Annotated in this window: 64 protein-coding genes, 1 tRNA gene and 1 pseudogene (1 of these 66 running past the window's edge); 17 read left to right on the top strand and 49 right to left on the bottom strand. The window is 33.3% G+C overall.

Translation table 11 applies throughout. From position 1 onward, the window contains the following. From EC501_RS01760 to EC501_RS01750, 3 genes are all read right to left on the bottom strand, one after another. Nucleotides 1–627: the 5' portion of an acyl-CoA dehydrogenase family protein gene (locus EC501_RS01760; protein ID WP_122970573.1), read on the bottom strand. The gene continues 540 nt to the left of window position 1, outside the view; only the first 627 of its 1,167 coding nucleotides appear in the window; the start codon lies at nucleotides 625–627; the stop codon falls past the left edge of the window. 257 nt (nucleotides 628–884) lie between these two features. Next, a complete protein-coding gene (locus EC501_RS01755; protein WP_122970572.1) occupies nucleotides 885–2,186 on the bottom strand; it encodes a purple acid phosphatase family protein in 1,302 nt (433 codons plus the stop codon). Nucleotides 2,187–2,468: 282 nt separating this feature from the next. Next, complete coding sequence (locus EC501_RS01750) at nucleotides 2,469–2,981, bottom strand: hypothetical protein (protein WP_122970571.1); 513 nt, start codon at nucleotides 2,979–2,981, stop codon at nucleotides 2,469–2,471. A gap of 153 nt (nucleotides 2,982–3,134) precedes the next feature. Here EC501_RS01750 and EC501_RS18335 point away from each other — a divergent pair, with 153 nt between their 5' ends. The 7 genes from EC501_RS18335 to EC501_RS01720 all read left to right on the top strand — a co-directional run bounded on the left by EC501_RS18335 (nucleotide 3,135) and on the right by EC501_RS01720 (nucleotide 9,021). Next, on the top strand, nucleotides 3,135–3,275 hold the full coding sequence (locus EC501_RS18335; RefSeq protein ID WP_158599657.1) for a hypothetical protein: 141 nt from the start codon (nucleotides 3,135–3,137) through the stop codon (nucleotides 3,273–3,275). 477 nt (nucleotides 3,276–3,752) lie between these two features. Next, complete coding sequence (gene qoxA, locus EC501_RS01745; protein ID WP_122970570.1) at nucleotides 3,753–4,688, top strand: cytochrome aa3 quinol oxidase subunit II; 936 nt, start codon at nucleotides 3,753–3,755, stop codon at nucleotides 4,686–4,688. A gap of 60 nt (nucleotides 4,689–4,748) precedes the next feature. Then, the gene (gene qoxB, locus EC501_RS01740) at nucleotides 4,749–6,695 is read left to right on the top strand and encodes a cytochrome aa3 quinol oxidase subunit I (protein WP_122970569.1); all 1,947 of its coding nucleotides are present in this window, start codon (nucleotides 4,749–4,751) and stop codon (nucleotides 6,693–6,695) included. Continuing rightward, nucleotides 6,695–7,291 carry a cytochrome aa3 quinol oxidase subunit III gene (gene qoxC / locus EC501_RS01735; RefSeq protein WP_122970568.1) on the top strand — a complete coding sequence of 199 codons (597 nt, stop codon included), beginning with the start codon at nucleotides 6,695–6,697 and terminating at the stop codon, nucleotides 7,289–7,291. The genes qoxB and qoxC overlap by 1 nt, the downstream gene beginning before the upstream one ends. Before the next feature lies 1 nt (nucleotide 7,292). Continuing rightward, on the top strand, nucleotides 7,293–7,574 hold the full coding sequence (gene qoxD / locus EC501_RS01730; protein WP_122970567.1) for a cytochrome aa3 quinol oxidase subunit IV: 282 nt from the start codon (nucleotides 7,293–7,295) through the stop codon (nucleotides 7,572–7,574). A 152-nt stretch (nucleotides 7,575–7,726) separates the two neighbouring features. Then, nucleotides 7,727–8,011, top strand: a complete 285-nt coding sequence (locus tag EC501_RS01725) for a DUF3219 family protein (protein ID WP_122970566.1) — start codon at nucleotides 7,727–7,729, stop codon at nucleotides 8,009–8,011. A gap of 14 nt (nucleotides 8,012–8,025) precedes the next feature. Next, nucleotides 8,026–9,021 carry an LLM class flavin-dependent oxidoreductase gene (locus EC501_RS01720; RefSeq protein WP_122970565.1) on the top strand — a complete coding sequence of 332 codons (996 nt, stop codon included), beginning with the start codon at nucleotides 8,026–8,028 and terminating at the stop codon, nucleotides 9,019–9,021. A gap of 120 nt (nucleotides 9,022–9,141) precedes the next feature. On the opposite strand, the gene EC501_RS01715 is transcribed toward EC501_RS01720, so the two are convergent. Together EC501_RS01715 and EC501_RS01710 are read right to left on the bottom strand one after the other, a co-directional pair. Beyond that, the gene (locus tag EC501_RS01715; RefSeq protein ID WP_122970564.1) at nucleotides 9,142–9,351 is read right to left on the bottom strand and encodes a hypothetical protein; all 210 of its coding nucleotides are present in this window, start codon (nucleotides 9,349–9,351) and stop codon (nucleotides 9,142–9,144) included. A 135-nt stretch (nucleotides 9,352–9,486) separates the two neighbouring features. Then, entirely contained in the window at nucleotides 9,487–10,212 is a 726-nt protein-coding gene (locus tag EC501_RS01710) for a YqjF family protein (RefSeq protein WP_158599656.1), read from the bottom strand. 151 nt (nucleotides 10,213–10,363) lie between these two features. On the opposite strand from EC501_RS01710, the gene EC501_RS01705 reads away from it, so the two are divergent. Beyond that, nucleotides 10,364–10,969, top strand: a complete 606-nt coding sequence (locus tag EC501_RS01705; protein WP_122970562.1) for a methyltransferase — start codon at nucleotides 10,364–10,366, stop codon at nucleotides 10,967–10,969. 102 nt (nucleotides 10,970–11,071) lie between these two features. Beyond that, a tRNA-Val gene (locus tag EC501_RS01700) sits at nucleotides 11,072–11,144 on the top strand. 355 nt (nucleotides 11,145–11,499) lie between these two features. Here EC501_RS01700 and EC501_RS01695 read toward each other — a convergent pair. The 9 genes from EC501_RS01695 to EC501_RS01650 form a co-directional block, all read right to left on the bottom strand. Then, on the bottom strand, nucleotides 11,500–11,994 hold the full coding sequence (locus tag EC501_RS01695; protein WP_122970561.1) for a hypothetical protein: 495 nt from the start codon (nucleotides 11,992–11,994) through the stop codon (nucleotides 11,500–11,502). After that, entirely contained in the window at nucleotides 11,984–12,358 is a 375-nt protein-coding gene (locus EC501_RS01690; protein ID WP_122970560.1) for a hypothetical protein, read from the bottom strand. The genes EC501_RS01695 and EC501_RS01690 overlap by 11 nt, the downstream gene beginning before the upstream one ends. 973 nt (nucleotides 12,359–13,331) lie before the next feature. Continuing rightward, nucleotides 13,332–13,949: an HAD family hydrolase gene (locus EC501_RS01680; RefSeq protein ID WP_122970558.1), complete on the bottom strand. Its 618-nt coding sequence runs from the start codon at nucleotides 13,947–13,949 to the stop codon at nucleotides 13,332–13,334. Nucleotides 13,950–14,265: 316 nt separating this feature from the next. Then, complete coding sequence (locus EC501_RS01675; protein ID WP_122970557.1) at nucleotides 14,266–14,742, bottom strand: hypothetical protein; 477 nt, start codon at nucleotides 14,740–14,742, stop codon at nucleotides 14,266–14,268. 326 nt (nucleotides 14,743–15,068) lie between these two features. Further along, a complete protein-coding gene (locus EC501_RS01670; RefSeq protein ID WP_122970556.1) occupies nucleotides 15,069–16,496 on the bottom strand; it encodes an aldehyde dehydrogenase family protein in 1,428 nt (475 codons plus the stop codon). Between the two features lie 329 nt (nucleotides 16,497–16,825). Further along, nucleotides 16,826–17,158, bottom strand: a complete 333-nt coding sequence (locus EC501_RS01665; protein ID WP_122970555.1) for a hypothetical protein — start codon at nucleotides 17,156–17,158, stop codon at nucleotides 16,826–16,828. Between the two features lie 138 nt (nucleotides 17,159–17,296). After that, nucleotides 17,297–17,704: a hypothetical protein gene (locus EC501_RS01660; RefSeq protein ID WP_122970554.1), complete on the bottom strand. Its 408-nt coding sequence runs from the start codon at nucleotides 17,702–17,704 to the stop codon at nucleotides 17,297–17,299. 82 nt (nucleotides 17,705–17,786) lie between these two features. Next, entirely contained in the window at nucleotides 17,787–18,017 is a 231-nt protein-coding gene (locus EC501_RS01655) for a hypothetical protein (protein WP_122970553.1), read from the bottom strand. A 39-nt stretch (nucleotides 18,018–18,056) separates the two neighbouring features. Further along, on the bottom strand, nucleotides 18,057–18,263 hold the full coding sequence (locus EC501_RS01650; RefSeq protein ID WP_122970552.1) for a hypothetical protein: 207 nt from the start codon (nucleotides 18,261–18,263) through the stop codon (nucleotides 18,057–18,059). Between the two features lie 169 nt (nucleotides 18,264–18,432). Here EC501_RS01650 and EC501_RS01645 point away from each other — a divergent pair, with 169 nt between their 5' ends. Further along, nucleotides 18,433–18,963: a GNAT family N-acetyltransferase gene (locus EC501_RS01645; protein ID WP_122970551.1), complete on the top strand. Its 531-nt coding sequence runs from the start codon at nucleotides 18,433–18,435 to the stop codon at nucleotides 18,961–18,963. Nucleotides 18,964–19,034: 71 nt separating this feature from the next. On the opposite strand, the gene EC501_RS01640 is transcribed toward EC501_RS01645, so the two are convergent. From EC501_RS01640 to EC501_RS18595, 17 genes are all read right to left on the bottom strand, one after another. Beyond that, nucleotides 19,035–19,601, bottom strand: a complete 567-nt coding sequence (locus EC501_RS01640; protein ID WP_122970550.1) for a TetR/AcrR family transcriptional regulator — start codon at nucleotides 19,599–19,601, stop codon at nucleotides 19,035–19,037. A gap of 9 nt (nucleotides 19,602–19,610) precedes the next feature. Beyond that, the gene (locus tag EC501_RS01635; RefSeq protein ID WP_122970549.1) at nucleotides 19,611–20,318 is read right to left on the bottom strand and encodes an MBL fold metallo-hydrolase; all 708 of its coding nucleotides are present in this window, start codon (nucleotides 20,316–20,318) and stop codon (nucleotides 19,611–19,613) included. Between the two features lie 132 nt (nucleotides 20,319–20,450). Beyond that, nucleotides 20,451–21,110 carry an SDR family oxidoreductase gene (locus EC501_RS01630; RefSeq protein WP_122970548.1) on the bottom strand — a complete coding sequence of 220 codons (660 nt, stop codon included), beginning with the start codon at nucleotides 21,108–21,110 and terminating at the stop codon, nucleotides 20,451–20,453. A 184-nt stretch (nucleotides 21,111–21,294) separates the two neighbouring features. Next, on the bottom strand, nucleotides 21,295–21,510 hold the full coding sequence (locus tag EC501_RS01625; RefSeq protein WP_122970547.1) for a hypothetical protein: 216 nt from the start codon (nucleotides 21,508–21,510) through the stop codon (nucleotides 21,295–21,297). Between the two features lie 144 nt (nucleotides 21,511–21,654). Continuing rightward, the gene (locus EC501_RS01620; protein WP_122970546.1) at nucleotides 21,655–21,876 is read right to left on the bottom strand and encodes a transcriptional regulator; all 222 of its coding nucleotides are present in this window, start codon (nucleotides 21,874–21,876) and stop codon (nucleotides 21,655–21,657) included. Nucleotides 21,877–22,126: 250 nt separating this feature from the next. Beyond that, the gene (gene resA, locus EC501_RS01615) at nucleotides 22,127–22,666 is read right to left on the bottom strand and encodes a thiol-disulfide oxidoreductase ResA (protein ID WP_122970545.1); all 540 of its coding nucleotides are present in this window, start codon (nucleotides 22,664–22,666) and stop codon (nucleotides 22,127–22,129) included. Nucleotides 22,667–22,691: 25 nt separating this feature from the next. Continuing rightward, a complete protein-coding gene (locus tag EC501_RS01610; protein WP_122970653.1) occupies nucleotides 22,692–23,093 on the bottom strand; it encodes a disulfide oxidoreductase in 402 nt (133 codons plus the stop codon). Further along, nucleotides 23,086–23,730 (bottom strand): DsbA family protein, encoded by a 645-nt coding sequence (locus tag EC501_RS01605; protein ID WP_122970544.1) that lies wholly within the window; start codon nucleotides 23,728–23,730, stop codon nucleotides 23,086–23,088. The genes EC501_RS01610 and EC501_RS01605 overlap by 8 nt, the downstream gene beginning before the upstream one ends. Nucleotides 23,731–23,782: 52 nt before the next feature. After that, the gene (locus tag EC501_RS01600; RefSeq protein ID WP_122970543.1) at nucleotides 23,783–24,631 is read right to left on the bottom strand and encodes a M56 family metallopeptidase; all 849 of its coding nucleotides are present in this window, start codon (nucleotides 24,629–24,631) and stop codon (nucleotides 23,783–23,785) included. A gap of 2 nt (nucleotides 24,632–24,633) precedes the next feature. Continuing rightward, the gene (locus EC501_RS01595; protein WP_122970542.1) at nucleotides 24,634–25,050 is read right to left on the bottom strand and encodes a BlaI/MecI/CopY family transcriptional regulator; all 417 of its coding nucleotides are present in this window, start codon (nucleotides 25,048–25,050) and stop codon (nucleotides 24,634–24,636) included. Nucleotides 25,051–25,205: 155 nt separating this feature from the next. After that, a complete protein-coding gene (locus EC501_RS01590; protein WP_122970541.1) occupies nucleotides 25,206–26,498 on the bottom strand; it encodes a CitMHS family transporter in 1,293 nt (430 codons plus the stop codon). A gap of 248 nt (nucleotides 26,499–26,746) precedes the next feature. Next, nucleotides 26,747–27,241, bottom strand: a complete 495-nt coding sequence (locus EC501_RS01585; protein ID WP_122970540.1) for a hypothetical protein — start codon at nucleotides 27,239–27,241, stop codon at nucleotides 26,747–26,749. 40 nt (nucleotides 27,242–27,281) lie between these two features. Continuing rightward, the gene (locus tag EC501_RS01580; protein ID WP_122970539.1) at nucleotides 27,282–27,962 is read right to left on the bottom strand and encodes a response regulator; all 681 of its coding nucleotides are present in this window, start codon (nucleotides 27,960–27,962) and stop codon (nucleotides 27,282–27,284) included. Beyond that, nucleotides 27,959–29,554 (bottom strand): ATP-binding protein, encoded by a 1,596-nt coding sequence (locus tag EC501_RS01575; RefSeq protein WP_338322877.1) that lies wholly within the window; start codon nucleotides 29,552–29,554, stop codon nucleotides 27,959–27,961. The genes EC501_RS01580 and EC501_RS01575 overlap by 4 nt, the downstream gene beginning before the upstream one ends. 176 nt (nucleotides 29,555–29,730) lie before the next feature. Continuing rightward, on the bottom strand, nucleotides 29,731–30,564 hold the full coding sequence (locus EC501_RS01570; RefSeq protein WP_122970537.1) for an SPL family radical SAM protein: 834 nt from the start codon (nucleotides 30,562–30,564) through the stop codon (nucleotides 29,731–29,733). Nucleotides 30,565–30,763: 199 nt separating this feature from the next. Beyond that, a complete protein-coding gene (locus tag EC501_RS18600; protein ID WP_338322878.1) occupies nucleotides 30,764–31,393 on the bottom strand; it encodes an MFS transporter in 630 nt (209 codons plus the stop codon). 13 nt (nucleotides 31,394–31,406) lie between these two features. Next, nucleotides 31,407–31,961, bottom strand: coding sequence for an MFS transporter (locus tag EC501_RS18595; protein WP_241559248.1), 555 nt, complete (start codon nucleotides 31,959–31,961; stop codon nucleotides 31,407–31,409). Between the two features lie 442 nt (nucleotides 31,962–32,403). Between EC501_RS18595 and EC501_RS01555 the strand changes: the two genes are divergently transcribed. Continuing rightward, entirely contained in the window at nucleotides 32,404–32,706 is a 303-nt protein-coding gene (locus EC501_RS01555; RefSeq protein ID WP_158599655.1) for a helix-turn-helix domain-containing protein, read from the top strand. 237 nt (nucleotides 32,707–32,943) lie between these two features. Here the strand turns inward: EC501_RS01555 and EC501_RS01550 are convergent, their stop codons facing one another. From EC501_RS01550 to EC501_RS01535, 3 genes and pseudogenes are all read right to left on the bottom strand, one after another. After that, nucleotides 32,944–34,386: a DHA2 family efflux MFS transporter permease subunit gene (locus EC501_RS01550; RefSeq protein WP_421930379.1), complete on the bottom strand. Its 1,443-nt coding sequence runs from the start codon at nucleotides 34,384–34,386 to the stop codon at nucleotides 32,944–32,946. 615 nt (nucleotides 34,387–35,001) lie between these two features. Then, a pseudogene (locus tag EC501_RS01540) lies at nucleotides 35,002–35,476 on the bottom strand (DinB family protein). A 232-nt stretch (nucleotides 35,477–35,708) separates the two neighbouring features. Next, nucleotides 35,709–36,416 (bottom strand): DNA alkylation repair protein, encoded by a 708-nt coding sequence (locus EC501_RS01535; RefSeq protein WP_122970533.1) that lies wholly within the window; start codon nucleotides 36,414–36,416, stop codon nucleotides 35,709–35,711. Between the two features lie 440 nt (nucleotides 36,417–36,856). On the opposite strand from EC501_RS01535, the gene EC501_RS01530 reads away from it, so the two are divergent. Continuing rightward, on the top strand, nucleotides 36,857–38,602 hold the full coding sequence (locus EC501_RS01530) for a B12-binding domain-containing radical SAM protein (protein ID WP_122970532.1): 1,746 nt from the start codon (nucleotides 36,857–36,859) through the stop codon (nucleotides 38,600–38,602). A 111-nt stretch (nucleotides 38,603–38,713) separates the two neighbouring features. On the opposite strand, the gene EC501_RS01525 is transcribed toward EC501_RS01530, so the two are convergent. The 7 genes from EC501_RS01525 to nirB all read right to left on the bottom strand — a co-directional run bounded on the left by EC501_RS01525 (nucleotide 38,714) and on the right by nirB (nucleotide 47,598). Further along, on the bottom strand, nucleotides 38,714–40,192 hold the full coding sequence (locus EC501_RS01525; RefSeq protein ID WP_122970531.1) for an aldehyde dehydrogenase family protein: 1,479 nt from the start codon (nucleotides 40,190–40,192) through the stop codon (nucleotides 38,714–38,716). A gap of 87 nt (nucleotides 40,193–40,279) precedes the next feature. Beyond that, nucleotides 40,280–41,857 (bottom strand): alkaline phosphatase family protein, encoded by a 1,578-nt coding sequence (locus EC501_RS01520; protein WP_122970530.1) that lies wholly within the window; start codon nucleotides 41,855–41,857, stop codon nucleotides 40,280–40,282. 129 nt (nucleotides 41,858–41,986) lie between these two features. Further along, nucleotides 41,987–42,988 (bottom strand): N-acetylmuramoyl-L-alanine amidase, encoded by a 1,002-nt coding sequence (locus tag EC501_RS01515; protein WP_122970529.1) that lies wholly within the window; start codon nucleotides 42,986–42,988, stop codon nucleotides 41,987–41,989. A gap of 183 nt (nucleotides 42,989–43,171) precedes the next feature. Next, the gene (gene cobA, locus EC501_RS01510; protein WP_122970528.1) at nucleotides 43,172–43,945 is read right to left on the bottom strand and encodes a uroporphyrinogen-III C-methyltransferase; all 774 of its coding nucleotides are present in this window, start codon (nucleotides 43,943–43,945) and stop codon (nucleotides 43,172–43,174) included. After that, a complete protein-coding gene (locus EC501_RS01505) occupies nucleotides 43,946–44,797 on the bottom strand; it encodes a formate/nitrite transporter family protein (RefSeq protein WP_122970527.1) in 852 nt (283 codons plus the stop codon). 44 nt (nucleotides 44,798–44,841) lie between these two features. After that, nucleotides 44,842–45,162: a nitrite reductase small subunit NirD gene (gene nirD, locus EC501_RS01500; RefSeq protein ID WP_122970526.1), complete on the bottom strand. Its 321-nt coding sequence runs from the start codon at nucleotides 45,160–45,162 to the stop codon at nucleotides 44,842–44,844. A gap of 24 nt (nucleotides 45,163–45,186) precedes the next feature. Then, nucleotides 45,187–47,598 carry a nitrite reductase large subunit NirB gene (gene nirB, locus EC501_RS01495; protein ID WP_122970525.1) on the bottom strand — a complete coding sequence of 804 codons (2,412 nt, stop codon included), beginning with the start codon at nucleotides 47,596–47,598 and terminating at the stop codon, nucleotides 45,187–45,189. Nucleotides 47,599–47,869: 271 nt separating this feature from the next. Between nirB and EC501_RS01490 the strand changes: the two genes are divergently transcribed. Both EC501_RS01490 and EC501_RS01485 read left to right on the top strand, forming a co-directional pair. After that, nucleotides 47,870–48,691, top strand: coding sequence for a uroporphyrinogen-III synthase (locus tag EC501_RS01490; RefSeq protein WP_122970524.1), 822 nt, complete (start codon nucleotides 47,870–47,872; stop codon nucleotides 48,689–48,691). 153 nt (nucleotides 48,692–48,844) lie between these two features. After that, the gene (locus EC501_RS01485; protein ID WP_122970523.1) at nucleotides 48,845–49,063 is read left to right on the top strand and encodes a hypothetical protein; all 219 of its coding nucleotides are present in this window, start codon (nucleotides 48,845–48,847) and stop codon (nucleotides 49,061–49,063) included. A gap of 59 nt (nucleotides 49,064–49,122) precedes the next feature. Here EC501_RS01485 and EC501_RS01480 read toward each other — a convergent pair whose 3' ends face one another. Together EC501_RS01480 and EC501_RS01475 are read right to left on the bottom strand one after the other, a co-directional pair. After that, nucleotides 49,123–49,659 (bottom strand): D-glycero-alpha-D-manno-heptose-1,7-bisphosphate 7-phosphatase, encoded by a 537-nt coding sequence (locus EC501_RS01480; RefSeq protein WP_122970522.1) that lies wholly within the window; start codon nucleotides 49,657–49,659, stop codon nucleotides 49,123–49,125. Between the two features lie 4 nt (nucleotides 49,660–49,663). Beyond that, nucleotides 49,664–50,158, bottom strand: a complete 495-nt coding sequence (locus tag EC501_RS01475) for a hypothetical protein (protein WP_122970521.1) — start codon at nucleotides 50,156–50,158, stop codon at nucleotides 49,664–49,666. 211 nt (nucleotides 50,159–50,369) lie between these two features. Here EC501_RS01475 and EC501_RS01470 point away from each other — a divergent pair, with 211 nt between their 5' ends. Further along, complete coding sequence (locus EC501_RS01470; protein WP_122970520.1) at nucleotides 50,370–51,017, top strand: hypothetical protein; 648 nt, start codon at nucleotides 50,370–50,372, stop codon at nucleotides 51,015–51,017. Nucleotides 51,018–51,057: 40 nt separating this feature from the next. On the opposite strand, the gene EC501_RS01465 is transcribed toward EC501_RS01470, so the two are convergent. Next, nucleotides 51,058–51,432 (bottom strand): DUF378 domain-containing protein, encoded by a 375-nt coding sequence (locus EC501_RS01465; RefSeq protein ID WP_122970519.1) that lies wholly within the window; start codon nucleotides 51,430–51,432, stop codon nucleotides 51,058–51,060. 189 nt (nucleotides 51,433–51,621) lie between these two features. On the opposite strand from EC501_RS01465, the gene cbpA reads away from it, so the two are divergent. Further along, nucleotides 51,622–52,266 carry a cyclic di-AMP binding protein CbpA gene (cbpA, locus tag EC501_RS01460; protein ID WP_122970518.1) on the top strand — a complete coding sequence of 215 codons (645 nt, stop codon included), beginning with the start codon at nucleotides 51,622–51,624 and terminating at the stop codon, nucleotides 52,264–52,266. Between the two features lie 40 nt (nucleotides 52,267–52,306). Here cbpA and EC501_RS01455 read toward each other — a convergent pair whose 3' ends face one another. The 4 genes from EC501_RS01455 to EC501_RS01440 form a co-directional block, all read right to left on the bottom strand. After that, nucleotides 52,307–53,137 (bottom strand): carbonic anhydrase, encoded by an 831-nt coding sequence (locus EC501_RS01455; RefSeq protein WP_158599654.1) that lies wholly within the window; start codon nucleotides 53,135–53,137, stop codon nucleotides 52,307–52,309. 97 nt (nucleotides 53,138–53,234) lie between these two features. Further along, nucleotides 53,235–54,017 (bottom strand): YqhG family protein, encoded by a 783-nt coding sequence (locus tag EC501_RS01450; protein ID WP_122970516.1) that lies wholly within the window; start codon nucleotides 54,015–54,017, stop codon nucleotides 53,235–53,237. Between the two features lie 58 nt (nucleotides 54,018–54,075). Continuing rightward, the gene (locus tag EC501_RS01445) at nucleotides 54,076–55,599 is read right to left on the bottom strand and encodes a DEAD/DEAH box helicase (RefSeq protein WP_122970515.1); all 1,524 of its coding nucleotides are present in this window, start codon (nucleotides 55,597–55,599) and stop codon (nucleotides 54,076–54,078) included. Nucleotides 55,600–55,804: 205 nt separating this feature from the next. Continuing rightward, complete coding sequence (locus EC501_RS01440) at nucleotides 55,805–56,263, bottom strand: SRPBCC family protein (protein ID WP_122970514.1); 459 nt, start codon at nucleotides 56,261–56,263, stop codon at nucleotides 55,805–55,807. Between the two features lie 822 nt (nucleotides 56,264–57,085). Here EC501_RS01440 and EC501_RS01435 point away from each other — a divergent pair. Next, entirely contained in the window at nucleotides 57,086–57,250 is a 165-nt protein-coding gene (locus EC501_RS01435) for an aspartyl-phosphate phosphatase Spo0E family protein (RefSeq protein WP_122970513.1), read from the top strand. Nucleotides 57,251–57,480: 230 nt separating this feature from the next. Here EC501_RS01435 and EC501_RS18545 read toward each other — a convergent pair. Next, nucleotides 57,481–57,671, bottom strand: a 191-nt coding sequence (locus tag EC501_RS18545) for a hypothetical protein (RefSeq protein WP_206613368.1), incomplete at its 5' end; no start/stop codon positions are given.

The following is a 57,671-nucleotide window of genomic DNA, read 5'->3' as shown; positions in this document are numbered from 1 at the left end:
TGGACCCCATTCACCCATTGTATGAATTGGCTCAGACTCCCAACCCATTTCTCTGTCCACAAGGAAACAAGTTACGCCTCCATTGGCTCCTTTTTCCTTATCTGTTACAGCAAATACCATTGCAAAGTCTGCTTCGTTCCCATTTGTAATAAATACTTTTTCACCATTTAAAACCCAGTGGTCACCGTCCTTTACAGCTTGCATCTGAATACTTCTCGCATCTGATCCTGCTCCTGGCTCAGTTAATGCAAAACATGAACGCCTCTCACCATTAATGGTTGGTATTAAATATTTTTGTTTCTGTTCTTCATTACATAAATATAAAATGTTGTCCGCTGAACCCCCGAAATTAAATGGTACAAAAGTTCTTCCTAGTTCCATCGCAATTAACACAGACATAATTGGTCCTAAATTCGCCCCACCATATTCTTCAGGTGTATTAATGCCCCAGAAACCAATCTCTTTAGCTTTTTCACGTAATTCTTGTACTTTCTCCCGTGAAATTCCTGGTTTGCCTTCCCTTTCGTTTTTTAAAACTTCTTGTTCTAACGGTTTTAATTCCTTGTTTACAAAATCTCTCACTGTTTTTTGAATCATTTTTTGTTCATCTGTTAAAGTAAAATCCATCCATGACAACTCCTTATTGTTTAATTGAGTAATTGATCTAAAAATTGTCAATCATTGTTCACAATTATTTAGAATACTCAGTTATCTAACGGTATGTGTATAGCACCTTACATATGCAAAAAAAATTAAAGCGTTTTCAAAATGTCAGGTAAGAAATTTCGTTGGAATTTTACAAAACGTTTTGATGTCATGTTTATAAAAAAATAGGTAAAACCTCTGTTTTAAAGGTTTTACCTACTGTCATTCATTTTTAATTTCTACTTTATGATTTTATATTCATCAATAACTTGTCCTGTTACAACATCATAAGTTGTAAAAGTAAATGTGTTGTCCGTAACTTCTACATTTGAATAGGATGGATTATAATTTTGGCTTCTTAAAGCTGTGTAAAATGCAGCGTCATCTCTCCAGTGATAATATTTACTTCCGGAAGAGGAATTACTTGTTAAATAAAGGACACCAGTTGGATCTTTTACTGTGTTTTCAGCTACAAAGTTTTGTTCAAATAATGGTTGGTTGCCTTCCATTTGATAAGTACGAACATATCCGTGATCATGTCCCATTAATACGACATCAATGTCATTTTCATCAAAAACAGGTACTAATTCTTCACGACGTTCTAATACGTCACGATCATATTTATGACTATTTTCGCTATAAATCGAATGGTGCATTACAACAAATTTCCAATTCACATCAGAATTTTCAGCAACCGTTTCTTCAATAAATTGGGCATGCTCTTCATTATTTCGGTTGTTGCTATTTAATACGATAAATAATGCATCATTATATACATAAGAATAGTCTCCACCTGCACTCGTTGCTCCTAAAGTAGATTCATTTGGAACATTAAAGTGACTAGCATATGTTGCTGAGTTATCATGATTACCAACAGTTGTTTGAATTGCATATTGTTTTATTTCATCTGGTGAAAAATAGGCTTCATATTCTTCTTCACTATTTGATTTATTTACTTGGTCACCAGCTGATACTAAAAAATCGGTTGCAGGGAATTGGTCCAAAGCGATATCTAAAGTTTTTTGCCAAGCTTGTCCATCTGCTTCAATGTTGCCACTAGATCCGATTTGGGGATCTCCGAAGAATAGGAAGTTAAAATCTTTGTCTCCTCCGACAGTAAACGCATAAGTTTCACTCCAATTTCCTTTTCCGTCACCAAATCGATAGTTGTAAGTTGTATTTTCTTTTAATCCTGTAATCGTCACTTCATGACTCGATTCACCACTCGTTGCTTCCTCTAAAGTTGCTTCTATCGTCATCGTTTTCCCTTTTGGAAACTGTTGTCCATTCCCGTTATTCGCTTTTGCTAATTGTATAACACCTGGTTTTGATGTCGAATCTGTATACCAATTGAATGTACGTTGTGATTCATCTGCTCCAACAGAAAAGGCAATGTCCGTCACTTCATAAGTACTGTTGTTTACTTTCGCCGCTTCTACTGATGTCTCATTCGTTGATAGAGAAGCGGGAAGTAAAATGGCAGATGCTGCTAGAACAGCCATTACCTTTCTTTTTGCTTTAGTAGATAAATAGTTAATCATTTCTATACACTCCTTATACCTATTTGTTTTCTTGCAACTAAATCGTAACTTTCCATTGTTAAGTTACTTTATAGCCCTTGTAAAGATATCCATCTTTGAGAATAAAGGGTAAAAGGTAATAGGTATAAAGTGTGTATTCAAGATTGAAAACTAACTTATGTATTAAACTAAATTATGAGCAAATTAGTTAATCTTTATTTATTTTGAATTGATTTTTATAAAAAGAAAAAGATAAAGGAAGCACCTAAAAAAGTGCTTAGTTCCCTATAGCTTCTCATCATGCTAAAACAATGTTGTTGGGTGGAATACGCTTATAAAAAATTGTACACGACTTGGACTAAGGGCCAAAGCTCTTAAAAATAACGCACTTTGTGCCGTCAAAGCTAATTCAGATTTAGCTGGAACAATTTCTTCTACTAAAATGTCTGCATCATCTTCCATACAAACTAAAACATCGTTGTCAGATAAATTTTTAGCAATAACGGTCATTAATAATGGTGAACGCATGGGAGTCGCAGGAGCTGCGTAAATGAGTGTATAATCTTGTCGAATTTTTATTTCTTCTTTCACTTCTTCTTCGAAATAAGAGGACTCGTTTAATTCAATCGGTTCACCATCTTCTTCAGTAATTACAACTTTCTCAATGATTAACTTTTCTTCCGCTCCTACAGTTGCATCCACACAAAAATTTTGACTTATAATAAGGGAATTCCGATCCAATATAACTTCACTTTCGATGCGATTAGATAGTTCTTCTTCATTTCCTTCATAATTAGCTTTACGCTCTGGTCCCATTTTATCACCCTCCTTCCATACTAGTAGATGTCGTACCTGAACGACTTGCAAGGGCATATAAATTAAAAAAGATGATTTTGATTTATAAGAACCATTTATTGCTTAGTATTCCGATTTCGAAATGAACCAAAATAAGTACAAGGGGTGATATAGATGGCGAAGAAGGAAAAAACAACATTCCGAAAAGAAAAAAAACCGAAGAAACATAATAGTCGCGAGGAAATTTCACAAGAACAAAATTTTGAAAGAGCTTTAAAGAAAATCGAATTTCAAAATAATAAAACGAATGACTAGTTCTTAATACCTTTATTATAGAAAAATATCCTTATTTTTATTAAATGATAACAAATTAAACTATAGCAGCTAAATCATATTAAAATGTAGCACATTTTGTTTTTAGTCGTTTAAAAAGTTATTTTAAACGACTAAATTATTATACTAATAAAAGTTTTTTTACCGTTAAAGATCTCTATAAAAGAGATCTTTTTTAATTATTCCCCTCTTTTCTCCTGTTTTACAACCTTTATTTATCCTAATTAACCATATATCCCCTTTTTTGATGGGAACTTGATAAATAGTGAACTTTCCGTGTCTAACTGGTGTACTACTGGTGAACTTTTCGTGAATAACTTTTGAATGGAATATGAACGTTACGTGAAATACGGGTTTTAGTGATTCCTTTTTTAATCAATTTTATTAGAATAGTAATAGAGTTGATGGAAGTAACACCAGTGTTGTTCTAACAACAATAAAGGGAAGGTGAATATTGAAATGATAAAAAAATGGACATTTCTAACGTCCGTAATGGCACTTCTTCTCATTCTTACAGGTTGTGAACCTCTTTTAGTTTTAGACCCTAAAGGACCACAGGCTGAGAGACAAGCAAGTGACATTATGTTGTCAATTGGCATTATGGCAGTTATCGTCATTGTTGTCATGGTGATGTTAGGCTATATATTAATTAAGTACCGAGCTTCAAAACAAAGTGAGGATTATGAACCACCTCATCTTGAAGGGAATAAATGGGTAGAAGCAATTTGTGTAGGTATACCTGTATTGATTGTTGCTTACTTATCATTTGTTTCCGTACAAAGTAACTATATAGTTGAATCTGCACCAGAAGGTTACGAAGAACAAGAACCTTTAGTAATTTACGCTTCTTCTTCTAACTGGAAATGGCATTTTAGTTATCCTGAACAAGGGGTAGAAACAGTTAACTACCTTTATATTCCGACGGATCGTCCAATTGAATTTAAACTTTATTCATATGGACCTATTACAAGTTTCTGGATTCCACAACTTGGTGGTCAAAAATATGCGATGTCCGATATGGTCACAACATTACATTTAGCTGCAGATAGTCCAGGAGAATTTATGGGACGAAATGCAAACTTCAGTGGTAAAGGTTTCGCAGAAAATACATTTAATGTAACAGCTATGTCTCAAAAAGAATTTGATGAGTGGGTTGATGAAGTACACGATACTGCTGAGCCACTAACTGAAAGTGAATTCCAAAAATTATTAGAACCAGGTCATCTAGGACAAATGACCTTTACTGGTACTCATTTAGAATTTAGTCCTGCTCCAGAACACAACCATGGAACAAATTCAGAATCTGATACAGATACAGAATCAGAAGATCATTCATCTCATCATATGCATGGGAATACAGATGAATCGGAGCACACAGACCATAGTGGTCACTAATATTGAAATGAATAAAAACTAGTTTTTTACTAGTTTCTACTCTTGAAAGGAGAAAAAAGGATGGAATTCTTTGAACGATTTGCCATACCTCATCCAAGTCCAGCTATTTATGCCTCAATGGTAGCCATTGCTGTAGTAAGTATTGGTATTGTTGTTGGCTTAACATATTTCAAAAAATGGGGCTATTTATGGCGCGAATGGCTAACTACAGTCGACCATAAAAAAATCGGAATTATGTACTTAATTTCTGCCCTACTAATGTTATTCCGAGGTGGCGCTGACGCTATTATGATGCGTGCTCAGCTTGCAACACCTGATGCAAAATTATTAGATGCACAACACTATAATGAAATTTTCACAACACACGGGGTTGTCATGATCATGTTTATGGCAATGCCATTTATCTTCGCGTTTATGAACTTAATTGTGCCTTTACAAATTGGTGCGCGTGACGTAGCGTTCCCACGTTTGAATGCACTTAGCTTCTGGTTATTCTTTGTAGGGGCAATGTTATTTAATATTTCATTCGTAATCGGTGGTTCACCAGATGCTGGTTGGACTTCTTACTTCCCTCTTGCTGGGAATGATTTCAGTGAATCAGTTGGAACAAACTATTATATGTTAGCCCTTCAAATTTCAGGTATCGGTTCCTTAATGACGGGGATTAACATGTGTACAACAATTTTAAAAATGAGAGCACCTGGCATGACGTTAATGAAAATGCCAATGTTTACATGGTCTGCTTTCATTGCGAATATCATTATTGTTTTCGCATTCCCTGTTTTAACAATTGCATTATTAATGGGAACAACTGACCGATTATTTGGTACGCATTTCTTTGCTACAACTAATGGCGGTATGGATATGCTTTGGGCGAACTTCTTCTGGATTTGGGGACACCCTGAAGTATATATCTTAATTTTACCTGCCTTTGGTATTTACAGTGAAATTATTTCAACATTCTCTCGCCGTAATTTATATGGTTATAAATCCATGGTAGCGTCGATGGTATTAATTTCCCTACTATCATTCTTAGTATGGACTCACCACTTCTTTACAATGGGTCAAGGAGCACTTACAAACAGTATCTTCTCGATTACGACGATGGCAATTGCAGTACCTACTGGGGTTAAAATCTTTAACTGGCTGTTTACAATGTGGAAAGGGAAAATTCGTTTTACTGTCCCAATGCTCTATTCAGTAGCATTCATTCCACTATTCACTATCGGTGGTGTTACAGGGGTTATGCTTGCAATGTCTGCAGCAGACTACCAATACCATAATACAATGTTCTTAGTTGCCCACTTCCATAACACGATTATTCCTGGTGTCGTTTTCGCGATGCTAGCTGGGTTAACTTATTACTGGCCAAAATTCTTTGGCTTCATGTTAAATGAAAAAATCGGTAAATCTACTTTCTGGTTATTAACAGTAGGTTTCGTTCTTGCCTTCTTCCCAATGTATATCACTGGTTTAGACGGTCAAGCGCGTCGTATGTACACTTATTCAGAAGCAACTGGCTTCGGACCATTAAATATGGTGTCATTTGTCGGTGCTGCTTTAATGGCGATTGGATTCATTACAATCGTATACAATGTATACTACAGTTATAAAAATTCACCAAGAAATATTGGTAGTGATCCATGGGATGCACGTTCATTAGAATGGGCTACACATACACCAGTACCAGAATACAATTTTGCTAGAATTCCTCAAATTAGTTCAAGTGAAACTTTCTGGGATTCAAAGAAAAATGGACATCAATTATTTAAAGGTGAATTGAAAGAAATCCATATGCCAAATAATAGTGGTGTACCATTCATTATGAGTGTTATTTTCTTCATCGCCGGATTCTCATTTGTCTTTGCATTATGGGTTCCAGCCGTGATTGCTTTAATTGGTATTTTTGTTTGTCTTGCTCTTCGTTCCTTTGAACAAGATCATGGACGTCATATTTCGGTTGAAGAAATTAAAGAGACTGAAGCTAAAATTGGAGGTGCTAAATAATGAAAATTGATCACTCGCAACCTCTTGAATATAGTACTGATCAAAATAAGCTAAACATTTTAGGGTTTTGGATTTTCCTTGGAGCAGAAATTATGCTCTTTGCTACCCTATTTACAGCTTATTTCACATTACAAGGTCGTACGGGTTCTGGACCAACGCCTGGTGAGATTTTTGAAATTACTCCAGTATTGATTGAAACAATTGTTTTATTAACAAGTAGTTTTACTATCGGACTTGGTGTTCATGCAATGAGACTCGGTCGTAAAAATGCGATGCTCACATTCTTTGGCATTACCCTACTACTTGGTTTAGTTTTCTTAGGAGTAGAAATATTTGAGTTTACGCATTACTACCATGTTGGTGCTACTTATCAAACAAGTGCCTTTACAGCCGCGTTATTAACAACACTAGGTACCCATGGAGGACACGTAACGTTAGGTTTATTCTGGGGATTATTCATTATGATTCAAGTGAAAAAACGTGGATTAACTCCAGAAACAGCTAATAAATCATTTATCTTCTCTCTTTACTGGCATTTCTTAGATGTTGTTTGGATCTTCATTTTCAGCTTCATCTATTTGAAAGGAATGATGTAATATGAAAGAATTATTTCCTGTAAAACAAGTGATGGGCTTTGTCTTTTCGTTGATCCTAACAGCTGTGGCTTTGCTAGTTTACTTTACAGATATGTCATTTCATATAGGTATGACCATTCTTTTAGTAACAGCATTTATTCAAGCCTTTTTACAACTCGTTGTATTTATGCATGCTGGTGAATCTGAAGATGGTAAGTCAATTTATACGAACATCCTTTATGGTGTCATTATTGCAGTTATTACCGTATTTGGTTCGTTATTAATTTTAATATGGGATATGTAAAAAATGGGAGCTCGACTATAATAGTCGGGCTCTTTTTTATCTTTGAGTTTTTCAATTCAATTATCCAATTCCTCTTTAAAACAATTTATTTTACTCCCCCCACCTGTCAGTGCTATCATTTGCATACAAACTTAGATTGGAGATGATTTTTTTTGGTAAACAAAATTATGTTAAATGAACGAGTTATTCATATAGACAATTACAAGGAAGAAACAAATTCAGGTTTACATAAAATTTTTATTGAGTTCAAAGTGACGAGCGAAGAATACCATGATATTGCCGTACTACTTTATGAAGGAACATTTGATGTAAAAGTTCCAGAACAAAATTTAGCTTTTAGAGGGACAATTAAACAATATTCAACATCCATTACGAATTTATACAAAGAAGGCGAAGTGGGTATTTATAAATTGACTTTAGTGGAAGTAAGAAATTAGAAAAGAGGAAAAAGATGAAGTTAAGTATATTAGATCAATCCCCCATTTCATCCAATCAAAAAGCACAACATGCTTTAATTGAATCGATGAAACTTGCTCAATTAGGAGATGTACTAGGCTATACGCGTTATTGGATTGCCGAACATCATGATTTACCTGGACTTGCATGTTCCGCGCCGGAAGTAATGCTTGGATATATTGGTGCACAAACGAATCGAATACGAATTGGTGCTGGAGCTGTTTTGCTACCACATTATAAGCCATATAAAGTAGCTGAGGTTTACAATATGCTCGAAACATTATTTCCAAATCGAATTGATATCGGGATTGGTCGTTCTCCTGGTGGATCTGCTGAAGCAACGAATGCTTTGAACGATAATTTTTTACAAAAGGTTTATCAAATGCCGGAATTAGTAGAAGAATTACTCCATTTTTTTCATCAAGATTTTCCGTCGGATCACCAATTCTCGAAAATATCCGCCTCTCCTATACCTGAAACGACTCCTCAACCATGGATGTTAGGAACTAGTGAGAAAAGTGCCATTCTTGCTGCACAAAATGGATTAGCTTATGCTTTTGGTCAATTTATGAGTGAACAAGATGGTACGTCTATAATCGAGTCTTATCGTAAATCTTTTCAACCGAAAATACAAAATCAACCGCCACAAGTATTAGTAACTGTTCCTGTCATTTGTGCGGAAACAAAAGAAAAAGCAGAAGAAATTGCTTTGAGTACGCTAATCTGGCAATTATTCATTGATAAAGGAAAAACACAAACAATCCCATCCATCGAAGTCGCTAAAAAATATAAATTAAGTGAAAAAGAAAATGAGCAACTTTCTCATTTAAAAAAGAAAATGATTATTGGTAACCCGAAAGAAGTTCAAGAGGCTTTACATCAATTACAAGCTAAGTATAAAGTAGACGAATTTATGATACTAACAATTACCCACTCTCCAGAAGAACGGGCGAATTCATATAAATTGATTGCTCAAGAAGTACTTTCTTAAACATCAAACGAAAGTATGTCAACTTATAGAAGATCTTAATACAAATAAAATCCCCAGTAAGTAGCGTTTTAAATCTACTTACTGGGGATTTTCCAATTATGCGCATTTATTTTTATTGCATTATTTAACTAGCTGCTGTTTTGAATGATTCTTTTCGGTTTCTTTTTCAAAAAGTAGTTGCATAAATATGGCAATAATAAATAAAAATCCTCCACATTTTGCTATTTCAATTCCGTACCAAATGGATATATTTGTATAGAAGCTTGCGACAAATAGTATAATTCCAGAAACGATAAGTAGCGCACAAACATTTGTAAATAATTTGAACATTATCGTCACTCCCCCTTGTGTTGTATTACTATATACATAGTATACAACAATCGTTCACAAAATAGCCATATGTTTTTCACTATTTGTTCAAATTTTTATTTTTTTTCGGAAGAAATAATAGATATGACTTGATTTTTATTCCCCTTTTACTAATGGCCAAATCCGTACATCTGCCCTTTTCGCAACATGTAAAATAGGTTTTTCGCTTTCAGGAACTATATTAAAATTCCGTCTTAATATATTTTCCTGTATCTTGGCCTCCCCATCAAATACGATCCAAGATGGATGTAAAATATTACATTGTAGTGGTTTACCTTGCTTATTTATTGTATAAAGACAATAACGTTCCAATAACCATTCATCTAAAGAACCTGCTGATGTCATATATGGAGTAGAAATCGGGTGATATTGACAATTAAATTGTCCTTTACTCATTTTTCCTTCAAAAAATACAGATTCATCGTGCCGCTCCATCTTAAGTGGCTCAAAAAAGTAAGGCAGTCCGAAAAAGGTTTTCGCACATTTAGCCGCAAACCAGTTGGCTGCTGCCAGATAAAAGAAAAAGACACCTGGTTTATCATTCACCATTACATATGTACGGATATTAAATCCTGGATATTCTTTTATACCTGGTAACGGTGGAAGACCTCTACCGCGCATGTCAGTAATGAGATAAGGAACAACGGATACCCACCCAAATCCATCATATGTATCCACTTTTAACGAAGTCGGTACAAGTTTTTGAAGAACTTCCTTTTTAACTGGATAATGGATAAACAAATTATCAATCCATGTTTGCTTCATTATCCATGGTAAAGACGGATAGTCCCTTTTATAACTTTTATATTTACTTTTTATCAAAATGCTCCTACCCTTCTTACAAATCATTAGTAGTAACATCTTTTACGAAAGGCGCCAACATTAGTCACTTAAACAAATTAAAAACTTTATAAAATTGGTGTAAGAAATGCTATGATTATGTAGTTACTGAAAAATGAAATGAGGCAACATGTTGAAAGAATATCAATACGATAAAATACTCCATATAAATACACGTTCAAAACAAATGGAAGTTAATAACTCCATCCATTATCACCCTTATGAACCAACCCCCTATACAGCTTTAGAAGAGTTGTTTAAACATTATGAAGTCAATGACCAGGATACAATAGTCGATTTTGGTTGTGGTAAAGGAAGGTTAAATTTCTTCATTCATTATATGTTTCATGCCAATTGTGTAGGAATCGATATGAATCAACATTTTTTAGATGAAGCAATGAAAAATGAAAAAAGTTATTTTAGAAATGTGGGAAAAAATAAAGGATCCATTCTTTTTCACTGTTGTTTAGCAGAAAAATATGAAATTCAACCTGATGAAAATAAATTTTATTTCTTTAATCCGTTTTCCATACAAGTTTTTATGAAAGTATTCGATTATATAATGTTGTCCTATGAGAAGACTAAACGAGAAATGGATTTAATTTTTTATTACCCTTCAGATGATTATCAATATTTTTTAGAAACCCAATTATCCTTTCAATTTATAAAGGAAATCACGCTTCCTATTTTATATGAAAAAAATCCATACGAAAGATTTGTCATTTATCGTTTAACATAAAAACTAAAATCTATTCACGAGGGAAAAGCATTTTTTAGTTTTCATTATAAATTTTAATAGATTTTTTTATTACATATGGTAATATGTAAATAGAATAATCAAGGTCTTGTAGCTCAGCTGGGAGAGCACCACCTCGACAAGGTGGGGGTCGCAGGTTCGAACCCTGTCGAGACCATTCAATTAAAAGGTCGACAAACACTGGGATATTAATGTTTGTCGACCTTTGTCTTTGTTCTCTAATGTATTTGAATTTATCGAAATTTTAAATGCGTATAGCTGATTGGAGGCACTGCTTGTACTCATTAAAATTTTTTTCGCTAGGATATTGTTTCCTCCGATTTGTCTTTTACTTGAAGCATTCCCAATTTATGAAAAGTTGTTAATGAATAAATGGTAGCTACTACAATGCTTTATAACCTTGATCTCTTAAAAGAGTTTGTTTTGGTGAACATTGGGAGGAGGAGACAATACTAGAAGAATTCAGAAGTACTAGCGCAGCATATTTCTAAAGAATTAATTAAGAGTAATTCTTACTGAAAAATCGTATTGATGACTTCATCTAACGACATATTACTATCCAATTTGTAGGTACCAGGCTTTAAATCATTTGCCAGTCCTCTCTTTTCCACTTCATTGAAAAAGGTCATCGCATTATCAATGATTTCCCCCTGCACTAATGCATCTCCAACTTCGATACTCGTCATTCCTGATGCCACATTGATAACCGTACGATAAATGACTTTCTCATTATCTTGCTTTTCCGATTGGTCCGTTTGTTCTTTTTGAGTTTGTTGACCTTTTGCCTCTTCTTCTGCAGCAGCTAGTTGTTCGTCCCATTCTGTTTTAGTTAAAATAACATACCCAGCATTCGAGAGACTCGTTTTCATTTCCTCTTCCGTTGGGGACTTCGCTGTCACCTGATTCGTTTGTCCTTTCGGTGTAGACTGTGAAAAATAGACAATTCCACAAACGCTTGCACTGATGAGAAGACCTGCAGCAAAGCTATTTATCAGATTAGCTTTCATTTGCTACCTTTCTCCCTTCCTTTTTTAATGACACATATGGAGCTAGAAGCTTTTCCACCTCTGATGGTTCAAGCTTTAATTTAGCAGCCATAACCTCCACTTTAAAATTTCTCTTATATAAATCTAGTAATTTTCGCTGTAATTCTCTTTCCTCATTACTAAGCCCAGCTTTTTGTGAAAGGATTTCATTTTCTAAATTCAAAATTTGAACTTCGTTTTGAAGCTTAGTAATCTCCTCCATTATCGTCATATACACCGTGTCAATTTCGCGTTGTTCTATCTTTGTAGCTTGCTTATTTTTGTACATAGAATAGATGAATAGTAGTATTGCCACGATAAATAGTCCAGTTAAAGTCCATTCCATTGTTCAAACCTCCTTTGTATAAACTAATTTGACCAAGTTATTATACTTTGAAAACCACTAAATTTCGATTAAATTCTACAAAATACTACAATAGTCATTAATAATAAACGACTGAACGATTAGAAAGTTTCATTTCCCCTTTATTTATTTATAATGTTATTTTACTGAAGCCACTGAATAGTTTACTAACTTGGTCGGTAACAATGAAGCATCGGGGAAAATGATAAACAAAAAAGCACTTCCTTTTTCAAGGAAAGCGCTCCATTGTTGAGAATTACTTAACTTTATCACTTATAGACCTGTCACGTTATCAAAAGGATTTGTTTTCCCATTTACTAAAACTTCTAATTCATAGTTTTCTGAATCTGATGTTAAATAATAAGTATTTTGCGTTTCAACACATTCTGATTCTCTTTAAAATTAATAGTTATCCTATTGTCTTGAGTTATAAAATCAAATTTTACATCTCCATTTAAATGGAAAATTATATATGATCCTTTTTCTCCATCATTGATTAATTGAAGCTTTAAATTAGGATCAATTATAGTCTGCACATTATTAGGTACATTTTCAACTTTACTCATACTCACTATTGATGAATTATATGCCGATAATATCATAATTTAAAAAATATCGGGAGAAAAAATTTCTTCAATATATCCCCTCCTTTGAACTTTTACTGCAATACGTTAAATATTTACAAGTTCCATTATTGTATAAATTTTCCTACGATAGTTACATATTGTCCATTATTAATTTCGAGTCAATATAGGCCATCTGAAAAGGTTTGGACTTATTCCAAACAGAAATCTATAGTAAGAATCTATTTCAATCTCCATTTCTCTTTCAAACTCTGGAGTTCCGAATCCCCGTAACTACTTAAGTATTTTTAATTGGGGGATGTATAATTACATTAGGTTTCTATTATGATATATAATCATATTTTCACCTTCTTAAAATTGTTAATACTTCACTAGAAAAGATTTAAAAGTTCATCAAAACTTTCAATTTCATTATCAAATTGACTTACTTGCCCAAATCCGTATTTAGCAAATATAAAAGGAATTTTCGCAAATCTGGCTGCATTTAAATCACCTTCTGTGTCACCTATATAAACTGGATTTAATAAGTTGTTTCTATCAATCACTAATTTAATATTTTCACCTTTTGACAGGGCGGTTCTCCCATGATTTTCAAAATCCAAAAAATACTTTTCAAGTTTATGATACTTGTAAAAAGTTTCTATGTAGCCCTCTTGGCAGTTGCTAACAATGTATAGTTTATAATTTTGAGAAAGCTCTTTTAGGACATTCTCTACATTTTGATAGAGATAGCCACCATGTTTTTCTAAGAAAGATTGTTCTACTTCGCAACAAACTTTTACTAATTGTTGCCGTTCCTTATAACTTAAAGTAGGAAAGAGTTTTCTACTTATTTCATTCATCTGTAATCCCATTGTACCTTCAAAGTCTTTCCTAGTTAATTCACTTTTTATTTGGTCATTATTTCTTATAACGCTGTTCCAAGCACTAAGTACTGTGTCAATTGGATCCCATAGAGTTCCATCTAAATCAAAAATTATACTATCCAATTAAATTTCACCTCCTTTAAAATAGTTTTATAACTAATTTTGTTTTCCATTGCTCATATTTTGCCAGCTATTAACTAGTAAGACGATACGCCTCCCAAACAATATATCCTAATATCACCATTTAAAAAGTGGTTTTATATAGTTGCTTTTTGAATAATTTATTTTGATTGTTTATAGTGTAAAATTCACCGTATTATTAGTTTGGTAACAAACTTTTATTCAAAAATATGTCCCGATTGCTCAAAAAGGGACAATTCATTTTCTGAATTGCACCCTTTAATGGAATAACTATCAGCATATCTTTAAATGTTGTAAGTTAATATCTATTTATTAGTGCCTTATAGACTTTTAATTGTCGCTCCATCATTTCAACAGATTTGTGTTGAATGGTATTTGAATCCTTTTGAAGAATTCCTTTAAAGTAGCGTTCATATTCTTTAAAGAAAGCTATAAGAAAATCTTCAAACTCACCTTGAAAGACAATTTCTGTTGTCCCGTCATATTCACTGTAGGCTTTAATATTTAATAAATTTCCGGTTTTCTTCAGAGTATATTTCATTGCATTTTCAAAGGTTTCTATAACTTTAGAAAAAGATGTATTGTTTTCTTTTAATTCCAGAAGAATATCTCCCATGCCTAAAAGTAAGGCATCGTGGAAAGTGGAATTACAAACTTCATTTTTTTCTCCATTTTGCTGAACAAAAATACATAAACGACAGGCTAAATAGTCACGTATATTAAAAGATTCTCCAATCATATCATCATATAATTCAACAAAAAATGATATTTTCATTATAATAACTCCCTCTTTAAATGTTGAGATATAAAAGGTTTATCACTTTTTACATTTTGAAAATACGTTTCTGTTCGGTCAAATCTCTGACATTTACTAACGAATTTTCTAGAAATCTATTAATTTTAAGTAAACCTCTAATGATAAAAGATCACAAGTTGGAAAGAATAGAAATATGATGTTGTGTAAAGACCAATTTTAGGCATATTTATTACACCCTTCTATTTGATGGCTGATTTAAAGAAATTGACGCATTCCATCTAAAAGAAATGCGCCAGTTTTTGAAAAGAATTTTATACAGTTCTATAACTAAATTCCAATAATAATTAGGACGGCATACCGAGAATCGATTTTACTTCCAAGTATTCTTCAATACCGTAGCTGCCCCATTCACGGCCGACTCCTGATTGTTTATAACCTCCAAATGGAGCAGACAGTTCCATAGGTGCATTATTAATGGTAATATGGCCTGCTCGAATGGAAGATGCCACTTTCTCTACTTTTTCTTTGTCCTCTCCCACTACATAACCTGCTAATCCGTAAACCGTATCATTGGCGATCTCAATTGCTTCATCAATGTCTTCGTAAGTAATAATCGACATCACTGGCCCAAAAATTTCCTCTTGAGCAATCACCATGTCATTTTTTACATTCGTAAACACAGTCGGTTTTACGAAATATCCTTTTTCTAATCCTCCTGGTTTACCTGGACCTCCAGTGACAAGGGTCGCCCCTTCTTCTAATCCTTTTTTTATATATCCTTGGACACGATTAAACTGTTTCTCAGAAACAAGAGGTCCGAAAATATTATTCTTATCTTGAGGATCACCATAAGGTATAGTTGGCAAGATTTCCTTCACTGCCTTAACAAATTCATCATGTTTTAATTTTGGAACGAGGGTACGTGTAGCTGCAACACAAACTTGACCTGTATTAAAAACGACATTCGAAATGGCAATTTGCGCAGCTTCCTTCATATCATAGTCATCGAGAATAACAAGGGGAGATTTACCGCCAAGTTCTAAAGCCACTTTCTTAATAGTTTTTGCAGCATTTTCTGAAATCTTTTGACCAACTGCTCCGGAACCGGTAAAGGATACAAAATCAATATCTGGATGCGAACTAATGCCGTTACCAACAATTTCTCCCGTACCATTTACTAAATTAAAGACGCCTTTTGGTAAGCCAGCAGCTTGGAAAATTTCAGCTAAAATAATCGCTGCAAATGGTGTTAGTTCAGAAGGCTTTAACACTACGGTACAACCAGCAGCGAATGCACTAGCAAGCTTTGTAGATGTCTGATTTGTCGGGAAGTTCCAAGGTGTAATAAGTCCGCAAACACCGATTGGTTCTTTACGAACTAACGCACCCCCTCGCCTTTCAGTAAATTCGAAGCTTTCCAATTCTTTTGCTGCTTGACGAAAATGACCTAAGCCCATGTTGTAATGTGTATGTTCACTAATTGTAACGGGTGCCCCTAATTCTTGTGTAATCACTTCAACGATATCGTCTTTACGTTTCTCATATTCATCTGCAATTCGATTTAACAATTCCATTCGTTCTTCTTTCGATGTTTGAGAAAATGAAGGAAATGCTGCTTTGGCTGCTGCAACCGCTTTATTCAAATCTTCAATTGTTCCATCACTAATTCGACCAAAGACTTCTTCCGTAGCTGGATTTATTACATCAACTGTTTTTGAACCAGTAGATTCCACCCATTCCCCATTGATAAAATGCTTTAAATAGTTTCGAATGTTTCATACCCCTTTTCAAAAATATTTATTATTACTATTCCTTAGTAATTTTATGTATGAAACTTCCAAACATTAACACTATTCAAAATTTTATTAATGGGCCACAATTATTCTAGCTATTGAATAGGCAAAAATGACACTTGCCAAGTTCCATCTACATTTTTAACCATTTTGAAGCCCTTCATCCCTTCACCTGTGTCATATTCAATATATCCTTCATAATCACTAGTTTGAATGAATGTTCCATTGTCAATATTACTAAACTGCTTTATAAGCTGTTCTTTTGAACCTCTATCAGATTCAGGAATATTTTGATCTTCCTCTTTTGATCATAGAATATATTCTTCCCTGTCTGTGTATAAGGCGTATTTAACATCATAATTTTTATCTACCACAGCTTGAACATATAACTTGGCAACACTTACAGAATCCAATCCACTTAGATGTTCAATATTTAAATCTTTTTGAAAATTAGTGTAGATCTCTCTTTCTTCAGTCGTCAACTCAAATAGGGTAAACTCATCATCTATGGGTATATCATTAATTGCTGCTTCTTTAACAGACAATTCATCTTCATTTTTTTGAACAAGTTTTTCTTCAGTACAAGCTGTTAAAAATAATGTTCCCATTAAGACTAATACTCCTATTTTTACATACCCCATGTTTGTACCCCTATATTAAAGAATAAAATTATTATCGTTTTAATTTTAACATAAATTTACACTTTTATAGTTTTATTCCATAATATAGATTGATACATATCGGTTAATAAGTTTATTAACGACAGTCAATTTAACGGTTTAAAATTCCGCATAAGAACCTCCAGGTAAGGATACTAAATAAAATTCGTTGTCTCCTCGTAACTGCCAACCTTCAAAATAATTACTATCGTGGAATAACTCAACATATATATTCCCTTCTGCCTCTAACACTAAATCAGATATATGTTCAAAATGAAAAATATTTACTATTCTTTTTCCTGTCAGTATTTTTTCTACTTCTTTATAGGAGTATTGATCAGGCGATTGTAAACAGTCCGAGTATCCAATTACAACTTCATTAGAAGTTAGTATCCTCCAAGGGCATTCAATAATTAAGCTCCCAGATTCAAATTCCATCCCAAAGGGCACATTCTTTTCTGTATTCACTTCCGTAATCTTTTGACCAATAAAATAGTGAAAATCAATCGTACTTAACTTTTTATACATCTTAAATCTCCCCAAAATATGAACTATTTGAATTCTTACTATAAATACTTTCCATCCTTAATTATTAAGTAGAATATTTGTGTTAAGAAGGAATTACCCAAACTTTATACCCATCCTTCATAGCTTTAGTGATTACTCTTAATTCTTGGAATTCAGCTAATCGAAAAGCTAAAGCATACGCTATTTTATAATCGGGTGTAATATAACCATCATATAATCTTGCACAAATTTCATTGGCTATTGAATCTGCCCATACATCGGCTTCGTGTAAACTATCAAATATTAAATTCTCACTATACCACTTAATAGTCATTTATACATCTCCTATTAAAATTTAATAACTATTCTTCTATTAGAAAACAAGTTCGAGTAAAATCCTTCTCATTTTTGTAAGTTCATATGTTGAATAGATAGAATAACCTATTAAAGTACCTAATATAACTGGAATTCCAGTGCTTACTTCTATATTTTCCATAAAGCTATAAACCATTAAATAAATACCAATACCAATACCAAATATAATGAAAAAATTCATAGACATAAAAACATTTCCTTTCATGAGGACTCTCCTATTAAATTTGTTGATATATAGTTTTGAACATTCATTTATGTGTTCATATTCTATTTCTACCTCTATAATAGAATCATATTGAATAGAAGGGACTGAACTATGCACAGATAGAGATCAATATTTTTTACTCGTCAAATATTATATGGAGGTAAGAGTATTGATTACTAAATTGTACACAAATAGGTTGCTTTTAAGAAAAGTTAGGACTTCCGATTCATCTAGTTTATTTAAAATTTGGTCTGATCCGGAAGTAACTAAATTTATGAACATCGACGGTTTTACAGAAAAAAGCCAAGCTATGGAAATGATCTATCATCTTGATAAACTAGCAAACAAGAAACAAGCTATTCGTTTTTCTATCATCGAATTAAATTCAAATGAAATCATTGGTTCTTGTGGTTATAATTCATTCGACTTTGAAAATGAAAAGACGGAAATTGGTTACGAAATAGCTAAAGAACATTGGGGTAAAGGCTACGCTCCAGAAGCAATCTCTGCCCTTGTTGAACATGCATTTCACACTCTTCATTTCAATAGAGTTGAAGCAAAGGTTGAGCCAGAAAATGTTAATTCAATTAAAGTGCTACAAAAGTTAAACTTTACAATGGAAGGTACACTTAGACAAGCAGAGAAGTCAAAAGGTCAATTGATCGATTTAACCATCTTTTCTAAACTAAAATCAGATTAATTTAGATGCCGATATTTCAACTTTCAATGAAATATCGGTATTCTTTTTTATAAGTTATGTCACTTACATTATTAATCAATCTTAAGTCCTTTAATAAATATTTCGAGATTCACTTCTAAAGATTCCTCGAAGTCTAGTGGCAGATTAAACCCACCTTTTCGTTTTAAATCTACTAATCCATGGAGTAAACTTCTTAATCCCCTAACAGCATGAATTTGTTCTTTTTCATCCAATGGAAAAACAGCGATAGGTTTCTTTATTAAATTTACTATAGCTTCTTCAGCCATTTGGATGTTTTTACATGTTGAATCTGGTGATGATATTAGCGCTTCATATAATCCGGGATGCTGATACGCAAACTCTATATATGCTTTTCCAATTGCGCGTATCGCTTCAGGTCCATTCTTTTGATTTAAAGTAGCATTTTTTAAATATTGATAAAAAAGGTTTAATGACTTCATAGCTAGAGCTAGTTTTATTTCGTTTAAACCTTTGAAATGATTATAAAGGGATGGTGATTTAATGGACAACTCCCTTGCCAATGTTGCCATCGTGACTGCCTCCATCCCTTCTTTTTCAGCGATTTCTACAGCTTTATTTATGATTACTTCTTGATTTATTCCAGAACGTGGTGACATCGTTTTTCCCTACTTTATTGATTTTTTTGCCTTTTCAATTGCCTGGTTCATTTTCTCTTCAGCGTCAAAGATTAAATTTCCATGCCCTACCGCAAGTACAGATGGATTATATGTTAATAATTTTTCAGCAGATTCAATTGCGATTTTTTTGTTCCATGTCCCAAAGCTCGGGAATGGAAAACTCCAACGAATATCTCCTGCTACAGCAATTCCTCCCCTTGATTGGAATGCATCTCCTACAATTAACGTATTATCTCGAATATCTAAAAACGACATCATTCCCGGAGTATGACCGGGTGAGTGAATAGCTTTGATGGAACCTATTTGATCTCCATCTTCTATTAATTGATCTGGTACTGTTTTAATATTCTTTGGAATACTTCCTTTAATGGGCATTTCCCCTTCCCCATTTTCTAACGACAGATCTCCGTTTAAAATCTTTAACTCCCTTTTCGGGATGAAAACTTCCACATCCGGAAGTTCCTCTTTCAACCCATCAAGGGCTCCAATATGATCACTATGAACATGGGTTAAAACAATTTTACGTATCGACTTTCCTAAATGAGAAGCGGTTTTCAATATATCTTTCTTACTAAAAGGTAGGCCTGCATCAATTAAAGTAAAATAATCTTCCTCTTCTACAAAATAACAGTTAACTGGGAAAAAACTAGGTAAAAACGTAAGTTGATAAATATGATTCGCTTTCGTTAATTTCACCATTAACCTCCAAAAACTAATGATATTAGTTTTATTATAACTAATACCATTAGTTTTAGAAAGTGTTTTTTCAGAAATATTTAAAAAATCCTTTGTAAGTACAACAATGGATTTAACAGATTATTACATAAACTATAAGCTTTTAATTCCCTCTTCGATTTGAGTTTGACCACTGGTTAAATCAAATGCTTTACCAATTGTATTATCATGTTCTAATGCTGCAACGATTGTAGTTGCTACATCTTCACGAGGAATTGAAGCCATCTCAAGATCATTACCCAATTGTATTTTACCAGTTCCCTGCTCATTAACTAATCCCCCAGGGCGAATGATTGTATAATCGAGTCCGCTATTCTCTAACCAGAGATCTGCATAATATTTTGCCGCACTGTAATAAGGTGTACGATCCATCCATCCAGGATGATTGTTTTCGTGCCATTTATGGATACCGATTGCACTAACAATGATAAAACGTTTTACGCCTGCACGTTTCGCAGCCTTCATGGATTTGATTGCTCCGTCCAAGTCAATCATCATTGTTTTATCGGCACCTGTATGTCCTCCTGATCCCGCAGTAAATACAATTGCATCTGCTTCCTTTGCTGCTTCAACAATATGATCAATACTTCCTTCTAAATCTACTAAAACTGTTTGAACACCTTCTTTTTCAAATTTTAGTTGCTGGTCCTTTTTACGTACCATTGCAATTGGATTATGTTTTTCTGATATTTTTAGCTTACTGATTACATGTTGCCCAATTTGACCATTTGCGCCTATGACTAATACATTCATGTGTTGTCTCTCCCTTTCTTAATGAACGAGCTTCATTTGTTTTCATGATATAGACATAAGAGATAAAAAACTAATAATAAGGGTTAGTACTTATACTTTATTTATTCATACATCTAATAAAAAAAGCTACCCCATTAGGAAAATCCGCCTAATGAAATAGCTATTTTTACAACGGGAAATAAAGTTAATACTCTTTTTGTTTCCCTTCTTTAATAGAAGCGTTTGGAGTAAGATCATCATCTTCCACTTTTTGAAAACCTTTATCTAATCTTCCCGCATTTTCAATATCTCCAGAAGCTTTATAGCCACCGACTTCTGCATTGGAAGTTGTTCCAAACAGATCCATTCCACCTAATTCTACGTTCATCCTTTGTTTGTTTTGTTCTTGTTTCTTATTCACTATTTATCACCTCTAAATTGTAATATGCCCAATGAATTGAAAAATATAGTTTTTTCATCTTCCTTGATTATTAGAAGTGTAAAAACAATCATAGTAAGTAACAATAAACATTATTTAAAAGCTTTAAAATTCATCATTTTTTAGTCAGATAACATCTCGTTCTTTTCGTATAATTGGTATCAATGCAAGAACATTCTGAATGATAAACGTTCTTTTACTTTGCTTAAGAAAACAGTACGATTCAAATGTATCATTCGATACTTTGAGAACTTTAATACGGCGTTTTGTAATTTCCCCTGCTTTGGAAATGTACATCATCTCAACTAGTTGATTACGTTTCATTGCCTTCAGTAACTGTTCTTTCATTGATACAACTCCTTTTTCATGAAACTCGTTCTTGTTTAATTTAAATGATAGAACAAATGTTCCCTATTTTCAATAGTAATTATTGCTAAAAAAGTGTTGGTTTGGTTACAGAACAAATTCGTATAAAATAATAATGATACCTGTTTGTAAGTAAGTCTTTAATATCTACACATCTCTTTTTGTAAACAATCAAACAATCTTCAAGGAAAAAGAAAAAACTTCGAGAAGTCTCCCTCTCAAAGTTTTTCCTTTAAATATCCTTTGGCATAATTTGCTTCATGTTGTTTAAGATCATTTCATCCGTCATTTCCCCAGTAATAAATTTTTCAATCTCTCCTTCAGGGTTTATTAAAAAAGTGGTTGGTAACGGATTGATATTATACGTTGACATCACACTTTTCGATTTATCAATAAGTACTGGGAATGTTAACCCTTTATTTTCTACATACTTTTGGACTGTGAAATCAGTTTCTGCAATATTAATAGCTAATACTTGAATACCATCGTTTTGATATGTTTTATAATAATGATCAATGACTGGAAATTCACTTTCACACGGTTTACACCATGTCCCCCAAAAGTTGAGAAAAACACCTTGCCCTTTATAATCTGATAGTCGATGGGTATGACCATTCATATCCACTAATTCAAAATCAGGAGCCATATCCCCTTCTTGCAATACTTCAACTTTTTCTTTTGTAAAAGTTGAGTAGATTGTAAATACAATGGCGCCAAACAAAATGACAAGAATAACAGCTCGTAAATAACGACGTTTTTTCTTTTTATCCATGTTCATAATTTCCTTTCAGTATACGTTATTTTCTTTTCCAAAGGACAATCATTGAAATCGTAATGATTGTAAATGCACTCAGTGCTAAAAACGGTATGGTAACGAATCCAAACCAATTAATATATTGGCCAGAACATGGAACACCGCTTGTACATGTATGAAATTCTTGCATGGCTGGAATTTTTTGTATCGTATAATGATAACTTGACATTGCCATTCCGATAATTGATAAAGGTAAAATATATTTGTAAATTTCCTTATCGCTCTTATAGAACGCAATTCCTAATAGAATAACAAGGGGATACATTAAGATCCGTTGATACCAACAGAGGGTACATGGTATAAAACCCATTTGTTCACTAAAAAATAAACTTCCCCCCATCGCAATAATAGAGGTAATCCATGCAAATAATATTGACTTATTGATCATTTTTAGCCGCTTCCTCTACCATTTCTCTAAAATCGTCTAAAGTTTGTCCTGTGAATTTTTCTCCCCCGATATAGATAGTCGGTGTGGAGTTAATACCTAAGCCTTTTGCAATTCCCATGTCATGATCTAGTGCCTTTGTTCCCCCATCATTTTTGAACGCTTCTATTACTTTCTCCGTTTCTTCTAGTGAAGCAACTTCTAATAATATAGCTTTTAAAAACTCTTCGGTTAATACATTCTCTTTTCCTGACGCATTTGTTTGGTTTGCAAATAATAAATCATGGAATTCCCAAAATGTTTCATTACCAAGTTCTTTATATACTGTTTCAGCAAATTGGGCAGAAATCGTTGAATCAAAAGCAATAAATGAATAGTTCATAAAGTAAAATTTGGCTTTTCCCGTTTCAACAAATTCCTCTTTTATAAACGGAACAAATGAACTGTTAAATTCTCCACAGTGGGGACATTTATAATCTCCAAATTCAACAATTTCGACTGGTGCAGATTCTTCTCCTAAATAAGGCTGCCCTTCGTAATCAATTTTAGCCGATTCGGTTTGAACATTTGTTAACACGATAATACCAATTAAACAAACAGCAATGATGCCGATAATCCAAAATATTTTTTTAGACATTTGAAACACTCCTAATTCAAACTACATAATGTAGTGTAATGGGGTAAAAAATTTACGCTAAAGCGTAAATAAAAAATAAGCAAATTAATAGGAAGATAAAGAGTGAAATATAGGACTCTTTCTTAGGAATCTTCCATTCTATATTTTTTAATGGATTCAAAATGTACTCAATTCGATAATTTACAGATGTATCTGCAAAGGATACGTATGCAAAAGGCATTTTATGTTGCTTACCTACTTTAATCATTTTCAACAATGCACTACTTAAATAAACCGGTGTATTTTGCCTTTTAATGGCGTAATCATCTGCTAATATTTCTTGAATAATTCGGTATTGTTGGGTAAACCATTGTAAAATCGGAATATACCACATTGTAGAAGCACATAAAGAGATTAAAAATACTTTTAGTGGGTCACGATTTCTATAATGATAAAATTCATGGGATATAACCGAGCGTAATTCTTCTTCCGTTAACAAATTAATTACCCCTGTTGAAATCACAATTTTAGGTTTAATAAACCCCATTGTAATAGCAAGTGGAACTGGGTGCGATATAACAACAATATCGTCCCTTTCCTTTTGATACATTAAATTAAAGTCATTTGTGAGGGTAATATCTTGATATTGTTTAAATTTCCGCTTCAAATTCCAACTATTGATCAGTTGGGAGCCGATTTTCCACATTAAATAAAGTACCGTATAAAAAACGAGTAAATCTAATGCATATCGAAGTGACGAAAGACCAATGGCTTTTAAAAGGCTATGACAAGCAACGACTAAATTGTACTTTGAATTCCAAATACCCATTATCGAAAGGATGTATAATCCCATTTGAACAAAAATAATACTTGATATGGCTAATGGAACTATATATGTAATGGTTGCGCGACGTTTTGACATAGTTATTTTTCCTTTTTTAATTCTTTAATTTTTTGTTCAAGTTTTGATACAAGGTCTTCATCAACATCTTCAAGCGCATCTAACATATGACTGACAACAACAGTCCCGAATTCATCCATTAATTCATGAGTCATTTCCTTCGATTGTTCATTCAAAAAAGATGCTCTCGTTTGAACAGGGGCATAAACAGAAGAACGACCTACCGTTTTTTTTCGAAGAATCCCCTTTTCAACTAGACGATTCATGACGGTCATTACCGTATTAAAATTAGTAGACTTCTCTTTTTCCAACTCAAATTGAACATCTTTAATGGTCATTTCTTTTTCTACATTCCATAATATGTCCATAATTTTTGCTTCAAGCGGTCCAAAAAAGCGGTTTAAGCCACTTTCCTTCATTTTAAATTTTCGAATCAACACGATTTACCACCTCACATTACACATTGTAGTGTTATATTGTTTTTGAGTCAAGAAGTTGTGTTCGTAATTAAATTCAATTGATAATCTATAAAAAAAAAAAGATAACGATAGTATTCACTACCGTTATCTTACGAACTTTATTTAAAAAATTTAGTTTAAAAAGGAATGATACCTAATACAAGACAAACGATCACCATAACAATTGTCGATCCGAAAGCCCATTTTAAGAAGATGCGTTGGAATTTCCCGAAATCTTCTCCAACCATCCCTACTAATAAATAAGTAGACGGAACTAATGGACTTAATAAATGTACTGGTAAACCTAATAGTGAAGCTCTACCAATTAATGCCGGATCAATGCCATATACAGCTCCTGCTTTAGCAAGTAGCGGTAGGACACCGTAGTAAAAAGCATCGTTTGACATAAAGAAAGTAAAAGGAGCACTAAGTATAGCTGTGATGATAGCAAAATGGGACCCCATAGATTCTGGTATGTATTGGATAACCGAATTAGCCATGGCATCCACCATTGTTGTACCTGAAAGAATACCTGTAAAAATACCTGCTGCAAAAACCATCGATACGACAGACAATGCATTATCCGCATAATTTGCTATACGTTCTTTTTGATCCTTCATTTTTGGATAGTTAACTGTTATTGCAATTGCAAATCCAAGCATGAACAATGCAACTGGTGGTAACAACTCCATAATTAGTGCAACTAATAAAGCAATCGTTAATGCATAATTAAAAATTATCAATTTTGGACGTTTTAAATTGTTCTCATCTACAGTAGCCGTTAGTTGAGCGATTGTTTGGTAATCAAATTCAATCACTCCAATTCTCTTTCTTTCCTTTCGACCTAAAATAAACGCCATAAACAGTACAAAAAGAGCCCCGCCGACCATTGCAGGAATAACTGGTGTAAATACTTCAGACATTTCTAAATTTAAAGCGGACATAACCCGTGCTGTTGGTCCACCCCAAGGTAATAAATTCATAACCCCAGAAGCAGAAACTGCAATACCCGCTAATAGTATCGGTCTCATTCCAATTCTCTTATATAATGGAAGCATCGCTGAAATAGTAATCATATATGTAGTAGTGCCATCGCCATCTAATGAAATAAGTAAGGCTAATATCGCTGTACCGATGGCAATTTTAACAGGATCACCTTTTACAATTTTAAGAATCGTATTAATGATTGGGTCAAAAACCCCGGCATCAATTAATGTACCAAAATAAAGAATGGCAAATAAAATCATGATCCCTGTTGGTGCTACACTTTTAATTCCGTCTAACATCATCGGTCCCATTTCACTACCGAACCCACCAATTAACGCAAAGACGATTGGGATCATAATCAATGCAATCATTGCTGAAAGTCGTCCGGTCATAATTAGAACCATAAATACAATAATCATTAAAAATCCTAATATAGCTAGCATATTTTTTCTTCTCCCCCTTATGAAGTAAAATAACAATCTACTATTTTCCCTTTAAATAAATTGTAGAGGAGAAAAGTTAGTTTGTAAGCGATTGCAAAATAATGTTTTTTAAGAACATTACGAAACTTTTGTTCATTGTGTTCACGGAATAACGGAATATTATGTCCGAACATGAAAATACAGAAACTTTATTACAATATAAAAAGTGGGCACCATTAAAAGTGCCCACAAATATGTAAAAGGGAATATTATTCTAATATATTACCGCTTTCATTTTTAGTAGATATCGTAATATTAGGTTGCTGTTCACTTAATACATCAATAAAATAATCCGTTGTAATATATAAATGATGTTCCACACAGCAATCTTCTTGTAATGGGAAGGATGGATCTATGCTTCGATACCAAGATAAAAAGCTAGAATTTTCTATTTTAAAAAAAGTAGAGTCATATGTTAATTTAGGTAGACCTAGCGATTCCCTTTTTAAACGAAATTGATCAATTAATATTTCAACATCATGCCTTATAAACTCTTCGAGAATACGAAAATGACGAATAGCGTAATAATTGGATTGACTTTGTTTGTAAGTAAATACATACTCCATTGAACTGTTAAACGTATTAAATTTCAGTACAAAATCACCTTCAAAATGCATAGATACTAGATTCATTGGTGCATGAAATCGATCAAAGGGATTCACTTGAAGTGGTTCCCAAATAAGTAAATCTCCATTTTCTAACATTTTCATCCTCCCTTTCACCATTGAAGAAAATACAATATCTTTAAATTTTACAATATCTTCGTTCAGGTCTTCCAACTACACCATAGACGACTTCTGCTTTACATTCCTTTACAGTGATTAAATATTCTAAATAACGTCTTGCAGTAATTCGAGAAGCGCCAATTTGTTCGCTTACTTGCTCAGCCGATAAACTCGTTTTACTATTCTCCAGAACATTTCTCACTTTTACGAGGGTAATTTCATCAATCCCTTTCGGTAATGCAGTTTCCTTTGTCGTAGTAGAGGGAGCAGATTTTTTCAATATGAGATCAACAAAATCTTGATCTATTTCCTGTTTTGATTGCAAAAGCTGATGTTTATTCAAATACTCTTCAATTGTTTCATTAAACCGTTCCATCTTAACCGGTTTAATTAAAAAATATTCTACTCCGTAATGCAGTGCCTTTGTAAATAGCTCTTTATCGGTTGCTGCTGTAATCATAATAATATCTAAATTCGAAAATTGTTTACGAATGTTAGGTAGCAAATCCGTTCCCAGTTGGTCGGGCATATATACATCAAGTAAAAGTAAATCTGGCTTCTCTTTTTTTAATATTTCAATTGTCTCTTTTCCATTAAGTGCTTTCCCTACAACTTCAATTCCTTCAAAATTTCCTAAAAACTTTTCATGAATAGCTGCTACACGAAAGTCATCTTCTGCGATAACTGCTTTTAATTTCACTGTTTTTCCCCTCCTTGCAGCTGTTTCGGAAGATACACTGTAAATACCGTGTTCTCTTTGCCATTTTGGACTTCAATAATACCGCCTAGTTCTTTTACCGATTTGTCAGCGTTTGACAATCCATATCCCCTTAGGTCTTCCCCTTCTTTTGAACTAAAGCCCCTTTCGAAAAGGGATGGCATATCTTCATCTGCTATTCCTTTTCCATTGTCACTTATTTCAAAAATAATATCCTCACCAATATCTGTCGCGAAAAATTTAATAACTGGTTTTTCTATATCAGAAACAGCTTCAAATGCATTATCTATTATATTTCCAAGTATAAGGGTCAACTGAGAAAGTCTAATATGATCAGGAAGTTTGTCGATATAAGTTTCTGGAGCTATTTCAAATAGTATTTTTTTCTCCGATGCCTTCCCTATTTTCCCTAATAAAATGACTTGAACTTTCGTATCCCTAATTTGTTCAAACACGATTTGGTTCTGAAACTCTAACTCCGTTGTTTCCCCTTGAATCATTTCGATTGCTTCATCATACTCACCTAATTGTAAAAGCCCTGATAGCACATATAATTTATTCGTAAATTCATGGGTTTGCGCCCTTAACTCTTCCGAGTAAGTTTTCATTTCAGAAAGTGTATTTATCATTTGCTCGATTTCTGTTTTTTCACGAAATACAGCAACGACACCATTCACACTTTTTTCATCTTTTATCGGTGTACAACTGACGATTATCGTTTTATTTTTCCATGTTAACTCTTTATCGAATTGGGGCTCTCCTGAATTTAACACATCATATAAATAATTTGATGGAAATAAACCATCGACTTTTAAGTGACGGACAGAACCTTTTATACCAAGTAAACTTTTAGCTCGCTGATTCATGGAAGTAATGATTCCATTTTTGTCAATTGACAAAATTCCTTCTTGTACGGAATGTAATACAGCGTTTTTCACTTTATATAAATTAACAATTTCGTAAGGCTCTAATCCTAAAGTATCTTTTCGAATACTTTTCGCAAGTAAAAAACTTCCTATAATAGATGCAATTAGAGCGGATAACGAAATGACCAATTCTTTTGATATATTTTTAAATATTTGTTTTTCTATATCTTCTACTAAAAATCCAACTGATACGACTCCGATGATGTCACCATTTTGATTAAAAATAGGCGATTTACCTCGCATTGAAAGACCAAGGGAACCACGAGCTTCCGAAATATAATATTCACCCTTTTCAATTGCCCGTTTACTGTCCCCACCTACCATTTTCTTCCCAATTTCTGATTCTTGTGGGTGGGAGTAACGAATCCCTTCCTTATTACCGACTACAATAAACTCTGCTCCAGTTTTTTGACGAATTTTTTCTACTACGGGTTGAATCATTTCCGATGGATTGTCACTTTCAAACGCCTCGATAATTGTTGGCATCATTGAAACGGATTTGGATAGTTCTAATGCTAAGCGACCTCGATCTTCTGCTATTTGTTTACCGTGCATATAGGTAAAATAAGAAGTTAATAGGAGAATAATTAAAAAACTTAATGATAATGTTAATCCTAAAATCTTTGTTTGGATTGATACTCTCCTCATATAACGCATCCTCTTTTAATCATTTATTGTTAATTCTATAAGAATATAAATATTCTATCAATTGATTGCTATTTATAATCTATAAACAATTGGTACATATAAAGAGAGAGATTCAAAAAGATTTCTCCTTCATTAAATTATAGTGAAAAATAAAAAAGCTTGAACAAACAAGCTTTTCATCGTGGGAAGGCATCATTTTTTGATACTCGAATAATGTCTTTTGGAAGGAATTTTTTAAAATATTTTGCAACCATTTCGTGTATGTCTTTTCGATACCACTTGGATAGACCATGCTCTTCAAATAGTTGTGGCATCCCTAATCTTTCTGAACGTTTTCCCATCGCCCCATCCCCAATATTTAATGTGTCAATCCAAATAGTATCCGCTCTTATTTCTAGAACCTTTGGGAAGTCAGGTGTAAATGGTAATACAGGTGAAATGGAAGCTTGTGTGGATATACCCTCTTTACGCAGTTCTTCTAAAGCACGTAAACGTAAATTTATACTAGGAGAAAATGGCGCAAATAATTTCCGAATGTCATCTCGGTCTGTTTCAATTGTCATAGATACGACAACTTTACATTTTTCTTTTAATTTTAGTAACAAGTCCATATCCCTTGTAACTAAAGGGCTACGAGTTTGAATTTGAAGAAAATCGGGTGGAAATTCAATCATTGCTTCTAAAATGCTTCTTGTTATGTGTGCCTTGCGTTCTATCGGCTGATACGGATCTGTTGCTGATGACATAAAAATATTCAAAGGATCTTGTTTCTTCCGAATTTTGATGACTTCCTTACGATAATTTTCCGCTGCATTTAATTTAATATTTAACCATTCACCCCATGGAATTTCGTTGAATTTTTGAATGGGCATTTCCCTTACATAACAGTATTTACATGAAAAGGCGCAACCACTGTACGGATTAAGAGAATGGGTAAATCCAACATCTAGATAACCTTTTGCTTCCGTCAATATTTTCTTTGATAAAATCTCTTTTATTTCAATCCCCATCTATAGACTCCTTTCTCGAAGGATATTATTTTTAGAGAAAAGATTTTAATTTGATTATATAACCCAATAGTGTGTAGCTTTCTAATAAAAATACAATTATATGAAAAAAACTATAAATTTATTGTTTTCCTAATTAAATAAATTCCACATAAAAACTGATTCCTTTCATACAGAAATCAGTTTATTCCTATTATCTCCATTATGGATTCGATGATTGTAATTTTTGTTGGGCAGATTTTTTCATCGACCAAAAATAAGTCAGAATGAAACAACTGAATAATACAAAGGCTCCAAATAAATAGGGTGAATCGATTTTCCAATCATATAACATTCCCGCGCATATCGGACCGACCATGTTCCCTAAACTCATATATGCATTATTCATTCCAGCAGCAAATCCTTGTTCATCCCCCGCCATTTTACTAATTGCTGTATTAACTGCCGGACGAATGAAAGTAGCAGCAATCATGTTTAAAGAGGCAACAGTTAATATTATGAAAAATCCATTTACATAAATTAATAGTACAAGGGTAATCGAGGCTACCACTAAATGAAATAAAATAATTTTCATTTCGCCAAAGCGAAGGAATAATTTATCCATCCAAAACAATTGAAGTATTACACCTGCAAATCCACCAACAGTAAAAATGACTGAAATTAAAAAAGGTGTATATTGAAATTTATCATCTAAATATAGTGACATAGTAGCTTGATAATTGGCAATCCCAAAACTGAATGTAAATACAACGATTAAAAAAACAAAATATGGAACTTTAAAAGAAGAGATTAGTTGATGAAAAGTATTTTGGTTCGGTCTACCTGCTGGCACATTCAATTTTTGTTCAACATTCGGTAAAACAAAATAAGAAACAACTGCCGCAACTAATGCGATTGAACCAGCAAAATAAAATGGGAATTCTAAAGTAATTCCTGATAAACCGCCCCCCTATGCTAGGCCCTACTGTAAACCCTAAACTAATTGCTGCGCCGATTAAACTCATACCTTTTCCCCGTTCTCCCAACGGCGTAACATCACCAACATAGGCCAATATTGTTGGCATCACAAACGCAGCGCCAATGCCTGAAATTAATCGTGAAACAAAAAGTAACCATAAAGAATTTGCAAGTCCAAACAATATGAGGGCACTACCGAAAAATATCAAACCTATAATAATAAAATTTTTCCGACCATATTTATCTGATAGTTCACCTATGAAAGGAGATAAAACAAACTGTGCGAAAGAAAAGGTGGCAATTAATAAACCATATATCCTTCCCCCTGCATCAAACATTTCTAAATATGCCGGCATTACAGGGACAATGATTCCTAATCCGCCCATCGTAATAAACATACAAAACATTAATAAATATAAAGTAAACTTATAGTGACCAGGCATGGTACACATCCTTTTTGTTCAATGAGAAGAAGTTGTAAATATCCCTAAACAATGAGATGTTTACAACTTCCTTATCATGAAACACTCTTTTAGTTAAACCTTTGTTTAATTACAAATGAAGACCTTCTTTTAAATAAAAAGTTTTGCTATCTTATATTTAATATTCTTACTATCGAAAAAGTATGATACCCTTCTTAAAAATACGATTCACTTTTTATTTTCGTTATTCTTACCCTAATACTGGCGAAGGATAATCAAATAAATGCTTACCATAAGCATCTATCGCATCTTCGTATAAAGATGTGACATGGGTTCCAATTGCCAATAGATCACGGGTAATCATTTCCACAATCCCGACGTACCATATAAAATAGGTATAAGTAAGCAATTTTCAAATTTAACAAACTTTATCGATCATTTACATCAATCAAAGCGAGCAGCTTTGTTACCCCGTTCGCAAAATATTATTCAATTTGAGGAACTTGGTTTACTTGGTAATTTTCTATCCAATTCGAATATAGAAAGCATTCGACAGACTGCACAAAATGAATTAGGGAAATTAATATGCGAAGATAATAAAAATAAAGATTTACTTTATTCCCTTTATATTTATTTAGTGAATGGAAGACATCTTGAAAAAACGATGAAAGACTTATCCTTATCAATGGGTGGAATCCAATATCGAATTAGAAAAATAGAAGAATTAACAGGTAAAAATTTAAAAGACTTTCATACAGCTTCCTAACTATTGTTATTAATAGAATCCCTATTAACATTAGGTGAGTTGACATGGGATCATTAATTTAAAATGATATAATCTAAAGAAAGAATAGTACTAGATTTCTTTTGGAAAGGAAAAAGCCGGGATATATAATCCCGGCTTTTATATTAAAAGACATGAGTTAATATAAAACTGAACTCATATCAAACATTATTATTGCTAAACAAAGGAGCATTTTTTTCATGGCTGACCATTAATTAATTAACTATGCTCTACTTTCACTCGTTTAATAAAGAAAGAAATAACTAAACCAATTACAGCCACAATAATAGCAAAAGTAAATGATCTGTGTAAACCTTCTGTAAATGCTAATAAAGGATTTAGTGGATTCGTTGCATCTACAGGATTACTTAAATAATCATTAGTTCCTGACGATAATAATGAAATTGCAATTGCTGTACCGATTGCTCCAGCTACTTGTTGCAAAGTATTCATAACAGCTGTTCCATGTGGATATAACTCTGGTGGCAATTGATTTAATCCATTCGTTTGCGCTGGCATCATAATCATTGATACACCAATCATTAAAACAATCAGTAAACCTATAATGAAACCTTTGGAAGTATCTAGGTCAATTGTAGAAAAACCAAATAATGTTGCCATTACTAATACGAAACCGGGAATTACTAGCCACTTAGGTCCAAATCGATCAAAAAGTCCACCCATTAATGGGGATAGCAATCCATTCATTAATCCACCTGGCAGTAAAAGTAATCCTGCTGTAAATGTGCTAAGTGCAAGTACAGTCTGTAAATACAGTGGTAATAGGATCATAGAAGAAAGCATCACCATCATAACGATAACTATAAGAATTAAACCAATTACAAACATAGGATATTTAAATACACTTAAATTCATAATTGGCTGCTTCATTGTTAACTGACGAATAGCAAATAATAATAAACCTAGGACACCTGATACTAAGGCAATGATTACTTCTAAACTGCCCCAACCTCCACCTTCTCCTGCACTACTAAATCCATAAACAATTCCTCCAAAAGCAATTGTGGATAATAGGATAGATAAAATATCAATTTTTGGTTTAGTTGGTGTTGTAACATTTTGCATAAAGAAACTTCCAAATACAATTGCTACAATTAATAACGGTAATGAAATCCAGAAAATCCAATGCCAAGTTAACCATTTTAAAATTAAGCCTGAAATTGTTGGCCCCACAGCTGGTGCAAAGCTAATCACCAATCCCATTAAACCCATAATTTTACCACGATTTTGCGGTGGAATTAGGACAAGGATGGTATTAAACATAAGAGGTAATAATAGTGCTGTCCCTACTGCCTGAATGACACGAGCGATCATTAAAACCGTAAAGCTTGGTGCAAGAGCAGCAATAAAAGTACCAATAATCGAAAAAATAAGAGAAGTGATAAATAATTGTCTAGTCGAAAACCATTGTAAAATTAGACCTGAAACGGGAACTAATATCCCCAACGTTAATAAATAACCAGTTGTTAACCACTGGACAGTAGTTTCATTAATTCCAAAATCAGTAATAAGACTATTTAATGCCATATTCAATGCCGTTTCACTGAAAAGTCCAATAAAGCCCGCGATTAGGAACGAAACGATAATAGGTACTGTTCTAATATTATTTTTTGCAATGGTCGAACCATTGTTTGCGGACATGTCTATGTTCATCATTTTTACCCCCTTTAATTGTTATGAAAATCATGTTCTTAAAAGTAATGCTATTGGTGTAGGGTTAAAGCCTATATATTTTCTTTTTTTACTTGTATCATATGTAAAACACCTTTCAAATCCTTTATTTCTTATGTGTTTCATAAAGTTCCGCCATCTTTACTAAATAGCTAATACATCCCATAATAACTAAAGTGTAGATGTTTTCTGTCAAATAAAGCATAATTGTAGTGCTTTTCTTCCATACTCCGAGTTGATTATACTTGTATGGAATAAAAAAGTATACAAAAAATAACAAGTTTTACAAGTACTTCATAAAAAAATAAATTGTCGTAATTTAACTCAACCATAAATATTATTTTTACCATAACAAAGAAAATAATTAGTTCATCGGTTTTTATAATCAAAAAAATCTCCTGATTTTCAACTCTTGCCCACGCACTCTGTTACACCTCAATAGCCCTTATATAATTTAACACAATGATCCTCACATATTAAAATTTATTGCTCCTGTCATTCTGAAATAAATTGAAAAAGGCGCTTCTTATAAAAGAATAGCGCCCGATTAATAACTTTAAAGAATTTTTCACTCTTATATTTCCTCTATTTCCAGTTTTTAAGCATCTTTCGAATATATATAATTTGACCGATGTGATAGGCATTATGAGTTGAAACATTCCCAAGCACTTGCCACCACTTTACAACTTCTGGGAAACCTTTTACATCAGATTCAATCTTTTCATCAGTTAATAACTTTTCACACCGTATAAGTACTTCTAATAGTTGTTTTTTTTAAATCGTTAAAAATAAAATTTTCAGGAATTATAAAACTATTATCATTATTTCCTATTGAAGGAACAGCATCAACATGCGATGCTTCGTACCTTGTTTGCCATGTTTGATTCCAATAAAGTAAATGTTGCACGATTTCAGCAATACTATTACTATCTTCGTTTGGCTTCCAAAAGGCTTGCTCCTCAGACAAATTTTCTACAGCAACTGAAAAAGGTTCATACCAACTGGGGTCATTTGCATTTGCTAATAATTGATCCGTTAAAATATCTTTTGCATGAACTATATCCAACACTCCCTTACCTTTAAATTAGTATCATACATATCTATACAATGTCATCTTATTCTACAAAGTAACTCAAATGTCCTCTTTTATTCGAACTAGAGTACATCTAAGGTTTATTACTAATTTCAATTCTCATATTTACATTTCACATGAAAATGAAGATGGCTTTATAAAGACTGGAAATAAAAAAGAACGCTATTTCTATTTTAGAAATGCGTCCTTTATTAAAATATCAACATCTAACATACTTCCGTTTGAATCCAAGTCTATCCTTTTCTTTTTGTTTTTGAATATTTTCATAAGCATTTAAGTAACTAGATTTTTTGCTATCCCTTTTTACTTCTACAATTCCTACTTCCTCAGCAATTAAAAGAGCTTTTTCATGTAATGGTAAATAGGAAGTTCCTACAGTGTATAAAAAATTATTCATTGCCGATTTCGTTCTTTCTGGTGAATGATGGATAGTATTTTTTACCAAATCAAGCATACGAGAAATTTTACTTTCGGAAAATTCATTGTCTTTAAGACTTCCTAAAAGCCAACAGTAACAGCTCCAACCTGCCGACATTCTCAACTCATCACCACTGGCAATCCATTTATCAGCAACGTCTTGAGCAATGGCTGATTCTGATAAAGTAACTGCCACTACATAATCGGACAACTTATAAAAATAGGCATCGTCCATCCAACGATCATAATCCAATTCCGTCATACCATTTGGGTCTGCAATAATACCGGCAAAATACATTGCATCATAGTTTCCCGTTGCATATAGTTGTTCTGCTAAAGGTTGATTTATTTTTATTTTCTTTGCAATAGGTTTCATAGCACCGGTTGCGACGCCAAAAAGAGGCTCACGGGCACCGTTAGATATGTACATTTTCTTCGTTCGTTCTTTACCTAGGGATTCTAGTTCCATCATAACGGTTTCAAAATCCATCGTTGTATTTCCTCCTTTAATAGATTCCTTTTGTAATCAACTAGACTATTGTTTAAGGTCTTTTCATACTTCTTAATTTCACTATAATCCAAGTGTACCTTTAAATAACTTACAAATTTTATTTATTTCAACAGTACCATATTCTATCGTACATTTACGATTAAATCTGCGACGATTATATAAAAATAGTTAATTAAAGATTTAAAACCTTCATAAGTTGGAAATAATAGGAACAAAAGGTGTGTAAACAATTTAAAATAAGATGGTAAAAATGTAGAAAAATGAATTACCGCTTTAAGATTGGTAATTATTTCTAGACTCAAATCAAAGTGTAGCCTATTCTATTGATTTCTATAATACCTTTGTAGCATAAATCCATTATTACTGCTAAAATCATATAGTTAGATATAGTAACTGTATATATAAAGGAGTATTCATTGATGAATATAGTATTAACAACTTTAAACGCCAAATATATCCATACCAACTTGGCGTTACGATATTTGAAAGGATCAGCTAGACCGGAATTTGATCCGACAATTGTTGAATATACGATAAAAGACCCTGCATTTAACATCGTGTCCGATCTTTATCAATACAAGCCGGATGTTGTTGGATTTAGCTGTTATATTTGGAATATCGAAGAAACAATTCGCGTCATTCGAATGCTTAAAACCGTATCGCCACAAACAAAAATTGTTTTAGGTGGGCCTGAAGTTTCCTATGATGTCCATGATTGGATACGTCGACTACCAGAAGTAGACTTTATCGTAATGGGTGAAGGTGAAGTATCTTTTAAACAATTATTAAAATATTTCAATGGTGAAATCGCCATCGAAGATGTACCGGGAATTTGTTATTTACAAGAGGGCAAAATGAAAATCCATGCCCAACCGAAAAAAGTTGATCTACGTGAACTTCCTAGTCCATTCCGTTTCGAAGAAGATCTTCCCCATCTTGGTAAGCGAATTCAATATATCGAAACAAGTCGTGGCTGTCCGTTCTCTTGTCAATTTTGTTTATCTTCTATTGAAGTAGGCGTCCGTTACTTTAATCGGGAAAAAATTAAAGAGGATATAAGGTACTTAATGGCCCATGGTGCAAAAACGATTAAATTTGTCGATCGTACCTTTAACATTAGTCGTAGTTATGCAATGGAAATGTTCCAATTTTTAATCGATGAACATGTGCCTGGTGTCGTTTTCCAATTTGAAATAACAGCAGACATTATGCGTCCAGAAGTAATTCAATTTTTAAATGACAATGCACCAAGAGGTTTATTCCGCTTTGAAATTGGTGTTCAATCAACAAACGATTTAACTAATGAACTTGTTAAACGTCGTCAAAACTTTGAAAAACTGAAACGTACAGTAACCATGGTTAAAGAAGGTGGCAAAATCGATCAACATTTAGATTTAATCGCCGGTCTCCCAGAAGAAGACTATAATAGCTTCCGACAAACCTTTAACGATGTATTTGCGATGCGACCTGAAGAGTTACAGCTTGGATTTTTAAAACTTTTACGTGGGACAGGTCTGCGTGTAGAGGCACAAAAATATGGTTATACGTATGTCGATGTGGCACCTTATGAAATTTTCTCTAATAACGTGTTAACTTTTGATGATATTGTTCGAATTAAACAGGCAGAAGATGTACTTGAGAAATATTGGAATGATCATCGAATGGATAATACAATTGAATACCTCGTAACGGAAAGTTTTGAAACTCCCTTTGATTTCTTCCAAAACTTCGGTACTTATTGGGAAGAAAAAGGATGGTCCCGAATTGGGCACCAGCTCGAAGATTTGTTTAAAAGGTTAGAAGCGTTTTTAGCTACTCAACCTAATGTAAATCTTGATATCGTTCGCAGTTTAATGCAGCTTGATTATTTATCAAAACAACAATTCCAACCGCGAAAATTATGGTGGGATGAACGGGTTTCACGGGAAGAACAAAAAGAAATATACAATATATTAAAGGAAAATCCAACCCTTGCCGGTGAAGAATTTGCCCAATTTGACCTTAGTGAAAAGGCATTCTTTAAACATTCTTTATTGATTCCTTTTGCACTAGATTATGAAGCTTTCAAAAATGGACAAATTGTAGTAAAAGAAGGATATTTACTCGCTTACTTCCGCGCTGGAATGGAGCCTTATTTTGCAACTCTTGAAAAAGTACATGCATAATTTAAGAATTTTACAAGCAGAGATCGAATTAACAATTCCCCCAAGAAGCTACAGCATTAAGTTTATTAATAATAAAAACAGTTGGAGACCTGTTCTCCAACTGTTTTTATTTTATTCAGGAATATATGGTAATTCTAAATTTTTTGGAATATTAATGACATGGGTTTCAGTATAAGATTTTAATCCTTCTTCCCCATATTCCCTTCCTACTCCAGATTGTTTTACGCCTCCGAATGGGAACCGAACATCTAACCCTTGAACAGCAGCTGTATTAATCATTGTTGTACCAGCTTCAATGCGACGAGCTACTTTAATAGCATGTTCTTCCTCACCCCAAACCGAACTTGTTAAACCATAAATACTTTCATTGTGTAACTCGATAACTTGTTCTTCATCATCGAAAGGAAGAATTGGTACAGTTGGGCCAAATTGTTCTTCTACAACAATCGGATCATGATAATCTGCACCTAATACAAGGGTCGGTTGTAGGAAATAACCATTATCCATTAATTCAGGATTTAATACTTCCCCTAACGGAATTATTTTAGCCCCTTTATTTTTTGCATCTTCAATTAAACTTTTTACGTATTTCACTTGATTTTTATTATTAACCGGACCTACTGTAACGTCTGGATGGAAAGGATCTCCTACTCGAATCCATTTGTTTGCCGCCTCAATATATTTTTCAACAAAAGCATCATAAATGGAGCGGTGCACATAGACTCTTTTTGCAATCATACAAATTTGTCCTGCAGTTAAGAAATTCGAAATAACCATTCGACGTAATGCACGTTCGTCGTTAACATCAAAGTCGTCCAACACGATCGCAGCATCATTTCCACCGAGTTCTAATGTCATTTTTTTGATTGTTTCTGAAGCGGATTTCATTATGTGCTTAGCAGTGTTTGTCCCACCTGTAAAGGCGATTTTCGCTACTTTCGGATTTGATGTTAACTCAATTCCTACTTCCGCATCCCCGTTAACTAAATTTAACACACCTGGTGGGAATTCATTGGCAATTATTTCTGTTACACGACTAACTGCTAACGGAGCAAAAGGACTTGGTTTTAAAACCATTGTATTCCCTGTTAAAAGTGCTGGTGCAATTTTAATCGTTGATAAGGAAATTGGATAGTTCCATGGTGTAATGGCAGATACAACACCGATTGGATCAAAGGTAATAATCGTTCTACCATTTTCATGTTCCTTAACTTCTGGCGTTACTACCTTTTTCACATGGTCACAAGCAAATTCCATCCACATGATGGATATAGCAATTTCTCCTTTTGCATCATAAAGAGCTTTACCATGTTCACGGGATAATAATTCGGCTATTTCATCTGTCGAATCCTTTAATTTTTGAATAGCACGTTTCATTCGTTCTATTCGATCATCTACATCAGTCCAAGCCCAATTTTTAAAGGCGTTATATGCTGCATCGATTGCTTGAATCGTTTCTTCTTTTGTATTATTTGGAGCATAACCTACAATTTCATCTGGATGAGTTGGGTTTTCCCTCGGAATTGTCTTTTCCGTTTTAATTTTTTCCCCATTAATTATTGCATGAACTGTAATTGGTTCCTTAGTCATTGTGTATTACCTCCATAACTTTTTACTTTTTAACACAATTATGTTCTACCATAATTGTGTTACGATTATATACCTTACAATTTTCAATTACGAATTATTTGCTTCTTCAACTATTTCTACTAACCATTCTTTTAATTCTACAAAGCGATGACTTTCGGGCTTTGAATTTGTTCCAACAATTATCATCGGAACGAGTGAATCAATTTTATGAAGGGAACCGTGAGCTCCCCCTCCTGCATGATCATGACTATGTTCCTCGATAAATTCATAATGCGGTTTGGCATCTACAATAATAAAACGACCTGGATTTGAATGTAGAGCACCATGAAGTCGAGCTAGAGCATCTGGATACGCATTAAATTGTATAGTTCCTTCATGATCAAAATTTAAATCTAATACAGTTAAATCCCCTTCCAACTGCCAACTTTGTCCATAACTATCTTTAAATGATCCATCCGGATAAAAGGAGAGTAAATCATTTTGATTAGGATTTATTACATAATTACGATCTGCTTCCTTCCAAGCTATAAAGCCAATCCGTTCATCTTTCTTTAACTTTCCAACGATTTCATCTATCGATAATTTATCATCATTTAAATAGATGTAAGCCATTCGTTCATTAATGGCAATAGCAATTTGACCATTCCGTTTATCACCATCCCAAAAGCTATAGCCATTTAACAGTTTATTTAAATCAATCAAACCTTTTTTCTTATCCTTTTCCACTAAAGATTGAGCACTATCGCCCATTATAATCCAAGTAACTTCTTGAATTGCTTTATCCCATGAAGAGAAGTTATTTAACAGTTTTTGAAGGGATTCATCTGCCTTTTCAATAGCCGATAAATCATCTGGACCGTTTCGATGTAAAGTCGCGTCGGCATCAGGAAGATAAGCAAGGGTAAAGGAAGGTAATTTATGTTGTTCAATTAAATAGTTCAATTCATTAACCGTAAATTCATTATTAACACCCATTCGATCCCAAAGAAACTTTTGACGATCATTTTGGGGATTCAATTGAGATAAAGCGCCTAAAGACAAAATTGTAGGACCAACTACCTCAACATTTTTTGGCAATAAATTAAGCCACGTAACCATCTTCGGAACATTTAATAGGTGACGTTCGTTTCCTCGAAAAAGAAGCCCGTTAATAGAAGCACTTTGTAAATTTCTATTGTCCAACTCCTCATGAATCGTTAAAACCTCTTTATTTAAATGGTCATTATTTAAATGAATAATACTATCTTTCGTGACATTTCGTATACCATTGTTCCAGATTTCAGCTAAACCACTTCCATAACTAATCATTCGATTTTCCTTTTGATTAAACCAAATTAAACCCGGAATACGATGCTCGTTAGCGTAAGTACCTGTTAAAATCGTACTATCAATCGTTACGGACATCGTTGGATAGGAACTAACAAAATCTGAATAAAACGTTCCATTTTTAATTAAAAATTCTAGTGCTGGTGCCTTTCCTTGATCAATTGCTTTTTGAAGCGATTCGGTCATAAGAGAATCGACTGTAATAAAAATAACGGGTTTCTTATTCGTTTGAATCTCAATATCATCTATATCCTTAGTTTTTGACATGGATAACGATAAAACAAATATTCCTAAAATGACAATGATACCAACAACTGTAAATAAAATTTTACGCAGCATATTAAACACCTTTTAAATGAATTTCTATTATTATGGTTTAAAGGTTCATTTAACATGCTTAAAAAAAGAAAAAACTATACTCCGTAATGTTAGATTATTTCTAGCAACTAGGGAGTACAGTTTTTTAAGTTAAAATGTTCCATTATTTAACGCTCTTTGCATTGCTTTTACAAGTTGGGATGGTTTACTAATAAAACCATCTTGTGTCGTACCGAATCTTCTTTGTAATGCTCTAATCATGAGTGAGGGATAACTTATAAATCCATCAACCGTTGTTCCTAAATCTTTCTGCATTGCACGAATTAATTGGCTTCCGCCACTACCAAAGCGAGCTGATGGAATATTTACAGTCGACGGATTTCTCGGTTGGCCGCTAATAATACCATCGACTGTTGTACCATAATGACGTTGCAATGCTCTTGTTGTTGCTGGTCCCCAATAACCATCTACCGCAAGTTTTGTTGATGACTGGGATGGTTTTTCGCTTGGTGTTGGAACTGGTGTTGGAGTTAGTGAATTTACTGGAGGTCGGCTAGGTGTTGAAACCGGTGTTTCTTGTTCAGATTCAGCTACTTTACTGAGCCCTAAAAAACGAGCAAGACTTTGGGCAACAGATTTTCCAACATTCGCTATAATTTCATCATTACGTAATTTTACGATATCGATCGTACTATCCATAAAACCGCCTTCAATTAAAATAGAAGGCATTTCTGTTTCACGAACAATGTGTAGGTTCGCTCGTTTTATTCCTCTATTTGTTAAGCCATAAGCTTTAACAACTGCTGGATGAATGGCGTTTGCTAATGCAACACTTTGAGGAGATGGGTATGTGAAAGTGTATGTTTCTACACCTGTATGAGTCCCCCATCGACCAGATAGGGCGTTGTGATGAAATGAAATATAATAATCTGCACCCCAACTATTTGCGCCGTTTGTCCGTACAATTAATGGAACATCTGTTTCTCCAGTTGGATCATCAAATCTTTTCGTAATAACCCCTTTATACAAGGCTAATTCATTCGCAAAAGCACGGGCAACTTTATTGTTAAAAGACCACTCTCTTTCTCCGTCTGGTGACCGTTTTCCTGGTGTATGATATCCATGACCGGCACCATATCCTATTTTTATCATTTTTCATCACCCTCGGAAATAGTATATGCATAGAATAAATAGAGGTTAGAACAGTTGCCTCAAATTTGAAAAAGAATTCTCTATTCTATTAAATACTATCCGATAGGAGGAAAAGAGACTTCCGTAAATAAAAAGTTTCACGAAATTAGGTATTGGAGATTGATAAGCTATCCTTTTTAAGAATTAAGGAATATCATTTACAACCAGAAGTTGAACACTGGATTCAAACCAGTTTAATTTTTCTCTTAATCGAACTACTTCACCAACAATAATCATGCTAGGGTTGGTGATTTGCTCCTGCTTTGCCATTTCTTCAATATTATCTAAAGTGCCTACTAATGTACGCTGAAAAGCAGTAGTTCCTTTATGAATAAGGGCAACGGGTGTTTCTTTACTTTTACCATTGGCAATTAGTTGTTCGGTAATATGCTTTAAATTTCTCATTCCCATATAAATGGCTAACGTATCAATACTTGAAGCTAAAGCGGACCAATTCATATTATCTGTTTCCCCTTGTTTACGATGGCCAGTTATTAGCGCAAAAGAAGAACTATAGTTTCGGTGAGTTACTGGTATGCCTGCATAAGCAGCGGTTGCAATACTCGATGTTATTCCAGGAACAATTTCAAAAGGAACTCCTGCATTAATACAAGCTTCAGCTTCTTCACCACCTCGACCAAATATAAATGGGTCGCCACCTTTTAAACGAGTAACAATTTTTCCTTGCTTTGCGTATTTTACTAATTCAAGATTAATCGTATTTTGTTGCATCGTATGACAATTCGGTAGCTTACCACAGGAAATGATTTCCGCTCCCTTTTTAGCATATTTCAATAAATTTGGATTAATCAATCGATCATAGAGAATAACATCAGCTTTTTTTATACAATTTAATCCTTTTACTGTAATCAACTCTTCATCACCTGGACCAGCACCTACGATATATACAGTTCCCATTTATAAATCCTCTACTTCTTTAATGGAACTTGATTGTTTTATTTTGTACAAGCTGACTCCATTTTTTGAAAATCCATGGTAAGTTGCATAAAGGACTAATCCTGTAAAAATAAAACCACCTATTATATTCCCAAATAACACAGGAATTTGGTTCCAAACCCACCAGTCACCAAAACCAACATCAGCACCCAATAACATACCTGCTGGAATGACAAACATGTTAACTACGGCATGTTCGAATCCTTGAGCAAAGAAGATTAAAATAGGTAGCCACATCGCAACAATTTTTCCAATAGTAGACTGAGTAGTCATTGCCATTACAGCCCCTAGAGAGACCATCCAATTACAAAGAACTGCTTTGACTATAACTACAATAATGCCTGTTGCGCCAATGGCCTGATAGCCAATTGTTTTTGCTTCAGCAACTTGAATAATTTTTTTAGCTATCATATTCTCCGATGTCGTTCCAAAATTTGTTACAGTAACAACGAATAATACCGCATAAATAAAGCCGCCAATTAAATGCCCTACAATAACCCAAAACCAATTCGAAAACATTTCTTTGATTGTTGCTTTTTTCTCGAGTACTGCCAATGGAATTAAAGCAAAATTCCCAGTGACCAATTCCAATCCAAGTAAAATAATGATAACAAAAGCAGCAGGAAACAGAATCGCACCTACAATGCCTAATTTTGTTTGCATTTCAGCTGAGAAAGCCAATGTTGTTCCAAACCCTAATAAAGCACCTGATAATATACCCCGTAAGACCATATTATGAATCGATAGTTTTGCTTTGTCTGTCCCTGCTTCAATCATATTTTCAATCACTTGCTTCGGTTTTACATATGACATAGGCATTCTCCTTTTTATTTAATAGTGGATACTTCCTTAAATGATTAAGAAAGAAGAATATAAACATCGTCCCCTTTGACTTCTACTTGATAAGTTTTGACACATCCATGATCCGGTTCTTGAACTTTACCTGTCGTAACGTCAATTTTCCAATCGTGCATTGGGCAAAAAACATGCTGTCCACTAATTAAACCTTCTACTAATACACCGCCTTTGTGGGGACACCGATTTTCAATCGCATAAAATTCCCCACTTTTCAAATGAAATAAAGCTATTTCTGTTTCTCCTACACGAATCGTTTTTCCGAAGTCCTTTGCTACTTCATCAATTTTTAATACCTTTATACGTTCCACTACTTGTTTCATCCTGTTCCCTCCCGTTTGGAATAATTAGACTTTTACTTTTTCAAACAACTCACTTTTTAACTTCTCACTATGAATAATCTTCTTCCAAGGATCTTGTTGAACAGATAAAGCAACTTCTAATCGTTCATTTAATTCTTTTCGTTGTTTTGGATTTTCAATAACGGCTTTAATATTGTCTAAGCCCATTCGCTCTAACCATTTAGATGTCCGTTCTAAATAAATTCCCGTTTCGCGATAATATTGGAAGTAAGCTGATGCGTATTCAATTACTTCGTCCGCTGTTTTTACTTTTCCTAGTAGGTCAGCTGCTCGTAGATGGGTACCTCCATTCCCCCCTACATACATTTCAAATCCACCTTCTACTCCAACTACACCAAAATCTTTAATACCTGATTCGGCACAATTTCTCGGGCAAGCGGATACGGCCATTTTAAATTTATGGGGACTGCCTACTCGTTCTAAACGTTTCTCTAAAGCAATTCCTAAACTCATAGAATCCTGTGTGCCAAAACGACAGAACGTTTCTCCAACACATGTTTTCACTGTTCGTAAAGTTTTACCATATGCATAACCTGAAGGCATATCAAGTTCTTCCCAAACCTTAGGTAAATCTTCTTTTTCGATACCGAAAATATCAATTCGTTGGCCACCAGTAATTTTCAATAACTTTGCGTTATATTTATCAGCCACATCGGCGATTTTCCGTAATTGATCTGAATTTGTCACACCCCCATACATACGGGGTACAACACCAAAGGAACCATCCTTTTGAATATTGGCATGTAAGCGTTCATTTACATAACGGGATTCATTTTCATCTTCATAGTCAAGTGGATAAATCATGCCTAAATAATAATTTAGAGCTGGACGGCATTTTGAACAGCCTTCACTAGTCGACCAACCTAAAACATTCATCACTTCCCGAGTATGCATTAATTTTTTGTTACGAATTGCATCTAAAACTTCGTCACGGGATAAATCCGTACAACTACACAAAGTTTCTTTCGAAGCTGTTGCAACAAATTGATCACCTAAAGTGATTTCAAGTAATTCAGAGATCATTGATTTACAGCCGCCGCACGATCTTGAAGCACTCGTACATGCTTTTATTCCATCAACAGATGTACACTCCTGTTCATGAATCGCTTGTACGATTGTTCCTTTAGATACACCATTACAACCACAAATGATTTCATCGGAAGCCATTGACGCAACAACACTTTCGCCCGAATCACCTCCAATCGGCTGCAATAAACTTACCTTTACTGTATCTGAAATATCAGCCTGTTTTTTAATCATGGAAAAAAGTCGATTTCCTTCTTTACTATCACCGAACAGTACCGCACCGACTAACTTCTTTCCGACAAATACCATTTTTTTATAAATACCATCTTGTTCGTCAAACACCTTTAAAGCTTTTCTTTCTCCGCCTTCGATGAAATCTCCAGCAGAAAAAACTTCCACTCCAGAAACTTTTAATTGGGTAGATACAACTGAACCTTTATAAGGAGTTGTTTCATATCCACTAATCTTTTTAGCTAATACTTTCCCTTGTTCAAAAAGCGGAGCAACTAATCCGTATGCGATTCCATTATGTTCTGCACATTCTCCAACAGCATATATGTTAGGAAAACTCGTTTCCAAGAAGTCATTGACTATAATGCCACGGTTCGTTTTAAGCCCCGCACTTTTTGCTAAATCGATATTCGGTTTAATCCCAACTGCCATCACAACTAGGTCGCACATCAATGTTTCTCCATCTGAAAACTTTAAAAATTCCACTCTTTTTTGACCAACTATTTCTGTTGTATTTTTTTGTAGTAAAAAACGCATCCCTTGTTTTTCCAACTCTTTTTTTAATAAAGTAGCTGCAGCTTCATCCAATTGTCGATCCATTAAATTTTCTCCAAGGTGTACAACCGTTACATCCATTCCTAAATTTAATAAACCTCTAGCCGCTTCTAATCCTAAAAGTCCCCCTCCAATTACAGCTGCTTTTCGATATTTTTTTGAGGCTGCAAGCATTTCATCGGTATCTTTCATGTCTCTGAAAGTCGTTACTCCCTCTAAGTCCGCTCCAGGTATCGGTAAAATAAATGGTTTTGATCCAGTAGCTAATATAAGCTCATCATAGGTTAAAGTTGTTCCCACATTTGTTGTAATCATCTTTTCTTCTCTATCAATATAAATTACCTTTTCATTCGTTAACAATTGAATATTGTTCTCCTCATACCAATCCCAATCATTTAATGTGATATCATCTAACGTCGTATCACCTTGTAATACTTTAGACAATAAAATTCGATTATAATTTGGATGAGGTTCTTCACCAATTATCGTTATTTCAAATTGATCTTTTGAAATTGCTAAAATTTCTTCGATTGTTTTTACACCCGCCATCCCATTTCCAACAAGGACTAATCGTCTTTTTTCCATTTATAATCCTCCTCTTATCGTTTTGAATTAACAGAAAATTCTAAACTATATCTATGTCAGATAATATCACATAAGAAGTATTTGTAAAGCATCTTTTTTCCAATTTTTCATAGAAAACGCTTTCTTTTTGCTTGATTTTTATAGTAAGAAGTCAAATTTGACGGATTTTTAAACGTTTTCATAAAATTTATGTAAGTTTTTTTAACATTTAGAATTTTATCATCGGTTTTCTGTTAATATGAAATAAAGAATAGTTTAGGAGGGCGAAACAATGGGTGGATTAGACGATAAATGTATTGCCTTATTAGGCACACGTAAAGTAGACGAACAAATGAATATTATTAAGCAACTTGGAGGTTCTGCTGTTCACCGACCAGCGCAAGGAACTGTATTTTTTGACTCCAGTTTTATAGGTAGTGAAATTAAAGAAATTATTAACGGTAAATTTCAATGGATTATTTTCACAACAGGTATTGGAATTGATAAATTATTTGAGGTTGCAAAGGAGATGGATTATGAAGAAAATCTTCAACAAGCCCTTTCCACTATGAAAATTGCCGTTCGCGGGTATAAAGGTGCGAATTCCTTAAAGAAAAGAGGATTATTTCCGATTGTTAGAGATGATGATGGAAGTATTGCAGGACTAATTCGTGCATTTGCTTCCCATAATCTTAAGAATCAATCCGTTGCCGTTCAATTATACGGATCCCCTTCAATTGAATTGATAAATTGGTTAAAGGAGCAACAAGCAAACTTTCAGGAAATTATTCCATATCAACATATCCCACCTCAAAAGGAGATATTGGAACAACTATTGAATGAAATTCTAACAAATCAATTGGATGCTGTCAGTTTTACTAGCGTTCAACAAGTACATTACGTTTTAAAATATGCGAAACAACGCAATCTTCATTTTGAACTTTTAAGTGCATTGGAAGAAAACGTTTTAGCGCTTCCAATAGGAAAAGTGACAGGTAATGCCTTAAAGGAACAAGGAGTTAAAAGAATGCTCATTCCTCAAGATGAACGAATCGGGAGTGCTTTAATGACTTTAAATAAATATTTTAAGGAAAGCGTCACTAGGTCCAATTAACCTTTGTCTCATTATAAATGGCTAATTCATCAAAATGAATTAGCCATTCTTTAATTAAAACTTAAAAATATTTCCTCTTCTCCTTTATAAGTCCTTCTATATTTTGATTCCCTTCATAGAATGGAAGTAAATTTCTTAAAAGGAGATGGACTCATGTTTGCTGTTCATTTTTATGAAAAAAATAACCTTTTTATTAGTCAATTACTTAATCATATTCCAACTGAAGGTGCTGAAATTAAACTGAAAGGTCGTAAAGGAAAAGTAATAAGTGTAACCGAAATTGAGCCTAACAAATATCATGTACAGCTTGAATTAGAAACAGTAAAGAAACAATCTTTAGTCAATAACGTAGATAAGAAGAAAAGAAGATAAAAGTTGTTATGATTATCAGTACCACTTTTTTGCTCCTACAGCATTTCAAAGTGGTTTTTTCATTTTAAATGAGCTTGTACGTCTTGTATAATCCATTGAGATGCTGAAAGTAAATCAGGAAAAACAGCATCGGCTAATGGATCATTTTCACCAAGGAAGAACGTTTTCGTCCCTGCTTTTTTACCCGCTTGTATATCCGTATCTGTATCTCCTACCATATAGCTGTTCTCTAAATTCACATGATATTTTCTACTTAAATCGATTAGCATTTTACTGCCTGGTTTTCGGCACTCACATCCTGCTTTCGGTTTATGAGGACAAAAGGCCACATCATGTATGATTGCACCAAATTTAGCTAATTCCTTCACCATATGTTCGTGAATTTGAATAAGTTGAGACTCCTTCATAAAACCAAGTCCTACTCCCCCTTGATTTGTCACTACAAAAATAAAATCAAAATAGCGATTTAATTGTTTAATGGCTTCTGGAACACCCGGTAAAAAATAAAAATCCTTTGGTTGATTTACAAACTTCACTCGATTAGTTAAAACCTCATTAATAACGCCATCCCGATCTAAAAACACAGCACTATTCATTCCTTCACACCTTTTTATTTATAACTTTATTTTTTATTAAATGATCAATTAACTTTACCTTTTTAATATAACTAATAAATACGGGGAAAAGGGATTTCGATTTCGTGATCATTTTGTTTTTAATCGTATGGAACATTCCAGGGATTTGTTTAATCGTTCCCCTGTCTATTGCTTTTACTTTATTTGTAAATGTTTGGAGATTCCCTTTTATCTCTTTTCCATTTTCCATTACTTCAATCACAAGCGTTTCAACTAATGACATAAAGAAAACTAAAATCAATAACATCGTTATGACGATGTCAGCAAGTTGCTCTATTTTCCCAGCAACATCTATCGTTACGATCATTTTTACTAGAAAAAAAATTACGCCACTGCCAAAGGTAATCGATGCATTATAAAGTATGTAATTGTAAGATATTTTTTTACCTAAATACACATTCGTAGCGGTAATTGTAATCATCATAACAAAAGAAAGAATTAAAACGAAAACATAATTCATCTTCAACACCTACTTTTTGAATAATTATATACCAATTATTCCATAAATTAGGTGATGTTATTCAATATATGGAAAATTAACGTTTCTTTAATAATCCACAACCTTTTGTAACTTTTAAGTACAAATTTAAAATCTACAAATGGTTACATTATTCATTTCTTTTTACGCAAAATATAAATGAGAAAATCAAAAAATAATAGGAGGGACTACATTGAAACAATTAAATAAATATTGGATTTATGTCTTAACAACTTTCCTAGCAGTAGGAATTTCCTTTAGCTCTGTAGCATCGGTTTCCGCTCATAATAACCATCATAAGTTTCACGATGAATATGAACAACTTGATCCTAAAACAAAAGAAAAAGTAGACAATATTTTAAGTTTTTTAAAAACAGACTTAAAGGAACTTGGTTTGGAAATACCGGATCATAAAGAAAAATACGAACAATTTGATAAATTAGACGATGAAACGAAAAAAAAGATAAAGGAAATTTTCAAACAATTAAAATCAGGTGAAATTACAAAAGAAGAGGCCAATCAGCAGTTTAAAGCTCTTGGAGTAAATCCCCCAGAAAAACATAAGCATTGTCTAGCATTTGAGAATTTAGATGAAACAACGAAAACAAAAGTAAAAGAAATCTTTAAGCAAAAGAAAGATGGGACAATTACAAAAAAAGAAGCAGATCAAAAATTAGCTGCTCTTGGAGTTGAAATGCCTAAACATCCAATGCATGAAAGTTATGAAAAATTAGACGAAAAAACAAAAGAAAAAGTAAAAAGTCGTGTAGAGGAAGCAAAGGCAGAATTTAAAAAAATCGATGTGACATTTCCAAAGAAATTTGATTACTTAACAAAGTAAACATTAAAAAGCGTGTGAATTCATCACACGCTTTTCATTATTAAACAAGATCATTTTTATTTTTATCTTCTTTGTCGCCTTTTCCGTCATTTTCGTAAAGATTTAATGCCCGTTCTCTTTCTTCCTTCGAAAAATCAGGTTCATCACCGAATTCTGTTTGGTAATTCATATTTGTATATGCATTGGAATGACGATTATCTTCAAGCACCACTTCGTCATCTTTTAATTCTCTAAACAACAGTGGTATACATAATAAACCAGCTAATCCGACTAGGCTATACACAATTCTTGATAATGCTGATTCTTGACCTCCAAACAGTGTTGCAACTAAATCAAAATTAAATAAACCGATTAATCCCCAGTTAATTGCCCCAATAATGACAAGAACAAGTGAAATTCGATATATAATACCCATGTGAACCTCCTACAATCAATTTTTATTGTGCATCTTTATTTTTTGCAATCCGCATAAATTTATACTGTTATTCGTTGAATATAACGAATTATGCGGTCATATTCTAAAATATGATGAAAATCATTTGCCCAAATTTCCAGTTTTTATTAAGAAAATTTGGAATCGCTCAACGAGAAGGGAAGAAAAAAATTGATCGTAAAACAAAGATATGTGAAAAAAAGTGATGTTGTATGGTGTACAGAATCAGAAAGTTGTACTTCTGTTTTAACAAAACTGAAAGAATCTGGCTTCCGCTGCATTCCGATTCTTGATGACCATGGGCAAAAATTTATTGGAAATGCATATAAAGTAGCGATTTTGGAACATTTATTGGAACAACCCAATATGGATATCCCGATATCACAACTTGTTCAAGATGTAGATGGACACATTTATGAAGAAAGCTCTTTTTTTAAAGTGTTCTTTTCAATAAAACGACTACCCTATTTAGCTGTAGTTGATGAACATCAACAATTCGTAGGCATTATTACCCATTCGAAAGTATTTGAATTGTTGGAAGAAGCTTGGGGATATAAAACAGGCAGTTGTGCATTAACAATTGCCCTTCCTGATACGGAAGGAATTTTAGCTAAAATTTTAACTCTCATTAAGAAAAAATCTACTATAAAGGGTGTATTTTCAATCGATGATGACAATTGGTATTTAAGAAGAATTATTGTGACTTTAGGTAAAGGAGCAAACAACCAAACCATTAAAGAAGTAGAAGAACTTCTTCACAAAGTAGGAGCAAGGCTAATCGATGTAGAAATATTTAATCAAGATCAATTCAAATGAACAAATGCGATTGAGAAAAACTTCTCAATCGCATTTCCTTTTAATTTAAATTAAATTTATATACATCTCGATCATTTAATTGTTGTATTGGCCGATTATTCTGTAAAAAAATGGAGCTAAAACGATTAATTTGTTCATTCGACATTTCAATTGGCTCCTCTAAGATTAACCAGTTAACACCTTCTGTACATGGAGGAGCTGTTAAAGATCCCACATATTGATATACTTCTTTATTTTCAGGTAAAAGCTGTTGTAAATCAACAGGGTTTTTTAACAATTTCGCTGCCGCATCACCATCAGTTGGTATTTCATCCCACATTTCTGCTAAAACGGCATTTTCTTTTCCACTTTCAATGAATAAACCGATAATGGCTAGCTCACCCTCTTCTGATTCATGGAAAAGTTGCGCTTCCATATCGAAGTATTGGCCATTTAATTGGTGCTCACTCGGAGAATGGAAATGAATTCCTGTTAATTTAAATTCCTTGTCGTTCATTAAAAGAGAATTATCTAAAGTAGTTGAGTTAGCTTCTATTGTATGTCCAATATTTTCCACCGCAAATATCGCTTGATCGTAATTTAATGACACTTGTTCTGCTAATTTTTTTGCCTGCTCTTCGTCAATCGTTTCATTTACTTCTATGTTAATAGGCGATTGTAATGTACCTTTGCCACAAGCTTCATAATTGGAATTAACATTCAACATTTCATTTGAATTGTTCGTTTCCCCATTAGGAGAAGCCCCATTGTTCGCTGTTAATTGTTGTTTATTTTCAACTGGGGCTTGTTCAATTGGAGGATTTACTGTATAGCTTACTGCGACTACAACAATGGCAATTAATAAAAAAGCATAGATGTAGCTTTTTTTCATTTGTGTTTTCTCCTTTTTCATATACTTTTTATCAAGGTAGCCAATAATCTATTCTTTCTATTCAACATAAGAAAATTTTTATTTTTATAAGGAAAAATTATTTAATATAAAATAAACCTCCGTTGATGATTTCGACTTTAATTCGAGGGTTAAACCGGTCTTCCAATCCCCTTTTCTCAATTTCATAACTTTCCGGTTTTTCTTTTACGCCAACATAAAAGTAATCTAACACTTCCTGTTCTTTAACCCATCGTTTTTTTGCTTCTTCTGCCCAAGAATGATCATCCTTTTGGATAATATTTTGAATCATTAAATCTAACCGTTCCAAAGCTCTTGCTGGCTTTATAATATATTGCAAACAAAAAGTATCTTTAGGTGGTAGAGGTGCCAAATCTAATTGACTAACAAATTCATGAAAATGGTCTTCAATCTCGCCATTTATTAAATTAATTCCTAAAGAATAAAGCTTTTCCTTTGTGTAATCACAATAATAGGAAACTTTATAATTAACACAAAAATATGGTGTTAACGTTTGTTGTTTCCCTTCCTCATTACTAAATTGTTGATACATCTTTACGAATGAACCAAGGTCCTTTGTTGCTTTAAATATTTGATTTAATCTTCCAGAACCGAAATGAATAATTTCACCCATTAATGGATTATCTATTTTTGTTCGATTCGTAATTAATGTAAGTCTGGCTGGATTTGGCGTACTATTTGTTGCCTCGATATATTGCCAGTAGAAGGGGCGATTCATTATTTTTTTATCAATATCAACTGTTAATTGAACCATTAATAAATGCCCTTCATCAGATAGAACTTCGCAACCTGTTTCATTAAAAAAGCTTTTTAAATAATTATGAATTTCCTCAGCATACATAAAATTAGTACCCCTTTTTCATCCAAGGTCTATTTTTTTATAGTTAATCATCCAACAATTACGCCTTTCGAGTTAAAATGTCGTCTAAATCTCCTACTACTTTTTCAAAAACATCAATTTTACTACTTAATAAATCTAAAATTTTCTGCTCAATCGTCTGTTCAATCGCTAAATTATAAATATGGACATCTTCTTCTTGTCCTAAACGGTGAACACGCCCTATTCTTTGTTCCAACTTCATCGGATTCCACGGTAAATCATAGTTAATAACATGATGACAGAATTGAAGGTTAATCCCCTCTCCTCCAGACTCTGTTGCTATAAGCACTTGAGCACGTTCTCGGAATAATTGTTTCATCCAATCCCGTTTACTTTTACTAAATTTCCCGTTAAATAATACACTAGTAATTCCTTTTGTGTATAAATACCATTGTAAATAAGCTTGTGTTGCTCGATATTCAGTAAAAATAATGACTTTATCTTGTGCTTTTTCTATAATTTCGATTACCTTTTCCGCTTTTGCATTAATTTCTAGATTCATTAACTTCTCCATTATTGCTTCTATATATTCCTTCTCTTCTGATTGAGCACATTTTTGGAGCATTTTATTTAACGTTAAAAAGGTCGCTTCTTTACTGCTACACATTTCCTTCAGTAAAGTCACCATTGTAAAGGAGCTTGAAAAGATTGAGGATATTGATTTCAATTCACTAATCATGTCGTAAACTTCTTTTTCTTGTTCAGTGAACTGTACTGTTATCGTTTGAACTTTCCTTCTTGTCCACTCAACTCCCGTATCATGTCTTCTGTTCCTTACCATTACTTGATTCACAAGCTCTCTTAAATATTTCTCTCCATCTAGACTATTTTTTGTAGCTGAAAAGGAACTTTGAAATGCCTCATAGTTACCTAAATGACCAGGTTTTAATAAAGAAACTAAGTAAAAGATCTCAAATACATCATTTTGAATCGGTGTTGCTGTTAATAACAGGCAAAACTTTTTCTTTAAACTTTGTACGAATTCATAGATTTGCGTTTTATGATTTTTTAATTTATGTGCTTCATCTATAATGATCATATCGTAATCTTGTTCATAAATTTTTTCTCGATGGGGACTTTTTTTGGCAGTATCCATACTCATAACTACCACATCATAATGATCAATAGGTGTATTTTTCCGATAGGAGATAGCTGGTATGAAAAAACGTACATTCAACTCTGTCACCCATTGGTTTTGCAACGATGCGGGAACTAAAATAAGGGCTTTCTTCACTAAACCACGAATCATATATTCTTTCATAATCAAACCGGCTTCTATGGTTTTCCCTAGACCTACCTCATCTGCTAAAATCGCTTTTCCATTCATCTTTTCGATAACGGTTTGGGCTGCTTCTACTTGATGAGGTAATAATTGTAAGTTTGTTAAAAATTTCGGAGCTTGCAATCCGGAAAACTCAGGTATTAAGTTCATTTTCTCAATTTCATAACTCATTTTATAAAGGGTCCAACTATCCCATGGACCATCTTGTTCAAAGCGTTCAAAAAAGTCCTCTCTCCAGTTAGTCGATCGTTCAATAATCATTTGAAGACACCTCGCTTGTTATAACTTTTATAATGTCCAAAAAATAAAAAAATATAAATGAACATTGGAGTAAAACAAGCATTTTAGTGAAAATAATAAATTTATGGATGTTTTTAGAAATAAGTGGGATTTGTTTCATTTTATTTGGAAGACCCATTTATACCTTTGGATGATATACGTAAAGGAACAAAAAAAGAACAGAAACTTATCTGTCCTTTAAGTCAGCTTCTGCTACTTTTTTTACCCTTCCCATAAATTGAATAACAGGTTTATCAGATGCAAACTTTACTAATGGTTTTAAAAACCATTTCAAAGGTTGATTCGTCGTCTTGTATTTAAAAAGCGTTTTTTGATCATCTATTTTTTCCAATTCATATTGGGCTGATATATTAAACCATTGTGCAAGATTAAATCCTATCGTTAGTTTTTTATAATCGCACTCATTCTCATACTCTAACGTTTTTACTTCATACTCTTGGATTCGTTTACCTTCTCGATATTTTTGAAGATATACACTTCCAACTTTATTGGAAGTGAGCTTAAGCGGTTCATGGGATACAACTTGAGGCATTATTTTTTGCATTTCTTCTACATTACCATCGAATAACTTCCATATTTTTTCTATTGATGCATGAATTACGATTTCTTTTGACCAGGATTTCACTTTTCCCCCCCCAAAGTATGTCTTACTCTTATACTATCTTTTCCAACTATAATTTACCAATAACTTGTAACTTTATACGGATAGCAGAAACTCAAAAAATGGAAATTAATTTAAAAGACCTACGTTAATTTCTCTTTCAAAAGCAGCTAATTTAAATTTTAGCTCCCCTATATTTTGTTACAAATATATCCAAATCCACATCATTTTGTAACATAAAGTTCAGCATATTGTAAAAAGAAAAATATTGTAAATTTGTTAGTAATTATATAAAATATCTTTTGTAAACTATTTTATACATGTATACTATTTTATACAATTTGAAAATTAGTAGTACAAAAGCTCCATGGAGAAATTAGAAAATGTGAAATTTTTCACTTTGAAAGTGATCCAATAATAGTTTTGTAATATAATATTTTTCAATTAAAAATTTCAAATTTTCTAACTATTTAATCACTCATTTATTTTCTTTCTTTTCAACAAGTATTCTTAAAAAATCGTCATTATTCGAGTATGTGTCGACTTCGACAATTTGCATTTTGACAAATTCACCTTAATTGGACTAATTTTTTTAAAACAAGTCTTGATTATTTTAAAATACGGAGGTTGTTAGGGATTACTAGCGTTACGCAAAAAAAAAATTTATTACAAAGATTAAAATGAAAATATGTGTCTATTTAAAAGATTAATTGTGACATATTTGTGAATTCCGTTTTTTCAACCATGAACCGACATAATTTTTAAGATAAGTAATATACAATTACTAAAGTAAATTACAAATCTATTAAATTTTAATATAATACTAAATCTTGGAGGATTATTTAAATGCGAAGTAAATTTTATAGACAAATTTTAAAACTACTTATTGAAATGAAAAGAAAGGATATGTATAAAAAAGCAAACAATTTAGGCTTTACTCACCCCGAAACTGTAACATGTAGCCAAGAATTAGATGCTTTACTTAATATCTATTTACATAAAGCTGCATAAAGGAGGAATTTTTATTATCACATTACAATTTTTATTTGTATATTATCCCAGTTAGGCTAGAGTCAATCTGCTTAACTGGGATTTTCAATTTCAAATTATGAGAAATTAGCCGTTACATTTAAGTGTAAGTATATTACCCTTCACTTACTTACAATCTTCAACATTATATGTAGCTGCATAAATAATTATGTATGAACAACGATTGGAATATCACATTCTAATTTCGCTACTCATGTTACATATTCTTCTGTTTGATCCATCTGTATTTGATAAGCTAAAACTGAGCCACCATCGCAGTTGAAAAGTGAGCCACTTTTATATGAAAATAATCCTAACTTCATAGAGTTAGGAGCGTATAGAGGTGATTTCTTTGGAGAAGAAACAAAAAGTTTTATTAGCCTTTCATAAAGAAAATAAGAGT

The sequence above is a fragment of the Lysinibacillus halotolerans genome, from assembly GCF_003711845.1.
Taxonomy (GTDB): domain Bacteria; phylum Bacillota; class Bacilli; order Bacillales_A; family Planococcaceae; genus Ureibacillus; species Ureibacillus halotolerans.
The sequence above is the reverse complement of the archived record's forward strand: the minus strand, read 5'-3'. Positions and strand labels throughout refer to the sequence as shown.

Excerpts from the sequence above, each read along its gene's own strand:
- EC501_RS01755 (WP_122970572.1), bottom strand. The coding sequence starts at position 2,186 with ATGATTAACTATTTATCTACTAAAGCAAAAAGAAAGGTAATGGCTGTT.
- EC501_RS01750 (WP_122970571.1), bottom strand. The coding sequence starts at position 2,981 with ATGGGACCAGAGCGTAAAGCTAATTATGAAGGAAATGAAGAAGAACTA.
- EC501_RS18335 (WP_158599657.1), top strand. The coding sequence starts at position 3,135 with ATGGCGAAGAAGGAAAAAACAACATTCCGAAAAGAAAAAAAACCGAAG.
- qoxA (WP_122970570.1), top strand. The coding sequence starts at position 3,753 with ATGATAAAAAAATGGACATTTCTAACGTCCGTAATGGCACTTCTTCTC.
- qoxB (WP_122970569.1), top strand. The coding sequence starts at position 4,749 with ATGGAATTCTTTGAACGATTTGCCATACCTCATCCAAGTCCAGCTATT.
- qoxC (WP_122970568.1), top strand. The coding sequence starts at position 6,695 with ATGAAAATTGATCACTCGCAACCTCTTGAATATAGTACTGATCAAAAT.
- qoxD (WP_122970567.1), top strand. The coding sequence starts at position 7,293 with ATGAAAGAATTATTTCCTGTAAAACAAGTGATGGGCTTTGTCTTTTCG.
- EC501_RS01720 (WP_122970565.1), top strand. The coding sequence starts at position 8,026 with ATGAAGTTAAGTATATTAGATCAATCCCCCATTTCATCCAATCAAAAA.
- EC501_RS01715 (WP_122970564.1), bottom strand. The coding sequence starts at position 9,351 with ATGTTCAAATTATTTACAAATGTTTGTGCGCTACTTATCGTTTCTGGA.
- EC501_RS01695 (WP_122970561.1), bottom strand. The coding sequence starts at position 11,994 with ATGAAAGCTAATCTGATAAATAGCTTTGCTGCAGGTCTTCTCATCAGT.
- EC501_RS01690 (WP_122970560.1), bottom strand. The coding sequence starts at position 12,358 with ATGGAATGGACTTTAACTGGACTATTTATCGTGGCAATACTACTATTC.
- EC501_RS01675 (WP_122970557.1), bottom strand. The coding sequence starts at position 14,742 with ATGAAAATATCATTTTTTGTTGAATTATATGATGATATGATTGGAGAA.
- EC501_RS01665 (WP_122970555.1), bottom strand. The coding sequence starts at position 17,158 with ATGGGGTATGTAAAAATAGGAGTATTAGTCTTAATGGGAACATTATTT.
- EC501_RS01660 (WP_122970554.1), bottom strand. The coding sequence starts at position 17,704 with ATGTATAAAAAGTTAAGTACGATTGATTTTCACTATTTTATTGGTCAA.
- EC501_RS01655 (WP_122970553.1), bottom strand. The coding sequence starts at position 18,017 with ATGACTATTAAGTGGTATAGTGAGAATTTAATATTTGATAGTTTACAC.
- EC501_RS01650 (WP_122970552.1), bottom strand. The coding sequence starts at position 18,263 with ATGAAAGGAAATGTTTTTATGTCTATGAATTTTTTCATTATATTTGGT.
- EC501_RS01640 (WP_122970550.1), bottom strand. The coding sequence starts at position 19,601 with ATGTCACCACGTTCTGGAATAAATCAAGAAGTAATCATAAATAAAGCT.
- EC501_RS01630 (WP_122970548.1), bottom strand. The coding sequence starts at position 21,110 with ATGAATGTATTAGTCATAGGCGCAAATGGTCAAATTGGGCAACATGTA.
- EC501_RS01620 (WP_122970546.1), bottom strand. The coding sequence starts at position 21,876 with ATGAAAGAACAGTTACTGAAGGCAATGAAACGTAATCAACTAGTTGAG.
- resA (WP_122970545.1), bottom strand. The coding sequence starts at position 22,666 with ATGGATAAAAAGAAAAAACGTCGTTATTTACGAGCTGTTATTCTTGTC.
- EC501_RS01605 (WP_122970544.1), bottom strand. The coding sequence starts at position 23,730 with ATGTCTAAAAAAATATTTTGGATTATCGGCATCATTGCTGTTTGTTTA.
- EC501_RS01600 (WP_122970543.1), bottom strand. The coding sequence starts at position 24,631 with ATGTCAAAACGTCGCGCAACCATTACATATATAGTTCCATTAGCCATA.
- EC501_RS01590 (WP_122970541.1), bottom strand. The coding sequence starts at position 26,498 with ATGCTAGCTATATTAGGATTTTTAATGATTATTGTATTTATGGTTCTA.
- EC501_RS01585 (WP_122970540.1), bottom strand. The coding sequence starts at position 27,241 with ATGTTAGAAAATGGAGATTTACTTATTTGGGAACCACTTCAAGTGAAT.
- EC501_RS01575 (WP_338322877.1), bottom strand. The coding sequence starts at position 29,554 with ATGAGGAGAGTATCAATCCAAACAAAGATTTTAGGATTAACATTATCA.
- EC501_RS01570 (WP_122970537.1), bottom strand. The coding sequence starts at position 30,564 with ATGGGGATTGAAATAAAAGAGATTTTATCAAAGAAAATATTGACGGAA.
- EC501_RS18595 (WP_241559248.1), bottom strand. The coding sequence starts at position 31,961 with ATGCCTGGTCACTATAAGTTTACTTTATATTTATTAATGTTTTGTATG.
- EC501_RS01550 (WP_421930379.1), bottom strand. The coding sequence starts at position 34,386 with ATGTCCGCAAACAATGGTTCGACCATTGCAAAAAATAATATTAGAACA.
- EC501_RS01535 (WP_122970533.1), bottom strand. The coding sequence starts at position 36,416 with ATGGATTTTGAAACCGTTATGATGGAACTAGAATCCCTAGGTAAAGAA.
- EC501_RS01530 (WP_122970532.1), top strand. The coding sequence starts at position 36,857 with ATGAATATAGTATTAACAACTTTAAACGCCAAATATATCCATACCAAC.
- EC501_RS01525 (WP_122970531.1), bottom strand. The coding sequence starts at position 40,192 with ATGACTAAGGAACCAATTACAGTTCATGCAATAATTAATGGGGAAAAA.
- EC501_RS01520 (WP_122970530.1), bottom strand. The coding sequence starts at position 41,857 with ATGCTGCGTAAAATTTTATTTACAGTTGTTGGTATCATTGTCATTTTA.
- EC501_RS01515 (WP_122970529.1), bottom strand. The coding sequence starts at position 42,988 with ATGATAAAAATAGGATATGGTGCCGGTCATGGATATCATACACCAGGA.
- cobA (WP_122970528.1), bottom strand. The coding sequence starts at position 43,945 with ATGGGAACTGTATATATCGTAGGTGCTGGTCCAGGTGATGAAGAGTTG.
- EC501_RS01505 (WP_122970527.1), bottom strand. The coding sequence starts at position 44,797 with ATGTCATATGTAAAACCGAAGCAAGTGATTGAAAATATGATTGAAGCA.
- nirD (WP_122970526.1), bottom strand. The coding sequence starts at position 45,162 with ATGAAACAAGTAGTGGAACGTATAAAGGTATTAAAAATTGATGAAGTA.
- nirB (WP_122970525.1), bottom strand. The coding sequence starts at position 47,598 with ATGGAAAAAAGACGATTAGTCCTTGTTGGAAATGGGATGGCGGGTGTA.
- EC501_RS01490 (WP_122970524.1), top strand. The coding sequence starts at position 47,870 with ATGGGTGGATTAGACGATAAATGTATTGCCTTATTAGGCACACGTAAA.
- EC501_RS01485 (WP_122970523.1), top strand. The coding sequence starts at position 48,845 with ATGTTTGCTGTTCATTTTTATGAAAAAAATAACCTTTTTATTAGTCAA.
- EC501_RS01480 (WP_122970522.1), bottom strand. The coding sequence starts at position 49,659 with ATGAATAGTGCTGTGTTTTTAGATCGGGATGGCGTTATTAATGAGGTT.
- EC501_RS01475 (WP_122970521.1), bottom strand. The coding sequence starts at position 50,158 with ATGAATTATGTTTTCGTTTTAATTCTTTCTTTTGTTATGATGATTACA.
- EC501_RS01465 (WP_122970519.1), bottom strand. The coding sequence starts at position 51,432 with ATGGGTATTATATATCGAATTTCACTTGTTCTTGTCATTATTGGGGCA.
- EC501_RS01455 (WP_158599654.1), bottom strand. The coding sequence starts at position 53,137 with ATGAAAAAAAGCTACATCTATGCTTTTTTATTAATTGCCATTGTTGTA.
- EC501_RS01450 (WP_122970516.1), bottom strand. The coding sequence starts at position 54,017 with ATGTATGCTGAGGAAATTCATAATTATTTAAAAAGCTTTTTTAATGAA.
- EC501_RS01445 (WP_122970515.1), bottom strand. The coding sequence starts at position 55,599 with ATGATTATTGAACGATCGACTAACTGGAGAGAGGACTTTTTTGAACGC.
- EC501_RS01435 (WP_122970513.1), top strand. The coding sequence starts at position 57,086 with ATGCGAAGTAAATTTTATAGACAAATTTTAAAACTACTTATTGAAATG.